Genomic DNA, 52,487 nt, shown 5'->3' with positions numbered 1-52,487 from the left:
AAAGATTTGTAAATTAATAAAAATAAAGATATAATTATGTTTTAATTTAGAGAAAGGAATCAATATGAAACAAGGGGATTTTACAGATGTTGCAAAGCATTATCATAATAGACCTGCTTATAGTCCATTTTTACTTGAAAAACTTGTAGCTTGTATCAATGATAAAAATAAAAATTTAAAAGATTTAAATATTGTTGAAGTAGGAGCTGGAACTGGAAAACTTACTAAGATGCTAGGAGAAATGTTTGGATGCCAAATTAGTGCTGTGGAACCAAACGATAATATGCGTGAAGAAGGGCAAAAATTTACACAAAATTTGTCAAATATTTCTTGGCATAAAGGGAGTGGCGAAGAAACCTGCATGAGCAATAATCAAGCTGATTGGGTCATCATGGCTAGTTCTTTTCATTGGACAGATCCTAAAAAATCTCTCCCAGAATTTAATCGTATATTGACAGGGGGGGGGTATTTTACTGCGATTTGGAATCCTCGCCACATTGTAGAGGGTTCGGTTTTTGATGAAATTGAAAAGGAGATTAAACATATTGTTCCAGATCTTGCTCGTGTAAGCAGTGGCACTCAAAATGTTAAAAAATGGGAAGAAATTCTTGTTTCAACAGGAGATTTCACAGACTGCTTTTTTATGGAGTGTGACTATAAAGAGTTTTGGGATAAAGAGCGTTATCTTGGAGCTTGGCATTCTGTAAATGATATACAAGCACAAGCAGGTGAAAAAAGATGGAAGGAAATTTTAGAGATGATAGAAGCTAAAATTTCTCATATGCAAAGTATAGAGATTCCTTATAAAATAAGAGCATGGACAGCTAGAAAAGCATAAAATACCTCCTTTTTTTCATCAAGCTTGTCAAAGATGAGAAAAAGGAAATAAAATGCAAAAACTAGTAGAACAAGTGTGGGATTATACCAAGCATGCTAAATTTTATAGCTATAGACCAAATTATGCTCCAAAAACTATAGATATGCTTATTAGCTTAGTTGGAAAAAAAGATATTAAAGTCGCTGATATCGGTGCAGGAACTGGAAATTTAAGCATTATGCTTTTAGAAAGAGGATGTAAGGTAGTATCTGTAGAACCAAATGATGCGATGCGTGAGATCGGGATAGAAAGAACCAAGGATCAAAAGATTGACTGGGTTAGAGCAACAGGCTTAAACTCAACACTCCAAAATAGTGAATTTGATTGGGTGACTTTTGGTAGTAGTTTTAATGTAATGGATAGAAATGAAGCCTTAGAGGAAGCACATCGCTTATTAAAATCAGAGGGATATTTTTCTTGTATGTGGAATCACAGGGATTTAAACGATCCTGTGCAAAAAATAGCTGAAGATACTATTGTAGAATTTGTACCAAATTATACAAGGGGAACAAGAAGAGAAGATCAAAGACCAATTATAGAGAGTCGAAAGGATCTTTTTGATAATATTGTTTATATTGAAGAGGATTTTTATTTTCATCAAAGCATTGAAAATTATATTAATGCATGGAAGAGTGTTAAAAATCCTTACTGGGATTTGGAGACTGATGAAGGAAGTGAACTTTTTAATAAAATTAGTAATAAAATTTCACAAAGACTTCCTAAGGAATTTAGCATAAAATATACCACTCGTTGTTGGAGTGCTAAAAAAATATAAAACTAAGGAAAAACATGGCGGAGTTAAAATTTAAAACCAAAGCACAAAATTTAAAAAATTTACAAACAAAATTAAAAAAAGCAAAAGTTCTACCTTTGGTTTTAACTTCGCTTGAAGAATTAATATCAAATGAAGATAAAGTTTTACAGGACATTCAAACCTTAAAGGCTAATAGACTCATTATAAGAAGTTCTTCTTTGAGTGAAGATAGCATGAAAAACTCCAATGCAGGTGCTTTTCTTTCTTTGGCAAATATTAAAGCTGATTCTAAAGATGAGTTATTAAAAGCTTTATATGAAGTTGCCAATTCTATGCCATCAAAAAGTGATGAAATTTTAGTTCAACCTATGCTTGAAAACATTACTCTTTGTGGAGTTGGTTTTAGCGTTGATAAAGATAATTTTTCCCCTTATTTTTGTCTTCAATATGATGAAAATGGTTCAAATAGCTCTATTACAGATGGAAGCAGTAAGAGTGCAAAAACTTACTATCATTACAGAAATTATTTAGAATTTAAAGATATTAGACTTCAAAAAATTATAGAACTTATAAAAGAATTAGAAGTTTTATATGATTGTCATTTTTTAGATGTTGAATTTGCATTTGCTATTCAAGATGATAAGGAAGAACTTTTTTGCTTACAAGTGCGTCCTTTGGTTATGCATGAAAAAAATAATTTATTTCATTCTTTACCAAAAGAAGCTTTATATAGATTTTATAAACGTTTTGAGTCTTTAAAAGAATCAAGATCTAGAGTTTTGGGAGATAAAGCCATTTTTGGGGTAATGCCTGATTGGAATCCAGCTGAAATCATAGGGTTAAGACCTAAGCGTTTAGCTTTTAGTTTATATAAAGAAATCATTACGGATAATATCTGGGCGTATCAAAGAGATAATTATGGTTATAGAGATCTAAGATCCCATCCTTTAATCCATTCTTTTTTAGGCATTCCTTATGTAGATGTAAGATTATCTTTTAATTCTTTTATACCAAAAAAATTAGATGAAAATATTGCACAAAAACTTGTCAATTTTTACTTAGATAAGCTTAATAAAAATCATGAATTGCACGATAAGATTGAATTTAATATTGTTTATTCTTGTTATGACTTTAATAGTTCTAAAAAATTAGAAGAACTTTTAAATCATGGTTTTAATGAAAATGAAATCAAAAGATTAGAATTTTCATTATTAGAACTTACAAATAAGATTATTAATCCTAGATCAGGGCTTTATTTAAAAGACATACAAAAATCTTATAAGCTAAAAGAAAGATATGATGGCATTATTAATTCTAATTTTTCTTTAATTGATAAAATTTATTGGCTTATTGAAGAATGCAAGCGTTATGGAACATTGCCTTTTGCTGGGGTGGCTAGGGCTGCATTTGTAGCAATGCAACTTTTAAATTCTTTAGTTGAGATTGATTTTATAGCTAAAGAGGAAAAAGATGATTTTTTAAATTCACTCAATACAGTGAGTAAAAATTTAAGCAAACAAACAAACCATCTTAATTTTCACAACAAAGATCAATTTTTGAAAGATTTTGGACACTTAAGAGCAGGAACTTATAATATTTTATCTCCAAGATATGATGAAGATTTTGAACTTTATTTTGATGTGGATCAAAAAGATAGTAAAGTTTATTTACAAGATAAAGCTTTTGTTTTTTCAGAAGAAAAGACAAAAGCTTTAAATGCTTTACTTAGAGAACATGGATTAGAGATTAATGCTTGTGAATTTTTTGATTTTTTAAAACAGGCTATCGAGGGTAGAGAGCTCGTTAAATTTGAATTCACTAGATTGCTTTCTAAGGCTATAGTTTATATAGAAGAATTAGGCAAATATTATGGTATTGAAAAAGAAGATTTGGCTCATCTTGATATAAAAAGCATTTTAAATCTTTATTCTAGTCTTTATTCTATAAATCCAAAAGAGCAGTTTGTAGAAGAAATTAATCGCAATAAAAAAGAATATGAACTTACACAAGCTATAAAACTTCCTTCTTTGCTTTGCAATGCCGATGAAATTTTTTCTTTTTATAATCATAGTATTATTCCAAATTTCATTACACAAAAGAGCATCACTGCATTTACGGCGAAAGAAAATGATAAAGATTTAGAAGGAAAGATTGTTTTAATTTATGCAGCAGATCCTGGATATGATTATTTATTTACAAAAAATATAGCAGGACTTATTACATGTTATGGGGGTGCTAATTCACATATGGCCATTCGTGCCTCAGAACTTGGAATGCCTGCTGTTATAGGAGTTGGAGAAGAAAATTTTGAAAAATATTTAAAAGCTAAAAAAATAAATATAGAATGTGAAAGTGAGCAAATATTTTGTTTATAGGTATTACTCAAAGACTTATTTGCAACGAAAGCTATCATGAAGAAAGGGAATGTTTGGCTTTGGATTGGGGAAAATTATTTAATAAAGATTTATTTAAAAATTTTACTCCTCTTCCTCTTAGCTATGAAATAGATTTTTCTCATTATAAACATCTAGTAAAAGCTGTGATATTAAGCGGTGGTAATGATTTAAGTTTTTATAGTCCCAATGTTTTATCTAAAAAGAGGGATTTATATGAAAAGCAAGTTATAGAAATTTGTTTAAAAGAAAAAATACCACTTTTAGGAATTTGCAGAGGAGCTCAGATGATAGCTCATTATTTTAACAGCCATATAAGCCCTTGTGAAAATCATATAGGCAAACATGAAGTATTTTTCTCAAAAGAAAAATTTATAAGTAATTCTTTTCATAATTTTGCTATTGAAAAATTAGGTAAAGATCTTATAGAACTTTGCTTAGCAAAAGATAATACTATAGAAGCTTTTAAACATAAGTATGAAAATATTTTTGGTATAATGTGGCATATTGAAAGAGAAAATGGGCTTAATAATATTCAAATTTTAAAAGAGTGGTTTAGTTTAATCAAGGAATAATATGAATGCAATTATCTTAGCAGCAGGTTTTGGATCAAGGCTGATGCCTTTAACAAAAGATCAACCAAAGTGTATGGTTGAGTATAAGAATAAAAAAATCATAGATTATGAAATCGAAGCTTTAAAATCAGCAGGTATAAATGAAATAGCTGTTGTGGGTGGATATTTAAACGAAGTGCTAAAAAATTATCTTAATAAATATGATATCGAGCATTTTTTTATTAATTCAAAATATGATAAAACCAATATGGTTCATACTTTTTTTTGCGCTAAAGATTTTATATTAAAATGCATAGAAGAAAAACAAGATTTGATTATTTCTTATGCGGATATTGTTTATTTTCAAGATTGCGTACAAAAGCTTATAAATGCCAAAGAAGAACTTGCTATAGTAGTTGATAAGTCTTGGCGTAAGCTTTGGAGCAAACGCTTTGCAAATCCTTTAGAAGATGCTGAAACATTAAAGATGACAAATGGTTATATTATAGAACTTGGAAAAAAAGCTAATGCCTATGATGAGATAGAAGCTCAATATATAGGACTTTTTAAATTTTCTTATCAATTTCTTTCCGAAGTTATTGCTTTTTATGAAATGCTTGATCGAGATATTTTATATGATAATAAAAATTTTGAAAATATGTACATGACAAGTTTTTTGCAAGCTTTAATTGAAAAATACAACAACGCAAAAGCAGTGGAAATTGATGGCAATTGGTGTGAAATTGATTTTATGAGTGATTTAAAAATTAATTTCATATAAAATCAATAGGGTCAATATCCGCGCTTACATTTTTAAATTGCAAAATATAATTTTCAATTGCCACTAAAACTTTATGATTTTCACTTCTAAGTAATAAATAAAAACGATATTTTCCATGTAGCATTTCAACTCCACAAATTCCATAGCCTACCAATTCTACCTGTTTGATATTTCTAAATTGAGAAACAAATTTTTCACAAAGATTTTTCGAGGATTGCTGATCTTTATCTTCTATAAGAACTCTTAAAAGGCGTTTAAATGGAGGGTAAAGATCTTTTCTATTTTCTAACTCATCTTTTAAAAAAGCATCATAATCTTCTATATACCTTTCAAAAAAAGCTCTATTTTTTGTTTGTAAAAGCACTCTTGCTTTGCCTTTACGCCCTGCCCTACCAGCAACTTGCATAGCTAAAGCTAAAGTTTCTTCACTCGATCTAAAACTAGGACGCAACAAATACTCATCAAGCCCTAAAATCACACTCAAATCCACGCTATGATAATCATGCCCTTTAGCAAGCATAGAGGTGCCAATAAGTATATCGATCTTATTTTCATTAAAGTCTTTTAAAATAGTATTAAGCTTTTTAACACTTGTGATTTCATCGCTATCAAATTTTGCTATTTTTGCTAAAGGCAAAGCATTTTGCAAAAGCTCTAAAAGTTCAGCAGTCCCCATTTTTCTAGCTTCTAACATTTCTCCTTTACAACTTGGACAATTTTGCTCTATTAAAGAAGTATAATTACAATAATGACATTTTAAAACATTTTTCTTTTTATGCATACTCATAGCAATAGAACAAAAAGGACATTTTATCGTTTCCCCACAATCCTTGCAAATGATTTGCCTAAAATTAGCCCTTGTAGGTAAAAACACTATAGCTTGTTTTTGATGTTTTAAACTTTTTTCTAATTCGCTTAAAAGCATAGGTGTTACACCAAGCTCATTTTCATCATATAAAAAATGCTTTTTACTCTCAAAAAAAGTTCCTTTTAATCTAAAACTTTTTTGTTTGTAAAAACTCGTCAAAGATGGGGTTGCAGAACCTAAAACCACTTTAATATTATTTTTTTGACCCAAAAAAAGTGCTAAATCTCTTGCATTGATAAAAGGCTGATTAGAAGCCTTGTAAGAATGATCATGTTCTTCATCTACTACAATAAGTCCTAAATTTCTAAAAGGCAAAAACAAAGCCGATCTTGCACCCGCTACTAAAAGCACTTCTCCCTTGCAAAAACGCTCTAAATATTCTTGCTTTTTTTTCTTTGAAATTTTAGAATGCCACAGGAAAAAATTATCCTTAAAATACACTTCCAAACGCTTTTTCATTTGTGGAGTAAGTGCGATTTCTGGCATCAAAAGCAAAGCTTGCTTACCCTGTTCTAAACACTCTTTTATCAAAGAAATATAAATTTCAGTCTTGCCACTACCCGTATCAGCAAAAAGCAAGGAATTATTTTCTTTTTGAAGAAAACTTAAGGCATTTTGTTGTTGATTGCTTAGCTTAGGGGTATCTTTAAAAAACATTTTTTGACATTCATACTTAGGACTAGTTTCAAAAAATCCCAAAACAAAACCAAGTTTTGAAGCATAATAATAAACAATAAAATTTGCCAATTCAAACTGCAAAGGAGTTAGAAAATATCCTGTAATTTCTTTAATTTCTACGGTTTTAAAATCAGGTTTTTGACATTCTTTAAGCACGATGGCTTTAAGGTTTTTTTTAGTTTTTAAATCCACTAATACTTGTGTTAAAGGTTTGATTTCATCAAAACTATGAAAAGTTAAATTATCCAAATACAAACCACAAATTGCAAGTTCATAATATCTTATATCAGATCTTTGCATCTAGAACTTCCTATACACTTTAACAAACCTTCTTTAGAATCATAAATAAATTCAACCATCTCTTTGGCATTTAATGCAAATCTATAGTGATTTTTACCTATTTTTATCCAAGATTTAAAATCAGAGTAAATAGGTGTATCAAGCAAAGAATAATCACAATCATTTAAACAATAAAAGAGTTTTTCTTTGGCTTGATTGTTTTGCGCATTATCTAAAATTTCTGGAAAATTTAAATTTTTAAGTCTCATTTGACTACGCATTAAAGCAAGAGCTGAGCTTAGCATTTCATAGTCCATTTTTAATTTTAAAATTTTAACCTCATCTTTTGTAGTATTGGTAAAAGATAAAGATAAGCTTGATAAAATTCCCAAAATCAAAATCACAAAAACAAGCTCAAGCAGAGTAAAAGCTTTATTCATTTTGTCGGGAGTTCTTCATTGATTGCTTTTATTAGTTTCTTAAGCTCTCTTTCTAAAATATAATTTTCATAACTTTTTTTAACAAACGCATCTACAAAGCGTTTAAGTTCTATTTTTTTAGTACCGCCAGAAATCAAAGCGATATCATCTTCTAAAAAATTTGCAAATTCTTCACTACACTTAACAATGAAATCTTTTGCATTAACATTAACAATGACTTGTTTTAGATTATCTGCCAAGAACAGCCTCTATTTTCTTATAAATATCTTCGCTTTCTATATTGCGAGATTTAAGTTCTTCTTCTAAACGCATGATTTGATTACTTTTTGCTTCATTTTGTGCTTTAACGCTTACAAGCTCATTTCTTAAAGCCTCATTGGCTTCGCAAACTTCGTTATACTTTTCAATTAATTCATTTACTTTATCTGTCATAGTATTGATTATTTTTTCATCAAACATATTTTTGCCTTCTTAAGAAATTTGTAATTTATGGAAAATATTATTTGATATTGTAGCAGAAAAAAATTTAAATTTAGGTTTTTATTGTCAATTAATTTTTAATTAAAGCATTTTCTTTTAAAATTTTTTCAAAAATAAAAATAAAGTAGAAAAATGTTAGAACTTACCAGCGAATTTAAACCCAGTCCTGATCAACAAGAAGCCATAAAAGGCATAGTAAAAAGTATAAAAAAAGGCAACAAATATCAAACCTTACTAGGAGTTACAGGAAGTGGAAAAACCTTTACCATGGCAAATATCATTAAAGAACTTAATATACCTACTCTTATCATGAGTCACAACAAAAGCCTTTGTGCACAACTTTATAGCGAATTTAAAGGCTTTTTTTCTAAAAATCATGTGGAATATTTTATATCTTATTATGATTATTATCAACCTGAAGCCTATATCCCACGCACTGATGTTTTCATAGAAAAAGACAGCTCAACCAATGAAGACTTAGAGCGTTTAAGACTGAGCGCTACTGCTTCTCTTTTAAGTTATGAAGATGTAGTTTGCATAGCTAGTGTTTCGGCAAATTATGGACTTGGTAATCCAAATGAATACATAGGCATGGTTTTAATCTTTGAACTAGGTATGCAAATTTCACAAAAAGAACTTTTAAAAAAACTTGTAGATATGGGTTATAAAAGAAATGATAATTTTTTTGATCGTACAGATTTTAGAGTTCAAGGAGATATTATAGACATTTATCCAGCTTATTATGAAGATGAAGTAGTAAGACTTGAATTTTTTGGCGATGAGCTTGATGCTATGTATCATTACAATGTTTTAGAAAATAAAAAAGGCAAAGATTTAAAACGCTTCATACTCTATCCTACAAGCCAGTTTAGCGTGGGCGAAACAAGATTAAAACAAGCGATAAAAGACATAAAAACAGAACTTAACGAACGCCTTGCTTATTTTGAACATGAAAATAAACTCGTAGAATATCAACGCCTTAAACAAAGGGTTGAATTTGATCTTGAAATGCTTACAAGCACAGGAATGTGTAAAGGCGTTGAAAATTATGCAAGGCATTTAACAGGACTTAAAGAAGGTGATACTCCTTATACGCTTTTTGATTATTTTGCGATTAAAGATAGAAAATTTCTTGTTATAATTGATGAAAGCCATGTATCTTTACCACAATTTAGAGGTATGTTTGCAGGAGATAGAAGCAGAAAGCAAACCTTGGTAGATTATGGTTTTCGTTTGCCTTCAGCCTTGGATAACCGTCCTTTAATGTTTGATGAATTTATCCATAAAAATTGTCAATTTCTTTTTGTTTCAGCTACACCTGCACCTTTAGAACTTGAACTGAGTAAAGAAAATATCTTTCATCAAATCATGCGTCCTACAGGACTGCTTGATCCTTTGATAGAATTAAAAGATGGTGATAATCAGGTTGAAATTTTATTTGATGAGGCTAAAAAAGCCATACAAAGAAACGAACGGGTTTTAGTAACCGTACTGACTAAAAAACTCGCTGAAGAACTTACAAGGTATTATTTAGAACTTGGTATAAAAGTCAAATACATGCACTCAGATATCGATGCTATAGAACGCAATGAAATCATAAGAGGTTTAAGAAGCGGTGCTTTTGATATGCTAATTGGCATTAACTTACTTAGAGAAGGACTTGATTTGCCTGAAGTTTCACTCATTGCCATTATGGATGCAGATAAGGAAGGTTTTTTAAGAAGTACTACAAGTTTAATCCAAACCATGGGAAGAGCAGCTAGAAATGTCAATGGTAAGGTTTTGCTTTTTTGCAAAAAAATCACAAAATCCATGCAAGAAGCTATGGATACCACCAATGAACGCCGCAAACTTCAAATGGCTTATAATAAAAAATACAATATTACCCCAACTTCAGTCAAACGCCATATTGAAGAAAGTTTGAAAAATGAAGAGGATTTAGGCGAAATTTATCGCAAAGGTAAAAAACTAGAAAAAATGCCAGCTAGCGAAAGAGCAAAACTTGTCAAAGAATTAAGAAAGCAAATGCTTGAAGCAGCAAAAGCACTTGAGTTTGAAAAAGCTGCTGCAATTAGAGATGAGATTAATAAATTAAGGGATTTATAATAAAAATATATCCCTTGTTCTAACTCCTGCCTCATTAAGTAAAGCACTTAAAATTTCATACTGAAAGTCTTGCAAGGGACGTTTTTCTTTTAAAACTATACCTATAACCCCTTTAGTTTTTTCCCCATCTTCTATAGGTAAATACATAGCATTAGCATTAGGCAGGGTATTTGTACAAACACCTGCTCTTTCTTTATTTGTTGCAACCCATTGAGCAATAGCAATCTCATCAGCACTAAAACAATTTTTTAACATTTGCTTATCATCGTTAAAAAACAACAAAGGTTTCGATAAAATATTGTTTTTATTTATAGGATAAATGATAATAGGTAAATTTAATAATTTTAAAGCTTGATTTCCAAGTTGTTCCCAAAGTTCTTGTTTGCTTTTCACTCTTGCTAACTTTTCACTATTTTCAAGCAAAATAGCTGTTCTATAAGCTCTTTTAGTGAGTTCTTTAGATTGCAATTTTAATCTTCTAGTAAAAACAGCTGTTAAAAATCCAACTATAAACATAGTTGTAAAAGTAATAATATTTCCACTATCATGAACTTTAAGACTAAAAATAGGCTCTAAAAAGAAAAAATTATAAATCAAAACACTTACCAAAGAAGAATAAAAGGCGAAAATTTTATTATCAGAAATAAAAGAAGAAGCAAAAACTGCTAAAATAAAAATCATAACTATATTACTTGGCTGAGTATTAAATTTATGAAACACAAAAGCTATAAAAGTTGCCAAAAGCAAAACTCCTGTGATTTTTAAAAAACCTAAAAAATCAAAACCTTTTTTACTTCGTATTTTAGGAGTAGAAATTTGATTTTCATTGACAAGATATAAATCAATATTGGGTGCTTTTTTAGCAACAGCTTCAAAAATCTCTTCTTTAAACTTTTTTTTATCTTTATTTTTACCTAAAACAATTTTAGAAACATTGCTAAGGCTTGAATACTCTGCAATTTGTCTTGCTATATCATCATCATATACGCTAATGATTTCAGCATTAAAACTTTTAGCTAGTTCTATATTTTCTTCTAAGGCTTTTTCTTCTTTAATATTGGGATTTTTTATATAAAGCGCACTCAATTTAGCATGAAAAGCTAAAGCAAGTCTTGCAGCTGCACGAATAACCTTTGCATTTGAAGCATTAATACAAACTAAAATATGCTCTCCAGTATGATAAGCTAAATCATCATTAATAAGCCTTTGTTCACTTGCTCTTAAATTCACTCTTGAAGCAAGTCTTCTTAAGGCAATCTCACGCAAAGCTATAAGTCTTTCTTGGCGAAAGAAATTTTCAAGTGCTAGTTTAGCTTGTTTTTCCTTATAAATTTTGCCATCTTGCATTCTTTTTAAAAGCTTATTGGGTTCAATATCAACAAGTTCAACCTGATCAGCATCATCAAAAATACGATCAGGAATACGCTCTTTAACTTCTATCTTACTGATATTAGCGACTAAATCATTTAAACTTTCTAAATGTTGTATATTTAAAGTAGTATAAACATCAATACCTGCTTTTAGAAGTTCTTCTATATCTTGAAAACGCTTTTCATTACGCAAACCTTTAGCATTAGTGTGTGCAAGCTCATCTACTAAAACCAAAGCAGGTTTTCTCTTAAGGGTAGCGTCTAAATCAAGCTCTTTTAATACTATATTTTTATAAGGAATTTCAAGATTAGCTATACTTTCAAAACCTTGTGTTAAAGCCATTGTTTCAGGTCTATCGTGAGGCTCTATATAGCCTAAAACAACATCAACTCCATTATCCCTTAAAGTTCTAGCTTCACTTAACATAGCATAAGTTTTTCCAGAACCTGCAGCATAACCTAAGAAGATTTTTAATTTTGCAAGTTTGTTTTTTTCTTCTTCCTTGGCTTTAACCTCAAGTTTTTTAAGAATTTGTTCAGGACTTTGTCTTTGCATGTTTATTCTTTTTTCATGGCTTTAACAATAGCTATATTAACGGCTAAAACATTAACCTTTTCTTCCCCAAAAATCCCTAAAAATTTAGACTCGGTATTTTCTTGAATGATTTTTTCTAGTTCTTCTTTGGTGATTTTTGAAGATTGGCTTATCCTAGGAATTTGCACTAGGGCTGCTTGAAGACTGATATGAGGATCAAGACCTGATCCTGAAGCGCTTAACAAATCCAAAGGAATTTGTTCTTTTGTAATTTGCGGATTTTCATCTAAAAATTTTTGCAAATCTTTTTGCACACGCTCTTTCAAAGCAGGATTTGACATAGCATAATTAAATCCACCTGAACTTACACTGCTTTCATTTGTATCACTTGTATTGTAATTTGACACAGATGTTCTTGAATGTAGAAAATAAGGCTTATTAAAATCTTGACCCAAAAGCTTTGAACCTACCGCTTTGCTTATATCCAAAGTCGGACGACCTTCTTTATCCACTAAACTTCCACTTGATTGATAAGGAAAAATAAATTTTGCAACTGTATTTAAAGCAAAAGGATAAATAAGAGTACACAATATTAGCATTACCACAAAAAAACTAAGCAAAGTTCTAAGCATATCACACTCCTAAAATTCTAAGTATCCAAGCTGTAGGAATATCAATTATTTTTATCCCTATAAAAGGTGCTATCATACCACCTAAACCATAAATACTCAAATTTCTTAAAAGCAAATACTCACTTTTCATAGGCTTAAATTTAACTCCACGCATAGCAATAGGTATGAGCAAAGGTATAATAATAGCATTAAAAATAAGTGCTGATAAAATAGCGCTTTGCGGGGTAGCCAAATGCATAATATTTAAAATTTGCATTTGAGGTAAAACCACACTAAACATAGCAGGTAAAATAGCAAAATACTTAGCAATATCATTTGCCATACTAAAAGTTGTAAGACTGCCTCTAGTAATAAGCAAACCTTTTCCTATTTCAACTACTTCTAAAATTTTAGTAGGATTAGAATCAAGATCTATCATATTGGCTGCTTCTTTGGCTGCTTGAGTTCCTGAGTTCATAGCTATACCTACATCAGCTTGCGCAAGAGCTGGAGCATCATTGGTTCCATCTCCTGTCATGGCTACTATCTTACCTTGAGCTTGTTCTTTTTTAATGGCTTCTATTTTATCTTCAGGCTTGCATTCTGCTATAAATCCATCAAGCCCTGCTTCTTTAGCTATAGTAGCTGCTGTTAAAGGATTATCTCCGGTGCACATTAAAGTTTTTATGCCCATTTTTCTAAGCTCATCAAAGCGCTCTTTAAGTCCTGGTTTTACTGTATCCTTTAGATAAATTACTCCTAAAATTTTTTCATTTTTACACACTACCAAAGGAGTGCCACCAAGATTTGAAATTTCCATTACCTTAGTTTCTAAATCACTAGGAATTTTTCCATTCATTTCGCTTATATAAGCCCTTATAGCATCAAAAGCACCTTTACGAATTTTTGTATTATCTTGCAAATCCACACCGCTCATTCTATTTTGAGCGCTAAATTCGATAAATTCTTTAATATCATTACCTTCTAATTCATAATCCATTTTTTGAGCCAATGCAACTATGCTTTTACCTTCTGGAGTTTCATCTTTTAAAGAGGATAAAACACAAGCTTTAATCATTTCTTCTTTACTTATACCTTGGACTTCATAAAATTCATTTGCCAAACGGTTTCCAAAAGTAATCGTTCCTGTTTTATCCAAAATCATAGTATCAACATCACCACAACTTTCAACAGCCTTGCCTGAAAGTGCGATCACATTAAAACGCGTTACCCTGTCCATACCTGCTATTCCTATAGCTGATAAAAGCCCCCCTATAGTTGTAGGAATAAGACATATAAGCAATGCTACTAACCACGAAATAGGCAAACTCACGCCTAAAAATTGCATAAAAGGATATAAACTTACAACCACCACCAAAAAACTCAAACTAAGAACAATTAAAAGAGTATTAAGAGCAATTTCATTTGGAGTTTTTTGACGCGCAGCACCTTCTACAAGATTGATCATTTTATCTAAAAAACTTTCCCCAGCTCCAACTAAAATTTTAATCTTTAAAAAATCAGTTAAAACCGTAGTCCCACCTGTAACAGAAGAAAAATCACCGCCCGCTTCACGCATAACAGGAGCACTTTCACCTGTAATAGCTGATTCATCAACACTTGCAGCGCCTTCTATAATTTCTCCATCATTAGGTATAAGTTCACCTGCTTTAACTAAAACTATATCACCTATTTTTAACTCGCTAGAATTAAGCATTTCTTCACTGCCATCACTTTTTATGCGTCTAGCTTTAGAATCCTTTTTGCTTTGTCTTAAAGTAGCTGCTTGGGCTTTACCCCTTCCTTCTGCAATACTTTCTGCAAAATTTGCAAAAAGCAAGGTTATAAATAAAATAAAAGTGATTAAGATGTTATAAATTCTTTCATCAGAATTTCCATTAAACAAAGTAGGAAAAATACTTAAAATCAAAGTAAGAATCAATCCAACTTCCACCATAAACATAACAGGATTTTTTACCATAAAGCGTGGATCAAATTTTAAAAATGCTCCTTTTATGGCATTATTTAAAATTTCTTTTGTAATGAGTTTATTTTGTTTTTTAGACATTGACTCTCCTTAATGCCATAAAGATAAATATTCTGCAATGCTTGATAAAGTAAGCACCGGAAAAAAAGTAAGTGCAGCAAAAATATATATAATACAAACAAGCACAAACATAAAAGTTAAATTATCCGTTTTTAAAGAATTTGCAGTATTTTCTTGTGTATTTTTAGCCAAAAGCGATCCAGCTATAGCAAGCTGAGCTATTAAAACCAAATAACGCCCACAAAACATAGCAAAAGCTGTACTTAAATTCCAAAATAAATTATCATCTTTTAAACCTTCAAGTCCTGAACCATTATTTGCTGCCGAAGAACTAAATTCATACAAAATTTGAGCCAAGCCATGAAAGCTAGGATTGCTTATACTATCTTTTGCAAAAACAACAGCTAATGCACTTAAAACAAGGATTAATAAAGGATGGATAAGAATTACCAAAGCTATAAGCTTCATTTGTGCGCTTTCTATTTTTTTACCCAAGAATTCTGGAGTTCTGCCTATCATTAATGCACAAATAAACACGGTTAAAAGCACATAAATAATCATATTCATAAGCCCTACTCCTTCGCCACCAAAAGCTACATTTAACATCATATTTAACAAAGTAGCACTGATGCTTAAAGGATTTAAACTATCGTGCATATTATTGACGCTTCCTGTAGTAAAAGCAGTAGTTACAGCACTAAATAAACTCGAACCATCTGTGCCAAATCTTATTTCTTTACCTTCTAAATTTCCCAAATTTGCATTTAAACCCAAAGAATCCAAATTTGGATTTGACATTTTTTCGCTAAAATAAATTAAAAGCAAAGAAATGATAAAAATAATCCCCATTGCACCAAAAATAACTCCCCCTTCTTTTCCCATAAGAGCAAAACCTTGTCTTTCTTTTCTATGATAAACCATCAATCCAAAAGCTACAACACAGGCGCTAGGAATAAGCATCATGGATAAAATTTGTAAAAAATTTGTAAGTGAAGTAGGATTTTCAAAAGGCATACTTGAATTAGCACCAAAAAAACCACCCCCATTTGTCCCTAAATGTTTTATAGACTCAAGAGCTGCAACAGGACCTGTGGCAATACTTTGAAATTTATTTTCTAAAGTAAGCACGCTAAAATTTGCGTGATAGTTTTGCACTACGCCTTCAGAGATAAAAATTACAGCCAAAATAAAACTTAAAGGCAACATCAAACGCGTAATAATACGCGTAAAATCTTCATAAAAATTTCCCATTTGCATGCCACATAAAGCACGACAAAAAGCCATACAAGCAGAATATCCACTTGCACTTGAAACAAACATAGCAAGTAAAATGCCTGTATTTTGCGAAAGCAAACTTAAAGCACTCTCTCCACTATAATGCTGAAGGTTTGTATTTGTAATAAAACTAATTACAGTATTTAAATTCAAATCCCCTTTCATAGAATTTATCGAATTGGGATTTAAAAAAAGTTTATCTTGTAAATAAAAAATTACGAAAGAAAAAATAGCCACTAAGGCATTAAAAGCAATTAAATGCAAAGAATATTTTTGCCAAGTCATATTTTTTCTATCAATTGCACAAATTTTATAAATTAAGTTATCAATTGGATTAAAAATAAAATCAAAAATAGTTTTTTTACAGCTTGCAATTTTATAAAGATAATTTCCAAAAATTAAAGCTAATATAAAAGCTATAATCAGTGTTATTAAAATTTCTAGCATATTTTTCCTTTAAAATTTTTCAGGATATAATAGAGCATAAAATAAATAAAGAGCAAGTATTAAGCTTAAAACTAGTAAAAATATCATCCGCGTGTCCTAGTTTGAATTTCACAAAAACGGATAAAAAACCATAAACTACCAAAAGCTAAAAACAGAAGCAAAGCAAAGATAACATCCATAGGATAGCCCTTTCTCATCGATTCAAAATAGGATTTATTCTATCCTTGTTAAGCTTATATTTTGATTAATACTAATTTTATGATTTATTTATAATTTTTATCTATATTAAATAAAAAGACAAATGAAAAATTTAGCAGGAAAAATCCTGCTAAAAATTGTTAAAGATAACCCGCTGCCATAGCAATAAAATATCCTGCTATACAAGAAGTGATTACACCTATAAGACCTGGTAAAATAAAACTATGATTGATAACAAATTTACCAATGTGAGTAGTACCTGATCTATCAAATTGTATAGTAGCTAAATCGCTTGGATAGGTTGGTAAAATATAATACCCATAACAAGCAGCCGCAAAGGCAACAATTACACCAGGTTCAACACCAATTCCTAAAGCCAAAGGAACAAAAGCCGAAATAGCTGCTGCTTGAGAGTTTACAAATTTTGAAATTAAAAGAAGCATTACAGCATAAGTCCAAGGATGCTCTTTTACTATATCTCCAAGTGCTGCTTTCATCATAGGAGTGTGAACTGCAAACATAGTATCAGCCATCCAAGAAATTCCAAAAACCGCAACAAGCGCTATCATACCTGATTTAAAAATTTCATTAGAGCCGATTTTCTTTGCATCTGTTTTAGTAAAGATGATAATCAAAGAACCTGCTAAAAGCATAAACATCTGAATAACTGAAACCATGGATAAAACATCCATTTTAGGGTTACCTAAAGCATCTACTTGAGGAATGCCATTTTTTACAACTTGTCCCCAGTTTGGACGCAAAAAATCAAATACACCCAATAAAGCCACTAAAGCAATAGCTCCTAAGAAAATCCACATTGCAACCCAATTGCTTTTTGGAAGTTTAACACCTAAAAGTGTTTTAGAATCCCCATAAACATATTTTTTAAATTCAGGATCTTTAAGTTTTTCTTGAAATACTTCATCTTTATCCAAATCTTTTCCTCTAAACCAAGAAAAAATTCCTATACACAACACACCAAATAATGTACTAGGTATGGTAATTTGAAGAAGATTAATATAACCATCAAAACCTGCTAATTTATGATTAGCATTTAAAAGCAAAGCAGTCAAACTCACAACAGCCACAGATACAGGAGATGCAATAATACCCATTTGTGATGATATAGAAGCTGCTGCCATTGGACGCTCAGGACGAATACCGTTTTTAATCGCTATATCATAAATAATAGGCATAATAGTATAAACCACATGCCCTGTTCCACAAAGTATAGTCAAAAAGCAGGTTACAAAAGGTGCTAGTATTGTTAAAAACTTAGGATTGCGTCTTAAAATTCTTTCTGCTATTTGAAGCATAACATCTAAACCACCACTCGCTTGCAAAGTTGCACTCGCAACCACCACCGCTAAAATTGTAAGCATAACATCTATGGCTGGTTTTCCAGGCTTTATATGAAAAGCAAATACAAGCATTAAAATACCTATACCACCAAGCAAACCAAGCGCTATACCGCCTTTTTTTGCACCGTAAAAAAGACAAATTAAAACGATAATGATTTGGACTGCAAATTGCCCTCCCTCGGTAAGGCTTGTTAAAAAATCCATTTTAACTCCTTTGAAAATTGATATTTAAAAACAGTTATTATTGTATCACATTTTTAAATTAAAGAATAATATTTATAAAAATAAAAATAACAATTTTTTAAATTATTTAAATTAAATTTAAATATAAAACACAAGCGTAATGGGTTTGACAGATTGTATAGAATTTTATCCTTCAAGTTCATATATTTTTTTTCTATCTGTAGAGCTTGCTATATTAAGATGTTTGCGATATTTTGTAATAGTTCTTCGTCCGATATCGACCTTAAATTCTTCTTTGATTAATTCTAAAATTTTACTATCGCTTAAAGGTTTATTGCGATCTTCATTCTTTACTAAATTTGCCACAAATTCTTTAACACCTACATTTGAAGTCTCTCCCTCTTCATCAAGAGCAAAAGCAAAAAAATCACGCAAGGGAATAAGTCCTCTTTCACAACTTAAATATTTATTTGCCACAGCTCTTGATATAGTCGAAGCATTACGTTCTAAATCAAGTGCTAAATCCTTAAAAGTCATAGGTTTTATCTCTTTTCCCATGAAAAAATCATATTGATATTCTACTATCATAAGCCCTATTTTATAAAGAGTAGCTTTTCTCATCGCTAGAGCATCGACTAAATTTTTTGCTTCTTTGATGTAATGACTTAAAAAATCATGCTCTAAACCATCAGTTTGGATTGAAATTTCAGGATAATAATCATCATTGATTTTTACTTTAATTTCACCATTTTCTTTATAAACAAAAATATCAGGAACAATTATACGAGAATCTTCAAAATATTCCAAAAAAGGAGGAGTGCTAAAACGCTTAAGTACAGCTAATGCTTCTTTATATAAAGGCTCTTTGGTATAGTTTTGTATATTTTCAAAATCCATAATCAACATTCTACAAAATTCATCAATATCTTCATCTAATTCCATATTTTCAAGAGCAAATAAAAATGCTTCTTTATAATCTTTAGCTCCCACTCCTACAGGATCTAAAAATTTAAATCTTGTTCTTACTCGCTCAATTTCTTCTAAGGAATACTCTTTTAAAAATTCTTCATCGTATTCAAAATATCCTTCCTCATTTAAGCATTCTATAATTTTTTTTGCAAGTTCTTGAGATTTGTTTGTAGGAAACAAAGGAGGAAGAATCTGTTCTTTTAAAAGCTCATAAACACTTTTTTTGGCAAGTCCTTTACTATCCACAAAAGCCGAATTTACATTATGTTTATAAAATGAATCAAAATAATTCTTACCCTTATCATGAGTTTGTATCGAATCTTGAACATTTAAGAAAGGATTATCCTCAGCAAATTTATCTAAATTTTCTTTTAAATCCTCTATGTTTGCTTGTAAAATCGGCAACCAAGAGCGTAAAGTTTGAGAAATTTTAGTCTTGGGTGCTTGAGTGATTTTTTGCTTTAACATCAATCAAGGAGTTTAAACTCCGCTCCTAAATAATACTTTTTCACGTCTTTATTGGTTGCAATTTCATCAGCATTCCCACTAGCAAGTAAAGAACCTGATCTTATAACATAAGCTCTATCACAAATAGCCAAAGTCTCACGCACATTATGATCAGTAATTAAAACCCCAATCCCTAATCTTTTAAGCTCTTTAATTAAAGTTTGAATTTCAGCCACTGCTATAGGATCAACACCTGCAAAAGGCTCATCAAGAAGCAAAAACTTAGGTTCGCACATCAAGCTTCTAGCGATCTCGCAACGCCTTCTTTCACCTCCACTTAAACTTAAACCTTTCCTTAAACGAATAGGTTCTATACTTAAAAGTTCAAGCATTTGCTCAACTTTATCATGTAAAATTTTTTTATCTTTATAAAAAATCTGAGCCGCTAAAAGCAGGTTATCTTCTACACTTAAATCCTTAAAAATACTACTTTCTTGAGGTAGATAACCTATCCCTGATCTAGCTCTTTTGTTTAAAGGATCTTTTGTTACATCCAAACCATCTAAAAGAACTTTTCCACTACTTGGAGAAATAAGTCCACATATCATATAAAAAGTTGTTGTTTTTCCTGCGCCATTTGGCCCTAAAAGTCCTACAACTTCTCCGCTATTAACCTCTAAAGAAATTCCATGTATAATCTTAGTTTTTTTAATAATTTTTTCTAAATTTACAATTTCTAATTTACTCATAAATTTCATACTTTCTTTTATTATCTTTAATGCTAATTTTAATCTGGATAGTAGAAATTCCAAATTTCATTAAAGTTTTTTTCAAATTTTCACCGCCCCATTCAACCAAATGTAAACCTTTTTCAAAAAAATTTTCAAATAAACCATTCGCTAAAAGTCCTTCTAAACCTTCTTGATAAATATCATAATGATAAATGCAAATATCATGATTTTCATATTTTTGCATAGTGGAAAAAGTTGGAGAATCTACCCTTGCATCAAGACCAAGAAATTTAACCCAAGCTTGCACCAAGCTTGTTTTTCCGCTAGCCAAATCTCCTTGAAGCAAAACAACACCTTCTTTAGGCATTATTTGAAGCATCGTTTTGATCTCATCTTTTGCTAAAATAAATTCTTTCATAATTTTACCACATATTCATTTTGTGCATTTTTAGGAATGCTTTTCGTGCTAGGTATAGCTAGGACTTTATATTTTTGAGTGTATTCAATAAAATGTAAAGTGATAATATCACCCACCTTAATCTCTTTACTCGCTTTAACAATAACGCCATTAATCCCCACTATGCCACTTTTACACATATCTTCAGAAATAGCTCTTCTTTTCGTGATATTAACTACATTTAAAAATTTATCTACTCTCATAAAAGCAATTTTAGCAAAAAAAATCAATTTTTGGAACAAAATTTGCTTACGCCTTTGCTTTATTTTTTAAGAAAATAGCAAGTAAAAACTTTTCTTTAATGAAATTTGGATACAATTTTACAATTTTCAAATCTATTTTAGCAAAGGATATCTTATGAAAAATGAAGTAAAAAAAGTAGTTTTAGCGTATTCTGGGGGGCTTGATACGAGCATCATTTTAAAATGGCTTCAAGATGAGTATAATTGTGAAGTTGTAACTTTTACAGCAGATATTGGTCAAGGCGAAGAACTCGAACCTGCAAGAAAAAAAGCCCTTTCTTTAGGTATAAAAGAAGAAAATATTTTCATTAAAGATTTAAGAGATGAATTTGTTAAAGATTATGTATTTCCTATGTTTAGAGCCAATGCGATTTATGAAGGAGAATATCTTTTAGGAACAAGTATAGCAAGACCACTTATAGCAAAAACTCAAGCACAAATTGCCCTGCAAACAGGTGCTGATGCGGTAAGTCATGGTGCCACAGGCAAAGGAAATGATCAAGTGCGTTTTGAACTTAGTTATCTTGCTTTTAATCCCGATTTAAAAATCATCGCTCCATGGCGTGAGTGGGATTTAAACAGTCGCGAAAAACTCCTTGCTTATGCACAAAAACACGGTATTGATATTTCTAAGAAAAAAGGAAAATCTCCTTATTCTATGGACGCAAATTTACTTCATATTTCTTATGAAGGACTTGTTTTAGAAGATCCTGCACACGCACCCCAAGAAGATATGTGGAGATGGAGTAAAAGCCCAAAAGACGCTCCAAATGAAAGTGAAATTATAGAACTTGATTTCCAAAAAGGAGATTTAGTAGCGATAAATGGAGAAAAACTAAGTCCTGCAGGACTTTTAACCAAACTTAACGAACTAGGCTGCAAACATGGTATAGGACGCCTTGATATAGTAGAAAATCGCTATATAGGAATGAAAAGTCGTGGTTGTTACGAAACTCCAGGCGGTACTATACTTTTAAAAGCACACAGAGCTCTTGAAAGCATCACGCTTGATAAAGAAGCAGCACACTTAAAAGATGAACTCATGCCAAAATACGCAAGTTTAATTTATAATGGCTATTGGTTCTCGCCTGAAAGAATGATGCTTCAAGCCTTAATCGATGAGTCTCAAATTCATGCCAATGGTAGAGTAAAACTCGAGCTTTATAAAGGCAATGTGATGGTTATAGGACGCGAAAGTGCAAATGATAGCTTGTTTAACGCAGCTTATTGTACTTTTGAAGAAGATGAAGTGTATAATCAAAAAGACGCAGCAGGCTTTATTAAGCTTAATGCTTTGCGTTTTATCATTGCAGGAAAAAATGGAAGAAAATTTTAATAAAGGAATAAAATGAAAGTATTATTAATCAAAGATGTAAAAGCACTTGGAAAAGCAGGAGAAGTAAAAGAAGTAAAAGACGGCTACGGACAAAATTTCTTAATCGCTAAAGGCTTTGCTAAAGCAGCTACTAATGAAGTTTTAAGAAAATACGAAAGCGACAAGAAAAAAGAGGCTGAAAATTTACGCTTTGAAATCGCAAATTTAGAAAAACTCAAAGAAGAACTTGGCAAAATCACTCTTGAAATTTCAAAACCCGTAGGTGCAAATGGAAGTTTGTTTGGTGGCGTAACCAAAGATGAAATCGCTCACGCCCTAAAAGAACAAAGCCATATAGAAATCGATAAAAAAAGCTTAGAATGCGACACCTTAAAAAGCTTAGGAATCCACGAAGTAAGCGTAAAACTTGGACACGCAATCCATGCTAAATTTAACATAAATATAAAGGCAGAATAATGTTTCACGCAACAACGATTTTAGCTTACAAAGGTAAAAATAAATCCGTAATCGGCGGAGATGGACAAGTAAGCTTTGGAAATACGGTGCTAAAAGGCAATGCTGTAAAGATTAGAAAACTTAATAATGGAAAAGTTTTAGCAGGTTTTGCAGGATCAACAGCTGATGCTTTTAATCTTTTTGATATGTTTGAAAATCTCCTTCAAAGTTCTAAAGGCGATCTTTTAAAAGCAGCGATTGACTTTTCTAAAGAATGGAGAAAAGACAAATACCTAAGAAAACTTGAAGCCATGATGCTTGTACTTGATAGAAATCACATTTTTCTACTTTCTGGTACAGGCGATGTGGTCGAACCTGAAGATGGGCAAATCGCAGCTATAGGAAGTGGTGGAAACTATGCACTTTCAGCTGCTAGAGCCTTAGCAAAACATGCCAATTTAGATGAAGAAGAACTTGTAAAATCAAGCCTTCAAATCGCAGGTGAAATTTGCATTTATACTAATACCAATATCAAAACTTATGTAATCGAGGATGAGAAATGAATCTAACTCCAAAAGAAATTGTTAAATTTTTAGATGATTATGTTATAGGACAAAAAAAAGCTAAAAAAATCATAGCTATAGCTTTAAGAAATCGCTACCGCAGAATGCAACTTAGCCCTGAGTTGCAAGATGATATCGTGCCTAAAAATATCTTAATGATAGGTTCTACAGGTGTGGGAAAAACAGAAATCGCTAGGCGTTTAGCTAAAATGATGGGCTTTCCTTTCATCAAAATCGAAGCGAGTAAATATACTGAAGTAGGTTTTGTAGGTCGTGATGTGGAAAGCATGGTAAGAGATCTTGCCAATGCAGCTTTAAATTTGGTAAAAAATGAGCAAAGAGAAAAAAACAAAGATAAAATCGATGAATTTATAGAAAATAAAATTTTAGAAAAACTTTTACCACCTTTACCAAAGGGTATCAGCGATGAAAAACAAGAAGAATATAAAAACAGTCTTGAAAAAATGAGAACTAAACTAAGAAATGGCGATCTTGATGAAAGCACCATAGAGATAGAAATTTCACAAAATATGTTTGATACCAATCCTAACCTACCTCCTGAAATGGGTGCAATGCAAGATATAGTTAAGGTTATAGGCGTTGGCAGTAAAAAAGTCAAAAAAGAAATGAAAATCAAAGACGCTAAAAATGCTTTAAAAAACGAAGCAGGAGAAAAAATCCTAGATCAAGAAAGTATCAAAAGCGAAGCCTTAAAAAGAGCGGAAAATGAAGGTATTATTTTTATTGATGAAATCGATAAAATCGCTGTTTCAAGCGGGAATTCAAACCGCCAAGATCCAAGTAAAGAAGGGGTGCAAAGAGACTTACTTCCTATAGTCGAGGGATCAAATGTACAAACAAAAATAGGTACTTTAAAAACCGATCATATTCTTTTTATCGCTGCAGGGGCTTTTCATCTTAGCAAACCAAGTGATCTTATCCCTGAACTTCAGGGACGCTTTCCTTTAAGAGTGGAATTAGATAGTCTTGATGACAAAGCTCTTTATGAAATTTTAACACGCCCTAAAAATTCACTTTTAAAACAATACTCTCAGCTTTTAAAAACTGAAAATTTAGAACTTGAATTTGATGATGAAGCCATTAAAGAAATAGCAAAAATAGCTTCAAGAGCCAATGAAGAAATGCAAGATATAGGTGCTAGACGCTTGCATACTGTGATAGAAAAATTACTTGAAGATTTAAGCTTTGAAGCTGATGAGTATGCAGGTAAAAAATTCGTAGTGGATAAAAAAATGGTAGAAGAAAAACTCGGAGATATCATAGAAAATAAAGATCTTGCAAGGTATATTTTGTGAAAAGTGGCTTTGTTAGTATCATAGGGCGTACTAATGCAGGAAAAAGTACTTTAATCAATTCCTTATTAGAAGAAAAAATCGCCCTAGTTTCTCACAAACAAAACGCCACAAGACGTAAAATCAAAGCCATAGTGATGCATGAAAAAAATCAAATCATTTTCATCGATACCCCAGGACTTCACGAAAGCGGTGCTACGCTTAATCAACTGCTTGTCCAAAGTGCTATTAAATCTATAGGGGATTGTGATGTGATTTTATTTGTGGCGAGTGTTTTTGATAGTACAAAAGACTATGAAAATTTTCTTAGTCTAAACCCACAAGTACCACATATCATCGCTTTAAATAAAGTAGATTTAACCGACAATGCTACACTTTTAAAAAAACTTAGCGAATATGCAAAATTTAGCCAACATTTTAAAGCTATCATTCCTTATTCTTCTAAGAAAAAAAGCTATAAAAAAGGCTTGTTAGATGAGATAGTAAAATATCTTGACGAACATGAATATTTTTATGATCCTGAATTTTTAAGTGCGAGTAGCGAAAAAGAACTTTATAGAGATTTCATACTTGAAAGTATTTATGAAAATTTAAGCGATGAGCTTCCCTATAGTAGCGAAGTGCTTATCAATCGCACCAAAGACACGCCTAATCTTTTAATCCTAGAAGCCAATATCATCACAGATACAAACTCTCACAAGGGTATGCTTATAGGAAAAGAAGGGGCAACTTTAAAAAGAATAGGCAAAGATGCACGCTTTAAAATTTCAAAACTTGCACAAAAAAAAGTACTTTTAAAGCTTTTCGTAACAGTGAAAAAAAACTGGCAAAAAGATGAAGAATTTTTAAAAAAACTTTTAAATGATGAAAATTAATTCATTAAATAAAATAAATTTTATAAAATCTACAGATTTGCTTTATGCTCAAAGAACAGGAATATCCAAAGAAGATGAACTTTTTAACAATTTAACTGCAGATTTTAAGCTAAGCAAACCCTTTGACTACCAAATAGCTTTTTTTAAACATAATGAAATTTATCATTGTTTTTTAGCGCCTGTTTACAAATTGAAAAAAAGTCGTTTTTGCTTTCCTGAGCCTTTAATTTTTCAAGCTTTGTTTGATGAAAGATTTATTGAGGAAAGTGATTATTGTGTTTTAAATTTATATGATCAAACTTTATATTTATATTTTTACCAAGAGGGAAAATTTATCAATCTTAAAAAAATCGAAAATTTCAACCCAAGTAATATGGATTTATTTTTTAAACAAAATCGATTTATAGAACTTTTAAAACACTATGAAAGCAAATTGCTACTTTATCAGGATTTGGATACAATCAAACATTACTTCTCATCTCAAATAAAATGTTTAAATCTAAATGATATTCTTGATAAAAATAGTTTATTGAAATTAAGTTCATATAGTATAAAAAATCTAGATCAAAATTGTAATTTTATCAAGCATAATAAAATAAAAATATCTATTTCTTTTAAAATTATATTAATATTTATTTTTAGCTTTAGTCTTAGTATGATGATTTTATTATTTAAAGATTTTATAGAATACAAACAAAATAAGGAAATTCAAAATAAAAATTTTATCATACAAGAAGAAATTTCTAAACTAAAACAAGATAAGCAAAAATTATTAACAAACATACAAGATTTAAACTTTACTCTTTCTAATAAAATATCATCTACACAACAACAATTTCATATTTTATCCACCATAACAAAAGAAATCAATTTAGACAAAAATAAAGCAATCATTCTAAATCAAATCATATCATGGCTTAACTCCAATGAACTTAAAATCACAAATCTTGAATTTAAACAAACAAAAATCATTCTTTCTTTTATCGATGAAAACCACTTTAAAAGAGCATTAGAAAATCTAAATTCTGCTTTTAAAATTCTTGATAAAAATGAAGAAACATTGAATATCATATTAGAAGTCATACATGAATAAAATAGAAGTATTTTTGCAGAATTTAAATCCTAGGGAAAAATTTCTTTTTATTTCTTTTATCTGTCTTTGTGCTTTGTTTTTAGCTTTTAAAATTCACGATCACTTTTTGGAAGATATTTTTCAAAAAACATTAGTAGAACATAATTACCTTGCATTAAATGAAGCAAAAATAGAAAATTCACATCTTAAAGAAATAGAAACAAAGCTAACAAAACAGATAAAAACAGAGGAAGAAAAATTAAAATACTATAAAGAAAAATTGCATTTATTTTCTTATGATAAAGATTTTTTCAATAAAAAAATCAATAATTTATCCAAAAATTTAACCATTAATGAAATAAAATTTTCCCAAGAAAACAAAAATTTTATCCACTATAATTATGTTTCTCTAAGTTTAAATGGCAACTTTAAAGACTTGCTCAATTTTATACAAAATTTAGAAAATCTTCCTATAGCTTTAAAAATTGATAAAATAAAACTATACAATACACAGGGTTTAAAATTAAAGCTTGATTTAATGTTTAAATTTGTTAATTTATAATAATATTAAAATGTTATATTTTTAAATATTATTATAAAAAAAATATTTAAAAATATTGTAATTTAATTATTTTTCTATTACTATTAGTTAAAATATTTTAAGCATAAAAAAGAAAGGTATTGAGAAGTGACTAAACAAGAAATACAAAAACTCGATGCAAATTTCCTAGGTCATCCCAAGCCTTTATTCTCTCTATCAATGGTAGAACTTTGGGAAAGATTTGCTTTTTATGGCATACGATCTTTACTTGTGCTTTTCATGGCAACAACCATAAGCAAAGGTGGACTTGGAATAAGCACTGAATACGCCTCGGCAATTTATGGCATTTTTGCAGGATGCTTGTATTTAGCAGCACTTCCTGGAGGCTGGATTACTGATAATTATTTAGGGCAAAAAAAGGCTTTATTTCTAGGTTCTTTTATTATAGCTTTAGGACATATTAGCATAGCCTTATCTATTCTAAGCACACCTATATTTTTCCTAGGACTTACTTTTATCGTTATTGGTACTGGATTTTTTAAAACTAGTGCTTCTGTAACAGTTGGAATGTTATATAAACAAAATGATACAAGATGCGATACTGGCTATACGATTTTTTATATAGGAATTAACATTGGAGCATTCATTGCTCCTCTTATATGTGGTTTTGTTCAAGCAAAATAGAATTATCATTTAGGATTTGGCATAGGAGGTTTAGGTATGCTAATCTCTTTGCTTATTTTATATTTTAAAGCTATCCCTGAACTTGAAGAATTTCATAAAAATTGTACTTTAAGGCAAAACTGGGAACAACCATTTAAAAAAAGTAAAAATTTAACTCTTATACTAAGTATAAGCTTGTTAAGTATTATTGGATTTTTTCTAATTTTTATTAATCTTGCAGATATTAATCCCATAATACTATCAAAAAAACTTCTAATTGTAATTTTACTATGTTTGGTAATTTATTTCATATATCTTTTTGTTTTTAAAACCTTAAATAAAAGAGAAAAACAGCAATTAACAATTTTAATTGTTTTATTCTTTGTAGCCACTTTTTTTTGGAGCACTTTTGAACAAAAACCTACCGCTTATAATCTTTTTGCGCAAGATTTTACAAATAGAAATATTTTTGATTGGAAAATTCCAACAAACTGGTTTCAATCTTTTAATCCAATTTTTATCATCATACTTGCTCCTATAGCAAGTTATATTTGGATATTTTTAGAGAAAAAAAATATATATTTTTCTTCCATTGGAAAATTTACTTTAGGAATATTATTTGCCGGCATTGGTTTTATGATGATGACCTTTGCTTCACAAAATCTAATAAACAACAATGGTTTGCCAATATCCATGGCTTGGATTATCATAAGTATATTCTTTTTAACACTTGGGGAATTATGCGTGTCTCCTGTTGGACTCTCTATAATGGCTAAGGTTGCCCCTGATTTAATCAAAAATCAAGTCATGGGACTTTGGTTTGTAGCAAGTGCATTAGGCAATGCTTTAGCTGGATTCATAGGTGGTAAAGCAAGTGAAGAAAATATAGCTTATTTGCCAAATTTATTTTACCAATGTATGTGGATATTACTTGGTGCTGTTATAATTTTACTTATACTCAAAAAACCTATCAATAAAATACTAAAAAATTAATATTAAGGAGAAAATATGAGTATTTACAAACAAAGAGTATTAGAACTTAGAAGATTAATGAAAGAAAATAATATTGACGCCTATCTCATCTTAAGCGCGGATCCGCATTTGAGCGAATATTTACCAGAATATTACAAAAACAGAGTCTTTATCAGTGGCTTTAAGGGTTCTGTTGGAACAGTTCTTATCACACAAGAAGAGGGTTTTTTGTGGGTAGATGGAAGATATTGGCTTCAAGCACAAAAGGAATTAGAAGGTAGTGGCATACTTTTACAAAAGCAAGATGCTAAAAATACTTTTACCAAATGGTTGGAAAAAAATTTAAGCGAAGATCAAATTTTAGGCATCGATTTTGCACTTTTACCTTTATCTTTGCAAAAAGATTTAAAGATTAATTGCAAGGCAAATTTAAAACATATAGATTTGATAAGTCCACTTTGGAAAGATCGTCCCACTTTACCACAAGAAAAAATTTATGAACACGAATTAGAATACTGCTCTTACTCAAGAAAAGAAAAATTAGCATTAGTGCGTCAAAAAATGAAAAATTTAAATGCTACTTCTCATTTAATCTCCAGCCTTGATGATATAGCTTGGCTTACAAATTTAAGAGGGAATGATGTAAATTATAATCCTGTATTTTTAAGTCATTTGCTAATCTTGGAAGACAAAGCTTTGCTTTTTGTTGATCAGAAAAAAGTAAATTCAGAACTTGAAAAAAAATTAAATTTAGATGGGCTTTGGCTTAAAAATTATGATGAAATCATCATGGAGCTTGAAAAACTTGCAAATACAAATTTGCTTATTGAACCTTCAAAAATGACCGCTTTACTCATAAATTCTTTAGATAAAAGCGTAAAAATCATTCAAGAAATTAATCCAAGCACTCACTTAAAAGCAGTTAAAAATACAAAAGAAATAGCGCATATACAAGATGCTATGATAGAAGATGGAGTGGCTTTATGTAAATTTTTTGCATGGCTTGAAGAAGCGATAGAAAATAAAGAATTAATAAGCGAATTGGACATAGATGCTAAAGCAAGCGAATTTAGAGCACAAAGCAAGTACTACATAAGTGATAGTTTTGCCACTATAGCAGGCTTTAACGAAAACGCAGCATATCCACATTATAAAGCCACAAAAGAGAGTTTTGCTTATCTTAAAAAAGATGGGCTTTTACTTATTGATTCTGGTGGACAATATAAAAACGGTACAACAGATATTACACGCGTTGTACCAATAGGAAAGGCTAATGCAGAACAAATTCATGACTATACCTTGGTTTTAAAAGCACATATTGCCATTTCTAGTGCAATTTTTCCAAAAGATATAGCTATGCCCTTACTTGATGCAATCACACGCGCACCTTTATGGAAAGAACAAATTGACTATATACACGGCACAGGACATGGCGTGGGATATTTTTTAAATGTCCATGAAGGTCCACAAGTTTTATCTTATCTATCCCCTGTGCTTGAAAAAACAAAAGCCAAAGAAGGTATGCTAACCTCCATAGAGCCAGGTATTTATAAAGTAGGTAAATGGGGTATAAGACTTGAAAATTTAGTTATTCATACTAAAGTAGAAAATCCTAAAAATAAAGATTTTGGAGAGTTTTTATACTTTAAACCTGTTACTCTTTGTCCTTTTGAAATATCTTGTATTGATACAAAAATGTTAGATGAAAAAGAAAAAGAGTGGTTAAACAATTATCACAAAGAAGTATTTGAAAAACTTTCTCCTAAGCTAGGTGATTATCCAAAAGCTCTAGTTTGGCTTGAAAAAAGAACAAAAGCCATCTTTTAAGATACTTTTGTTAACATAGATAAATTTTCCTTGTATTAAACTTATAATTTGTTTAATGCAAGGTTTTTAAACCAATTGCTAAAAAAGTTTTTTTTGAAAAACTCGATTTACAACTAAAAATTATTTAAAATATCCAAGTTCAATCATTTTTTGATAAATTTTAGCTACAGTTGCCCCTGAAGTAATATTTCTCCCACCATGTTCCAAAAGAACGGTAACTACATATTTTGGCTTAGAATAAGGAGCATAAGAAGTGAGCCACGCATGAGATCTAGTATAATACTCAAATTGTTTTTCATCGACCCTATTTTTATCTGTCTGTGAAAATCCCACAACCTGAGCAGTTCCTGTTTTTGCTGCAACTTTCACATCAAGATTATGCAAATAACGATAAGAGGTTCCTCCTTGCTCATTGGCAACAGCATACATTGCATCTCTTATATAAGGCAATTGACTCTTTTCAAATAAAGTAAAAATTTCTTTTTTATTTTCATCCATTTGATTTTCTATAGTTGTATTGTTATTTTCTATGCTTTTTAAAAAATGAGGTATAACCTCTCCACCTTTTGCGATTTGAGCCGTATATCTAGCAATTTGCATAGGTGTTGTAAGAAAATTACCTTGACCTATAGCTGTATTTAAAGTATCACCTTGAAACCAAGATTGTCTATATCTTTGCATCTTCCATTCTTTACTTGGTAAAGTCCCTACAAATTCACTAGGTAAATCTACCCCTGTTTTCGCTCCAAAGCCAATGCGAGATAAAGTTTCACTTATTTGATCGATTCCAACTTGCAAACTGCCATTATAAAAATAAACATCACAACTATATTTTATCGCATGTTTTAAATCCACAGGTCCATGGCCTGATCGATTCCAACATCTAAAAAACCTGCCTCCAAGCTCAATGCTTCCATTGCAAACATATTGAGTTGATGGACTAATATTTTTAGAATTTAAAAAAGAAAGCCCTACTCCCATTTTTACAACAGAACCTGGAGGATAATATCCATTTATAAGTTTATTTGTAAAAGGATGATCAAGACTATTTGAAAGCTCATCCCAATCCTTAAAAGAAATCCCTGTTACAAAAGGATTAAGATCATATTCAGGGAAACTCCCTGCAGCTAAAATAGATCCATCATTTACATTCATAATTATAGCAGCCCCAGCATTCCCTTCAAACAATGAAGTTAAATAAGACTGAAGCTCTATATCTATCGTAAGTTCTATATCATTAGACTTAGCAGGAGTGTAAGAAAGCTGTTCTACTTCTTGATTTAAGGCATTAACCTTATAAACTCTAGTTCCTTTTTCTCCTTGTAAAATATCATTATAATAGCGTTCTATACCGCTTTTTCCCGTATAGTTAGAAAGTTTTGCTATTTCATTTTCTTGAACATCTTGCAAATTTGCCTTACCTACATACCCAATAATATGCGAAGCCAATTTTCCAAAAGGATATTTTCTTTTTACAACAGGATCTATTTTTATTGTTTTATTAAGATTTAACTCTGAATAATGCGGAATAATCTCATCGTAGGGTATAAAATCTACAACTTTAATAAAATCTTGATTATAGTAAGAATCATTTCTCTTATAAATTTCTGCTAATTTACTAGCATTTAAATCGGGAAATAAATTTGTAAGTTCAGATAATTCTTTATCTAAAATTCCTTTATTTGACTTTTTAATACTTAAATAAGGTTTAATAGAAATACTAAAACCCAAATCATTAATAGCCAATAAAGTTCCATTTCTATCTGTAATTTGACCCCTAACAGGTGGTAAAAATTCAGTTTTTATGGCATTTTGTTTGGCAAGTTCTTCATAATATACATTTGATTTTATACTCAAATAATACACACGACTTAATAAAAATATAAAAAACAATAGTATAAATCCAACAACTAAACGCATTCTCATTTAAATTTTACCTTTAAAAAACACATAAGCTAAACAACATTCTATAAAAACTGAAACAATATACGCCCATCCTAAAATTTTAATTTTTTCATCTCCAATATAAGACAATATCATATCCAAAAACAAAATAATGCCGTAAGCACAAAGCACAAAAACAACAGGGATAAATTTACCAATTTTTAAATTTGTCTTAATCCAATCTGCACAAAGATAATAAAAAATAAAAAATGCCAACCAAGATGAAAAAATAAAAAAATTATAAGTTATATCAGTAAAAAATAAAAAAAATAAAGAAAAATACCATCTAAAATCAAGCTTTGAAAAAGTTCTTTCTCTCTCTTCTAGTAAGCAAAACATATAACAGAAAAAAATCCCATAAAGTAACGGAGCATATATAAAAGTCGAACCAAGAATCTGATAGATTAGAAAAAAAAATCCTAAAAAGACATAAGCTCCATTAAATTTTGCTTTATAAGCACTTAAATTTCTTCTCATTTATCAAGACCTAAAGTTTGATTGATAATAATATCTTCTAAAGAATCAAGGCCAAATTTATTCAAATTTGAAACTAAAATAGAGTCTTTAAATTCATTTTTTAACTTAGCTTTTTCACTTTGATTTAATTTATCGCATTTGGTAAAAACTTTTAAAATTTTTTGATCAGGTCGTAAAAATCTTTTCAAATAGTCATTTAAATTTACATCGATCTCTAAATGAGTATGTCTTGAATCGATTAAATGTATAAATAACTTTATCGAGGTTCTTAATTTTAAAAATTCATCTAAGTTTTGATTCCATATTTCTTTTAAATTTTTAGAAACCTTTGCATAACCAAACCCTGGCAAATCGATAAAATTGATATTAAATTTTTCTTCATTTCTTTTGCAAGTTACTTCGAAAAAATTTATAAGCTGAGTTTTTCCAGGAGTTGCCGAACTTTTGGCTAAATTTTTTTGTTTACACAAAGAATTGATTAAAGAACTTTTTCCGACATTAGAACGCCCCAAAAATGCTACTTCGCTAAAATTTGAGCTCAAATTCTCATCAAATTTCACTAAAGAAGTGATAAATTTAGCACCAATTATCATTTGTCTTTAAGATCAAATACAAAACGAGCAGGTTTTTGATCCTTGCTCTCTACTCGATAAATATTAGCTTTTCTATCGACTATTATTTTATCACCAAAAAGTTTTTGATTGCTTCCAAGCTCATTTATATAAGCATGACCATTAATCTCGTAAGTATCTTTAATAACATTATAAATAAATTTATCTCCACTACCTTTATAAGTTTTACCTTTTAAAACAATCTTAAACCTAGCGTTTTGCATTGCTTCATAACGAATAGGTTTGCGATTTTTATCCGTATAAATAATCAATTTTTCAGAATTTAAAATATCATCACCCCTAATTACTTCTACATTTCCACTAAGAATACTTTCACCCTTATTTTCATCTGAGTAAAAATTTAAAGCTTTTACTTCAATTTGAGTTGCCCAAGTTACACTTACACAAACTAACAATAAAATTATTTGTCTTGCAACCACGCGTTTACTCCTTGGATATTTAAAATTTTGTTTTTTGTATCATAGTTTAAAGTATTTCCATTAATAATACTTCCATTAATTAGAGCTTTAAAATTAGTATTTGTGTGTAAAATTTTATCCTTAGGTTGGTATTCTACCTCTTGAGAAATAATTTTGACATTATTAGAACCTATATAAGTAACATTTCCTTTAAACAAAACCTTGCCCATATCTTTATTGAAAAACTCTAAACGATTCGCACTAAGATTAAAATCTAAATTTAAAGTAATAAAATCATTAAATTCATCTCTATCTGCATATCTCACCCAAGAATTTGCCTTATAATATGCCTTAATTGTACTAGCATTACTCTCATAAGCTTTCAAATTTTTAGCCTCAATATTTTTAAAATTTAAAGCATTAGTTTGCAAATTCAAAGAATACGGATCTTGCAAACTTAAAATCGTAAAAGTAATTGTAAAAAGAGCAATTAAAATTCCAAAAATTTTTATAGCCAAAGCTTATTCCATTCTTCTTCTAGATGATTTTTTTCTACTAAAATTTCTATCATCTGTGCTACAGCAGCCTTACCACCTTTTTTGCTAAGCACTATGTCTACATTTAAATCTTTATGACCATCTTTTGGCTTAAAACTAAGTCCTACACTTTCAAGCAAAGCCTTATCGTTAAAATAATCCCCAATAGCCGCACACTGAGAAAAATCTAAATTAAGTTTTTGTAAAATTTCTTTTGCACAAGCTAACTTATCCTTGATGCCTTGATATAAAATTTCTATTTTTAAATCTTTAGCTCTTTTTTCAACACAAGGACAATTTCTACCTGTAATAATAGCAATTTTTTTACCAAGCTTTAGCCAAGCCTCGATAGCCGCTCCATCTTTTACATCAAATTCTTTAATAAATTCTCCATTAGAAGTATAAATAATCTTCCCATCAGTTAAACAGCCATCTACATCCAAAAAAATCAATTCTGTCATAATTTCTACTCTCTTACAACAAATGCACCTGCAAATGCACCACTTGCAGCAAAATCCCTTGCTTCATCTTCACTTCTAAAGCCTGTTAAGAAAACGCGATTTAACCCATCCACTGAGCTTGTGCGTATAGTAGAGCTATAAGTTCTATAAGTTTTATATCTTGCTGCTATCGTTTGTGCTCCAGCTGGGTTTTTAAAGGCTCCAATTTGAACCATGAAATTTCCACCTTCATAAATTTGTCCATTATTTGCAATCTCTCCACTATTTCCATAGTTTACATTAGAATGTACAATATTATTACCCGAATTACTTGATCCAAACCCTATAACCTCAAGCCTTACTGGAGCTGTTCCTGAAGCAATCATATCAATTTGACTAGCAGCTCCTTTTGATAAATCTATAATACGATTATTCACAAAAGGACCTCTATCATTTACACGAACGGTAACTTGACGATTGTTATTTAGATTAGTTACTTTTAAGATAGTATTCATAGGTAAAGTTTTATGAGCCGCGGTTAAAGCATTTTGATTATAGGTTTCACCATTAGAGGTTTTCTTGCCGTGAAAGCCTGGCCCATACCAACTCGCAATACCATCAGCAGTTTCACCTACTGCTACAACAGTGGGATAATAAGTTTTACCATTGATAGTATAAGGCTTCATCGTTCCTTTAGTCCCTGAAGAACTAGGACTGCTTTTAAAATCATTTGAAGGATAATACACTTGAGCATTATCCAAGCTAGAAAAAAAACTAGTGCCTAAACAACCACTAAAAAATAAAGCCCCTAGACTAACGGCTGACAACTTTAGTGTAATTGTTTTTATTTGCATTTTTATTCTCCTTGATTGGTATAATTAATTTTTGATTAATGCTAAGATGATTTTTTGCTATTTTATTGAATTCTCGAATTTCATCAACACTTATATTATAATTTTTTGCTATTTTATATAAAGAGTCACCAGACTTAACGGTATAAGTTCTTGTCATAGGTATAGTTGTATCAACCTTCGCAAGTTTTTCTGCTTTAAAATTTTTATCAAAAAATGCTACTTTATTAAGTGGTATATACATATAATACCCTTTACCAGGAGGCGTAAAATTATGTTTAAATTGTGGATTATATTTCTTAAAAGTTGCAAGATCCATATTTAAATTTTTAGCTATTTCTTTTAAAGATGCAGAAGAAGGCACATCAACTTTTGCAAATTCATTGCTTAAAGCATAATTCATTAAAGACGCATCTTTATCTAGTAAAAAATCCCTATCATTAGCTAAAAAAGCAAGCGTTAAAATCTTTCTTATAAAATTTCTAGTTTCTAAAGAAAGATATTTCTTATCAGGGTTCAATAAAACACTTAAATCATCACTTCCTGCTTGCTTGATAGCTTGTCTTAGCTTGCCATTTCCGCAATTATAAGCTAAAAGTGCTAAATACCATTTGCCAAATTCTTCTTTTAACTCTTTTAAATAATTTGTAGCGGCATAAGTTGACTTGACCGGATCACGCCTTTCATCAACATAAGCATCGATTCTTAAACCCAAATTTCTAGCTGTTGGTTGCATAAATTGCCAAACCCCTACAGCCTTGGCATTAGAAACACTATGAGTTTTCAAGCCTGATTCAACCATAGCTAGATACAAAATCTCATCAGGAACTTCCTGCTGGGCTAAAATTTTTCTTATCATAGGAGTAACTTTTGAAAAATTTTGCATACTATCTATTAAAGTTTGGGCATGTTTTGATTTTATATCTTGTTGAGTTTGCACAAAAATCAAATCACTAATAAAACTTGGATTAATATCTAAATTTCTTAAAACATTCATTTGTCTTTCATAAAATTCAGGAGTATTAATTTGTGCAAAAAGAAAATTAAAACATATTAAAAAACACAATAAATTTTTTTTCATTAATAACCTTTAAAAAATAATTTTTCAGAATTGTTAAAACAAATTTCTAGAAGCTCTTTTCTTGATAAATTCAATACTTCACACATTTTGTTTGCTACAAATTGAGTTAACAAAGGTTCATTTCTTTTACCGCGATAAGGCTCTGGAGTAAGATATGGAGCATCAGTTTCAAGTAGTAGTCTATCTTTTGGAATTTTAGGCAAAATCTCAACTAATTTCTTAGCATTTTTAAAAGTTAAAACTCCCCCAATACCAAAATAAAATCCATCTTCAAAAAGAGTTAGCAAATGTTCGCTTGCATTAAAGCAGTGTAAAACTCCTCCTACAAGATCCTTAGAATACCCATGTAAAATCTCATAGGTATCATGATTTGCTTCTCTTGAGTGGATGATAACAGGTTTTTTAAATTCAATAGCAAGTTCAAGCTGTGCGATAAAAATCTTTTTTTGATTTTCTTTTTCTTTTTGAATTTCTTCAGCAAGATCACTTTTAAAACGGAAATAATCAAGCCCACATTCACCTACAGCTACACATTTTTCATCGCATAAATACTGCCTTAAAATTTTCTCATCATAATTATCAATTTCATAAGGATGCACTCCTACTGCAAAAAAAATATTTTTATATTTATGAGCAATTGTAGCTGCATAGGGCAAATCTTTTATATCAGCACCAGGTATGATGATTTTCTCTATACCATTTTTAAAAGCACGATTTAAAGTTTCATCTAAATCATCTTTAAATGCTTCACTGTCTAGATGGCAATGCGTATCAACAATCCTTAAACCATCTTGAAAATCAAGATTTAAGAACATACTTCAACTCTATCCTTGCCATTATCTTTTGCTTGAGACAATATTTTACTTGCTTTATCAACCAAAGAATCAATCTTATCTCCACTTTTTCCAAAAACCACGCCTATAGAAGCTGTAAAAAAGACTTCATCTAAATTAACTAAAACACCAGCTTTTTTTATATTTACTCGTATACGAGAAAAGATTTTAATCGCTCTTTCTTGGGATATATTTTTAAGTAAAATACAAATTTTTTCTGCACTATATCTACCTACAAGATCTCTTCCTTTAGTTTCATTAACTATTTCATTGGCGCAGGTTTTAATTACTTCATCACCAACTTCACGGCCGTATTCATCGTTAATCATTTGAAGATTATCTATATCTAAGAAAGCAAAAGCAAATTCCTCGTCTTTTGTTGCTATTTCGTTAAAATAATCATCTATTCCATCGATTAAAGCATTATAATTTTTAACCCCAGATACAGGATCTAAAACATTATAAGTGCTTAAAAATTTTTTATCATCCATGTAAGATAAACAACGATCTAAGCGACAATTAAAACTTTCTTTGCTTAAAGGCTTAAACAAATACTCATTAACTCCATTTTTAAAAGAATTCGCTTCAAATGAATCATTATGATCCCCCAAAAGAATCACACCTAATTCATCATCACTAAAACGTTCCCTTACTTGAGTCAAAAGCTCAAAACCGCTAATTACTGGCATATTGACATCTGCTATAATAAGCTTAACATCATTATTATCATTTAAATAACTCATTGCTTCTTCACCATGAGCTGCAGCTAAAACATTAAATTGTCTTTGAGTAAGTATTTTTTTAATTTCATTACGTTCAGGTAGCTTGCTCATAGCTAAAATCACTTTAGTTTTTGCATATTGATTAAGTTTTACAATAGAACTAATAATCTCATCAATGCAAGTTTCACTTTCTTTAAAAATATAATCTAATATATCTTTATCCATAAATTTTTCTTTAGTAGCCTTATCACCACTAGCCGTAAGAACAATAGCAGGAATTTTCTTTTCTATAACATAATCCACAACTTCACCATTTGGGGCATCTGGCAAACATAAATCCACAAAAGCTAAAAAATAATCATTATTCATTAATTCCTTAGCTTCGGCAAAACCAAAAGCAATATCTACCTCATAATCTAAAGTCATTTGAATTTTTTTAGCTAAAAGTTTGCCGAGCATTTTATTGTCATCAATAATTAAAATTTTCTTATTCATAGTGTGTAAAATACCTTTATATCTAAAATTTTTAATATATTTGTTTCAAAGAAAGGAAATTTTATAGTTATATATTCTAACATAGTAAAATAAAAAATCCGCTTAATCCTTAAACAAGGTCTTAGCAAATTCGATTGCTTCATCACTAACAAGCTCTCCACTTACCATCCTAGCAAGCTCTTTAATTCTTTCTTCTTGATCAAGCTTTTTTACCTTGCTTTCTTCGCCATTTTTTTCAACTAAAAAATGATTATGCGCCTTAGAGGAAAGTTGAGGCAAATGAGAAATAGCAAAAATTTGATAAAACTTAGAAAGCTCCTCTAAAACCTTGGCTATACTCATAGCCTCTTTTCCGCTTAAATTTGCATCGATTTCATCTAAAAATAATATCCCTTTGCCTGCATTTAAAATTTTACATTCTGTGGCTATAAAAGCAAGTCTTAAGCGATTTAATTCACCCGAACTTAAATTTTTTAAATGAGCTAAATTAATATCTAGCATCATCTCATCTTTGCCTAAAATTGAAATTTTTTCATTTTCTTTAAGTGTCAAACTTGCGTCTTTCATATAAAGATCTTTAAGATAATTATTTAAACATTTTTCTAATTTTTTAAGGTTTTTCTTTCTTGTTTGAGTTAAAATTTGTGCTTTTTCTTCTAATTTTTGTTTTAATTCTTGAAATTTTTTTTCAAGTTCTTTTTTTTCAAAACTTAAATTTTCATAATGTTCTAGTTCATGTTTCTTTTGCTTTAAAACTTCTAAAGCATTTTCTATGCTTTCATAACGCTTGATGAGATAGGATAAATTTTCAATGCGATCTAAAAGCGTCTCCACATCAAAATCCAAATCTTCCATTTTTTGATTTTCACAAATCACGCGTAATTCATTTAAACATTCACTAAAAAAACTTGCATCAACTTCGCTTAAATTTAAAGCTTCAATAACAACTTTTTCAAGCTCAAAAATACGCTCTGCCTTACTCCAAGCTTCTTCTAATTTATCTTTTTTAGAAAGCTTTTTTTTAAGTATTAAAAGCTCTTCATACTCACCTATTTTAGGATTAATGCTTGAAATTTTTTCAATTTGCACTCTAGCTAATTCTTTTAATTCTTCTACTTTTTTTTCTTCTTCTAAAATTGCATTAAGCTCATTAGAAATTTGACTATAAGCATTAAAATCTTTTTTAAAATCTTCTAAAAAGGAAATAAAATTTGTATTTTCTTGCATTTCTAAGGCATCTAAGAGATTTAAAAATTTTTCATTTCCAAATTCGTTATTTTCCTTTGCGCTTAAATACTTAATAAAAGTTTTACTTAAATTTTGCAAACTTTTTTTCGCTATGCTTTGATTGTTAATAAAATATTTTGTGTTTTTTTCTTTTAAAAGCTTAAAAACATTCTCCTCTTCGCTTTCTATGCCAAAACTTTCTAAATCTAACTTATCATCTAGTTCTATTTCGACAATTTTAGCCTCACTTTCACTCAAAGAAAATGCGGATAAAATTCCTTTAAACAAAACTGATTTTCCAGCTCCACTTAGGCCTGTAAAAACGGTAAGCCCTTTAGAAATTTCAAGCTCAGCCTTTTTAAAACCAAGATTTTCTTTCATAAAAATTCTATTTATCATCAATTTCCCCAGTGTAATTTTTCTTTTAAAATTTGAAAATAATCCCTATTTTTTGGGTGAATTAAAGCCACATTTTTATCACTTAAACCCACTTTTATACTTTTAAAATCATTCATTTTATAATTTTCTTGCCCATCAATACAAAGTATGCAATCCTTTGCCATAATCTCTATTTCAAAACCTTTTGGCAAAACAATAGGGCGTTGTGTTAAAGAATGAGAACAAACAGGAGTTAAGATAAAAGCTTGAGCTAAAGTATAAACTATGGGCCCATTTGCACTTAAATTATAAGCTGTTGAACCCGCAGGAGTTGCAACAATAAGCCCATCTCCAAAATATTCATTAAATTTCTTTTCTTTTCTAAAAACTTCTATATGAGCCATAGAAGCTTGATTGTTTTTACTGATGACCACATCGTTAAAAGCTAATTTTTCTAAAATTTTTCCTTGCTTATCTTCTAAAAAAACACTTAACAAATAAGGCTTTTCTATTCTAAATTCTCCTTGAAAAAAAGCTTGAAAAAAATTTTCAGCTTCATCAACTTTAAAATCTGTTAAAAAACCTAAATGTCCAGCATGAATTCCTAAAACTGCTTTATCATATTCACAAGCTTTACGACATAAAGAAATCAAAGTTCCATCTCCACCTAAAGAAATAACAAAATCAGATATTTTAAACAAATCATCCAATCCATACTTTGGCAAATCTAAAATTTCAGAACTTTCTTTAAACAATACAAGCTCAACTTTATATATAGATAAAATCGATTGAAGTTTTAAAATTTCCTTATCTAAACTCACATTGGGTCGTGTAACAAGTCCGATTGTTTTAATATTTTTATGATCTATTTTATTTTGCATAAAAAATTATATCAAATCTTAGCAAAGCAAAAGAATAAAAATACTATAATTTTGCTCATTATCTTAAAAAATCTTTTTCAAGGAATAAATTTGCGAAGTCATTATAATACAGACTTGGGAATTTCCCATGTTGGTCAAAGCGTTAAACTTTGCGGTTGGGTAAATAGCTACCGCGATCATGGTGGAGTTATTTTTATAGATTTAAGAGATAGAAGTGGTATTATCCAACTTGTTTGCGATCCAAATGATAGCAAAGAAGCTCATGAAATCGCTTCCAATGCAAGAAATGAATTTGTACTTATTGCAGAAGGTGCTATTCGTCCGCGTGGCGAAGGACTTGTAAATCCTAAATTAAAAACAGGAGAAATCGAAGTAGTTGTTTCTAAACTTACCATAGAAAATGAAAGTGCCGTACCTCCTTTTGCTATCGCTGATGAAAGTGTAAATGAAGAATTACGCTTAAAATATCGCTTTTTAGATTTAAGAAATCCTAAACTTTATGAAAATTTTGCCTTGCGTTCTAAAGCTTGTATAGCAGCTAGAAATTCTTTGGCAAATATGGGATTTTTAGAAGTTGAAACCCCTATTCTTACCAAAGCTACTCCCGAAGGTGCAAGAGATTATCTCGTGCCTTCTCGTGTGCATCAGGGTGAATTTTATGCTCTTCCACAAAGCCCTCAGCTTTTCAAACAACTTTTAATGTGTAGCGGTTTTGATCGTTATTTTCAAATCGCAAAATGTTTTAGAGATGAAGATTTAAGAGCTGATCGCCAACCTGAATTCACACAAATTGATGTTGAAATGAGTTTTTGCGAACAAAAAGATGTAATCAATGTAGCTGAAACTTTTTTAAAAGATATTTTCAAAGCTTGCGGCAAAGAAATTCAAACCCCTTTTAGACAAATGCAATACAAAGACGCTATGGAAAATTATGGCTCTGATAAGCCAGATTTAAGATTTGATCTTAAATTTATTGATGTGATTGATATTTTTGCTAAGTCAAATAATGAAATTTTTGCAAATATTGCCAAAGATACAAAGAAAAATCGCATCAAAGCCATACGCGTTCCAAAAGGCGATACTATTTTTTCAAAAAGACAAATGCAAAGATTTGAAGAATTTGTGCGTAAATTTGGTGCTCAAGGCTTAGCTTTTATACAAGTTAAAGAAGATGGGCTTAAAGGTCCACTTTGTAAATTCTTTAGCGAAGAAGATTTAAATGAGCTAAGCAAACGCTGTGAACTTGAAGTAGGAGATGTGGTATTTTTCGGTGCAGGAGCTAAAAAAACAGTGCTTGATTATATGGGAAGATTTAGAATTTTCTTAGCCAACGAGTTAAATCTTATAGATCCAAATGCCTTAGAATTCTTATGGGTTGTTGATTTTCCTATGTTTGAGCAAAATGATGATGGAAGTTATTCTGCGATGCACCATCCTTTTACCATGCCAAAAAATATCGATGAGACTGATTTAGAAGAAATTTCATCTATTGCTTATGATGTAGTGTTAAATGGCGTTGAGCTAGGTGGAGGTAGTATAAGAATCCATAAAAACGATATTCAACAAAAAGTATTTAAACTTTTAAATATCGATGAAGAACAACAAAAAGAAAAATTTGGTTTCTTGCTTGATGCTTTAAGTTTTGGTGCTCCACCACATGGAGGTATCGCTATAGGACTTGATAGACTCATCATGCTAGTTACAGGAGCAAACAGTATAAGAGAGGTTATAGCCTTTCCAAAAACCCAAAGAGCGCAATGCTTAATGACAGATGCACCATCGCCTGCTAGCAATGAAGCAATGAGAGAATTGGGAATCAAATTAAGGGAGAATATAAAATGAAAGAATTGTTTTTAATCATAGGTGCACCGGGTAGTGGAAAAACTACCGATGCTAGTTTAATCGCACAAGCAGATGCGACAAATATCACACACTATTCAACAGGAGATCTTTTAAGAGCTGAAGTAGCAAGTGGGAGTGAGCTTGGAAAAACTATAGATAGTTTTATATCCAAAGGCAATCTTGTTCCTTTAGATGTTGTTGTAAATACTATAGTTTGCGCACTAAAAGCTGCTCCAACTAAAACTATTATCATCGATGGCTATCCAAGAAGCGTAGAACAAATGATGGAATTTGACAAGGTTTTAAGTGAGCAAAATGAAATTTGTCTTAAAGGTGTTATAGAAGTAAGAGTAAGCGAAGAAGTTGCCAAAGAAAGAGTTTTAGGCAGAAATCGTGGTGCAGATGACAATGAAGAAGTGTTTTATAATAGAATGAAAGTTTATACAGAACCTTTAAATGAAATTTTAGATTTTTATCAAAAGAAAAAACTTCATTTTATTATCGATGGGGAACGCACTATCGAACCTATCGTTGCAGACATGAAAGAACTGATTAAAAAAATTCAAAGTATATAAGGAGAAAAAATGGATTTAAGCAAAATCAAAATCGGAGATATTCCAAATAAAATCAATGCCGTAATCGAAATTCCATACGGCTCAAGCATCAAATACGAAATCGATAAAGATAGTGGTGCTATCATGGTAGATCGCGTTATGGCTAGTGCGATGTTTTACCCAGCAAACTATGGTTTTATTGCCAATACTTTGGCTGATGATGGTGATCCTGTGGATATTTTAGTGCTTAATGAATATCCTATCCAAGCTGGAGCCGTGATTCCTTGTCGCTTAATTGGTGTTTTAATCATGGAAGATGAAAGCGGAATGGATGAAAAACTTCTTGCAGTTCCAAATTCAAAAATAGATGCAAGATATGACAATATAAAAACTTACACGGATTTACCACAAGCAACTTTAAATAAAATCAAAAATTTCTTTGAAACTTATAAAATTTTAGAGCCAAACAAATGGGTTAAAGTGCAAGATTTTAAAGATGAAAAAGCTGCAATTGAAATTTTAGAAAAAGCAATCAAAAACTACAAATAATCCTAGCCCTTCAAAGGGCTAAACTCAAGGAAAACTCGCAATGAAAAATATCGTTTTAGGTGGTGGTTGTTTTTGGTGTGTTGAAGCCGTATTTGAACGCCTAAAAGGTGTAATCGATACTGAAGTTGGATATAGCGGAGGAAATCCAAATCCTAGCTATGAAAGCGTGTGTAATGGTGATGGTAACATAGAAGTTGTCAAAATAAATTACGATGAAAAACAAATCTCTCTTCTTGAAATCTTAACGCTCTTTTTTAAAATTCATGATCCAACAAGTATAGATAAACAAGGTGGAGATATTGGTATACAATATCGCTCAATAATCTTTTACGAAAATGAAGAAGATAAAATTTTAGCTCAAAATTTCATCGAAGAACAGCAAAAAATATTTAGCAAAAAAATAGTTACTAAAATTTCAAGATTGCAAACTTACTACAAAGCTGAAAACTATCATCAACATTATTTTATAAATAATCCCAATCAAGGATATTGTCAAGCTGTAATAGCTCCAAAACTGCAAAAAATACAATCAGACTAATTTCATCTTTTTAAGGTTAAAAAAATTTCAACTTTATTCACAGCCTTTTCACGCTGTGATTTTCTTTTCAAAGTACTTAAAAATAGAACTTTAAGCTTTAAAATAAAGAAAAAATTATTTATTGTTTTTTAAGTTTTTTTATGAATTTGTATTTAAATGTGAATAATTTTATTAATTAACATAATTTCCTAAGCTTAGCTATAAAAAATCCATCATAGTCTAAGCTTGGTAAAATCCGTCTACATTTTGAAATTTCAGCAAATTCTTCACTTTGCCCTGCTTTAGCCTCAACATTTTCCAAATCAATATCTAAAAGCTCTAATTTAAACTCGCTTTTTAAAGCATTCTCTATCACTTCTTCATTTTCTTCCTTGGTAAAGGTGCAAGTACTATATACAAGCTCTCCGCCTATTTTTAATGCCTTTAAAGCAGAATGTAGAAGTTTTTTTTGAGTTTTTGCAATATTTTTGATTTCTTTATAACTTTTTTCCAAATCAAAACCTATTTTAGCAAAAGTTGAACAAGGTGCATCAAGTAAAATTTTATCAAATTTTAAAGGACATAAATTGCCTATATTTTTACCATCTTTCATAAAAACTTTAGCATTCACGCCGTAATTTTTAAGATTTTTTTGCAAAATAAAAAATCTATCCCTACTCATCTCATTGCAAGCTAAATAACCTGTATTTTGCATAAAATTTGCAAGATTGATACTTTTGCCACCCGGAGCTGCACACATATCAAGAACACTTTGCCCTGCTTTGACCTCTAAATTTAAAGCACACAAATAAGAAGAATAATTTTGTATATAAAAGTACCCCTCATTAAAAACTTTCATAGAACTTAAGATGGCTTTATCTTTAGCGTCAAACAAATAACAATAAGCATTAATCTTTTTAAATTTTAAATTTTGTTTTAAAAATTCTTTTTCTAATTCTTCAATGCTAATTTTTAAAGTATTTGCAAATACACAAACATTTTTTTCTTGAGTAAAAGAAGATAAAATATTTTGCATTTCATCTTTGGTATAAAGTTTTTCTATTCTAGAGAGCAAAATAATCCTTTATCATGATAAAAGCAGATAAAGAGTCTAATTTACCATCTTTTTTGCGTGTATTGGCTACACCGTATTCTAAAGCTTCTTTACTTGTTCCACTTTCATCTACAAAGCAAATTTCTTTATCAAATTCAAGCAAAGAAACAAAATGCTTAATGCGTCTTGTCATTTCTTCTTCACTTGACCCACCCTTAGGAATACCTACAATGAGTAAAGAAATTTCATGTATTTTAAGTAAATTTTTGATTTCATTAGCGGCTTGATTGCGATTTTTTCTTAAAACTGCGTCTAAAGGCAAAGCGATCTTTTTATCTACGCAAAGTGCTACACCTATGCGTTTTAAACCTACATCTAAAGCCAAAGCTCTCATACTAAAACCCTTATAAAAAGCCCTTCTATGGAAATTTTTCCCTCAAGTTCGTATTCATAAACTTTTTGTCCATAAATTTTTAAAGCCTCATCAACACTCACACCTTTTTTACAAAACTCTAAAAACTCATCTTGATTTGTATCTATACTTGCAAACTCACTTACAAATTCTTTAAAATCACAGATTAACTTTGCTTTATTTTCCTTTAAAAGCAAATTAGTCCCTGTGCTTTCTCCTAGTCTTTGCGGTAAAACATATAAAGGTTTATTAAGCTCTAAAGCAAGCCTTGCACTTTGCATAGAACCACTTTTTATATCTGCTTGTGCAACCACAACAGCTTTACTTAAAGCAATAACCAAACGGTTTCTTAGTAAAAAGTCATAATTTTTTGGCAAATAATCATTTTCGTATTCGCTTAAAGCTAAAGCGTTTTCATAAATTTGTTTAATGATTTTTTCATTAGTTCTTGGATAAATTTGATCTAAACCATTAGCAAAAATACCTATAGTATTTGGCATAGCTGCCATACTTGCAGTGATATCCACACCCAAAGCACCGCCACTTACCACACAAAGATGAGCATTTTTAAGCATACTCGCTAAAGAAAAAACACAATTTTTCGTATAAACACTCATACGCCTTGAACCTATAATAGCGATTTTGTCTTGTTTTAATAAAGATAAATTTCCTTTGTAGTGTAATTTTTTAGGAGGCTTTTTTAAATCCTTAAAAAGTTCTAAAAATTCATCAGGCAAAATTTCACTTGCCATAAATTTCACTCAAATACACAAGATCAACGCCTTTTAACAAATCCTTACTTTGCTCTAAGGCTTTAAAAGTATTTTTCCTAGGATGTCCTATGGCTATAACAAAACCTTTTTTTTGTGCAAGTTTTACTGCGCTTTGAAGTTGTTTTTTAACATAATTAACATCATCTTCATTATCCAAAAACACATCTCTTTGTATATAAGGCATACTGAGTTCTTTAGCGATTTTATTTGCCTTAGAATTTCCTATAGTTTTAGAATCTACAAAAAATATATTTTGATTTTTTAAAGCCTCGTAAAGCTTTCTCATAGCTTCTTCATTGCTTGTAAATAAACTTCCTGTGTGATTATTGATATATCTTAAATCCTTAAAATCTTTTTTAATTTGCTTGATTTTTTTAAAAATTCTTTCTTTGCTATCATTTGGATTTAAAGTATCAAGCTCGGGTTTATTGTAATTAATCGCTGCTAAAGGTAAATGCACCATATAAAAATCAAATTTTAAAGCAAGTTTTGGCGTTTCGCTATGGTTTTTATCTGGCGGAAAAAAAGAAGGATTTAACTTTAAATTTAAAGCTTTTAAACCTCTAACCTGACTTGCATTTGCCATATCATCGATAATAATAGCAAGTTTTGGTTTTTTAGAAATTTTATTTAAATGAATATCTTCATCAAAAGTTAAATTTTGATCTTGGGTTAAATTTATATCTTTTGGAATAAAATTTTGCTCTAAACTCTGATTTTGTTCTAAACTTAAATTCTGCTCCACACTGCTTAAATTTTGCTCATTTAAACTTGTATTTAAATCATCAATTTCTTGAATTTTTTGCTCTAAAATACTTACAGATTTATTATTATCAAACTCACTCTCTTGAAAAATACCAATTTCGTAATGATCTTTGTTTGATGAAATTAAATCTTCTTGTTTATCAACAAAATAATCCGGCTTAGCAGAAGAAACATCTTGGGAATTTTGATATTTTACTAAAATTCCCAAAGCTAAAGCTATACAAAGTAAAAAAAGTATAGCTATGATTAAATAACGCTGAATTTGAACTAATTTTTTCTTTGACAATGTTTAGTTCTTATCTTTATCTACTAATTTTTTAGCACTGATCCAAGGCATCATAGCGCGCAAATTACGCCCTGTTTTTTCTATCAAAGAATCATTCATATTTTTGCGTTCTGCATGCATTCTAGCAAAACCTGCACGGCGTTCTAAGATAAAATCTTTTGCAAAAACACCATTTTGTATATCTTTTAAAACACCTTTCATTGCTTTTTTAGTCTCTTCAGTGATAATCTTTGGCCCTGTGATGTAATCGCCGTATTCTGCAGTATTTGAGATAGAATAACGCATATCTGCAATACCACCTTGATAAATCAAATCCACAATGAGTTTCATTTCATGCAAACACTCAAAATAAGCCATTTCAGGTTCATAACCTGCTTCAACTAAAGTCTCAAAACCTGCTTGAATCAAAGCACTAAGCCCACCACAAAGCACGGCTTGTTCACCAAAAAGATCTGTTTCTGTTTCAGCTTTAAAGGTTGTTTCTATAATACCTGTGCGTCCGCCCCCAATCGCACTTGCATAACTTAAGGCTAAATTTTTAGCATTTTTACTTTCATCTTGATGGATGGCTATCAAGCAAGGAGTTCCACCTCCTAAAGTAAATTCATTTCTTACTGTATGTCCTGGTGCTTTAGGTGCTATCATGATAACATCTATACCTTTTGGAGCAACAATTTGACCATAGTGGATATTAAAACCGTGCGCAAAAGCTATAGCCTTGCCTTCACTTAAATTTGGTTTTATTTCGACATTAAAAATATCTGCTTGAATTTCATCAGGAGCTAAAATCATAACCACATCTGCTGCCTTAGAAGCTTCACTTACACTCATTACTTCAAAACCAGCATTTTTTGCTTTAACAGCACTTGCACTACCTTCACGAAGTCCGATAATTACATTTACGCCATTATCTCTTAAATTCATCGCATGAGCGTGTCCTTGAGAGCCAAAGCCTATAATTGCTACTTTTTTTGATTTGATTAAATTTAAATCACAATCTTTATCATAATATACTGTAATAGCCATATTCACTCCTTAAAAATTCAAAAATTAAAGGTATTATTATAGCAATTAAAGTATAAATTTCATATTTTTTTTATAAACTTTATGTAAGAATTTTACAAAAAATCATAAAGTATCAAAAGTGAAAGAATTTTTAAACAGTCTTAGTTATGGTATTAGCTCTCACGAAGCAAGCAATGAATTTAAACAAATTTTAAGAGAGCTTTTAGCCAATCACATCATCAAAGAACACAAAAACAAATACTATCTTAACAATGGTTTTGCCTTTGGGGTGCTTGATATTTCAAGCAAAGGTACAGGTTTTTTACAATGCTTTGATGAAAGTTTCAAAAAAGATCTTTTGATAGAAAACAAAAACCTAAAAGGTGCAAACTATAAAGATATAGTTGCAGTAAAACTTCTACCTTTAAAGAAAAAACGCCCCAGTGCAAAGGTGATTTTAGTTCTAAAAAGAGCCAATGAAACCTCTTTAGTGATCACCAAAAGGTATGGCCAAGCCGTGCTTGGAATGAATATCAAAACAGGATTAAGCACTGCCTTAAAAGCTTCTCAAAAATCCTTAAAAGCACTACCTTTAGGGACAATTTTAAAAATAGAAAATGAAAATAACAATATCATAGAAGTTTTAGGGCATATTGATGATGAAAGTATAGATGAAAAAATCTCCTTAGCTCTTTTTAATAAAAATAACGAATTTAGCGACGCTTGTATCAAAGAAGCTCTAGCAAACGGTGATAGCGTTGATGCGAGTATGTATGAAAATCGCATGGATTTAAGAGCCTTGCCTTTTTGCACTATAGATCCTATACATGCAAAAGATTTTGATGATGCGATTTATTTTAACACTCAAAAACGAGAAATTTATGTAGCTATTGCTGATGTTAGCGAATATGTTTATGCTTATAGTGCTATAGATAAAGAAGCAAGAAATCGTGGATTTTCTATTTATTTTCCGCACATTGCTATACCTATGTTACCTCGTCCTTTAAGTGAAAATATCTGTTCTTTAAAACCTCATTTAGATCGCTTAGCGTATTGTTTTAAAATCACGCTCAATCATGAAAATAAAGTCATCAAAGAAGAACTTTTTGAAGGTATTATCAACTCAAAACGCCGTTTTAATTACGATGAAGTTGATGAAATTTTGGTACAAAAACCTGATTTAAAAGAACTTTCATGGCTTTATGAGCTTTTTGAAATCACAAAAAATTTACGCAAAATGCGTCTTAAAAATGCCTTTGAATTTCGCACCGAAGAATTAAGAATGAATTTAGATGAAAATTTAAGTCTAAAAAGCACAGTTTTTGAAAAAGACACGCCTTCGCATAATTTGATCGAAGATTGTATGCTTTTAGCCAATAAAGCCGCAGCAAAACTCATAGATATAGGTATTTTTAGAAATCACTTAAGTGCTGATGCAAGAAAAATCGATAAACTTTTAAATGAATTACGCGAACTCGGAATCGATGTAAATTTTAAGCCCAATCTTCCTGAACTCATACGCGACATACAAGCTTTAGCCGATGAATTAAATTTAAGAGCAGAAGTAGATAAACTCATCATCAAAGCACAAAAAAAAGCGGAATACTCTAGCGTAAATGCGGGACATTTTGGCTTAGGTTTTGATAAATACTCACATTTTACAAGCCCTATAAGAAGGTATTCTGATCTTATTTTACACAGACTTTTAAAAGCCAAACAAAAAAACGATGAAAAACTTTTTAATTATCTGCTTTTAAACATAGAAAGCACTTGCGAGAGTCTTAGTACGCTTGAAAGAGAGGCGGATAAGGTTGCTTTTGATTTTATGGATAGAAAATTTGCTAGATGGGCAGCTAAAAATATAGGCAAAAAATTTAAAGCTTTAGTTGTGCAAAATGATGGAGCTTGCATAGCCAAACTAGATGATGAAATCAAAGGAGCGGATATAATCCTTTATGATACGCGTGTAAATTTACTAGAAAGTGTTGAAGTGCAAATCATGGAAGCGGATATAGTTATGGCAAAAATTTATGCTAAAATCACCCAAAGACTTATAAAGGAAGAAAATGTATAGAAAAGAGCTTCAAACCCTGCTTTCTAAAGATTCAATACCTAATTTTTTCTTTCTTTATGGAGCAGATAATTTTCAAAGCGAACTTTATGCTGAATTTATAAAAGAAAAATATAAACCCGATGAAACTTTAAAACTTTTTTTTGAAGAATACAACTTCACTCATGCAAGTGATTTTTTAAGCGCAGGATCGCTTTTTAGCGAAAAAAAATTATTAGAAATTAAAACTTCTAAAAAAATTCCAATAAAAGATCTTAAAATTTTAGTCGAACTTTGCAAAAACAATGCGGACAATTTCTTTCTTTTAGAATTTTATGATGAAAGTTCAAAGCAAAGTGACATAGAAAAAATTTTCTCTCCTCATTTTGTAAGATTTTTTAAAGCTAACGGAGCTAAAGAAGGCGTGGAGCTTTTAAGCATAAAAGCAAAACAACTAAGGGTTGAAATCACTCAAAATGCTTTATTTACTCTTTTTACAAGTTTTGATGAAAACTTGTATCTTGCTGCAAGCGAACTTAATAAATTTAGCGGTTTAAGAGTAGATGAAAAAACCATAGAACAATACTGCTATAGTTTAAATACAGGAAGTTTTGAAAGCTTTTTTGATAAAATTTTAAAAAAACAAGACTTTAAAAGCGAACTTGAAAAAATTTTAGATAATTTTAATGAAATTGCTTTAATCAACTCTTTATATAATTCTTTTTATCGTTTATTTAAAATCGCACTTTATGCTAAAGTCAATGGCAAAATTGATTTTAAAGAGCTTTTAGGCTACACTCCACCCCCTCAAGTGGGACAAAATTTAAGCTCTCAAGCCTTTAGTTTAAAAATCGAACAATATAAAGAAATTTTCACTCTTTTACTTAAAAGCGAATACGAACTTAAAACCAATCCTAAACTCGTAAAAAAAGAATTTTTGATTTCGAATTTGCTTAAACTTGCAAGGATTTTAAAAAGTTAATTTTTAATCTTCAATCCTCTTCACTTCTTTTTAATCGTCTTAAAATAATTTAAAATGATTTATTGTTAATCTTAGCTGAGTTTTTAAAATACTTTAAAAGAATGATTGTAATCTAAAAAGAGT

50 protein-coding genes and 2 pseudogenes are annotated in these 52,487 nt (G+C 30.3%); 21 read left to right on the top strand and 31 right to left on the bottom strand.

Features of this window, described 5'->3' with window-relative positions; genetic code table 11:
- The first annotated feature begins 64 nt into the window (after nt 1-64).
- From AJ886_RS00690 to AJ886_RS00670, 5 genes are read left to right on the top strand one after another with little or no spacing between them, the layout of a single operon-like run.
- Complete coding sequence (locus AJ886_RS00690; RefSeq protein ID WP_070287013.1) at nt 65-838, top strand: class I SAM-dependent methyltransferase; 774 nt, start codon at nt 65-67, stop codon at nt 836-838.
- Nucleotides 839-890: 52 nt separating this feature from the next.
- Complete coding sequence (locus AJ886_RS00685; protein ID WP_002859690.1) at nt 891-1,652, top strand: class I SAM-dependent methyltransferase; 762 nt, start codon at nt 891-893, stop codon at nt 1,650-1,652.
- A gap of 14 nt (nt 1,653-1,666) precedes the next feature.
- Nucleotides 1,667-4,006, top strand: a complete 2,340-nt coding sequence (locus AJ886_RS00680; RefSeq protein WP_070287012.1) for a PEP-utilizing enzyme — start codon at nt 1,667-1,669, stop codon at nt 4,004-4,006.
- Nucleotides 3,997-4,599 carry a gamma-glutamyl-CDP-amidate hydrolase gene (locus AJ886_RS00675; protein WP_070287011.1) on the top strand — a complete coding sequence of 201 codons (603 nt, stop codon included), beginning with the start codon at nt 3,997-3,999 and terminating at the stop codon, nt 4,597-4,599. The genes AJ886_RS00680 and AJ886_RS00675 overlap by 10 nt, the downstream gene beginning before the upstream one ends.
- 1 nt (nt 4,600) lies before the next feature.
- Nucleotides 4,601-5,359, top strand: coding sequence for a CTP:phosphoglutamine cytidylyltransferase (locus AJ886_RS00670; RefSeq protein WP_025398825.1), 759 nt, complete (start codon nt 4,601-4,603; stop codon nt 5,357-5,359).
- Here AJ886_RS00670 and AJ886_RS00665 read toward each other — a convergent pair.
- From AJ886_RS00665 to AJ886_RS00650, 4 genes are read right to left on the bottom strand one after another with little or no spacing between them, the layout of a single operon-like run.
- Nucleotides 5,352-7,205, bottom strand: coding sequence for a primosomal protein N' (locus AJ886_RS00665; protein WP_083267231.1), 1,854 nt, complete (start codon nt 7,203-7,205; stop codon nt 5,352-5,354). The two genes, AJ886_RS00670 and AJ886_RS00665, sit on opposite strands and share 8 nt — an antisense overlap.
- Nucleotides 7,187-7,624 carry a prepilin-type N-terminal cleavage/methylation domain-containing protein gene (locus tag AJ886_RS00660; protein WP_052859007.1) on the bottom strand — a complete coding sequence of 146 codons (438 nt, stop codon included), beginning with the start codon at nt 7,622-7,624 and terminating at the stop codon, nt 7,187-7,189. The genes AJ886_RS00665 and AJ886_RS00660 overlap by 19 nt, the downstream gene beginning before the upstream one ends.
- A complete protein-coding gene (locus AJ886_RS00655; protein WP_002854947.1) occupies nt 7,621-7,863 on the bottom strand; it encodes a hypothetical protein in 243 nt (80 codons plus the stop codon). The genes AJ886_RS00660 and AJ886_RS00655 overlap by 4 nt, the downstream gene beginning before the upstream one ends.
- Nucleotides 7,853-8,083 carry a hypothetical protein gene (locus AJ886_RS00650; protein WP_002852327.1) on the bottom strand — a complete coding sequence of 77 codons (231 nt, stop codon included), beginning with the start codon at nt 8,081-8,083 and terminating at the stop codon, nt 7,853-7,855. Before AJ886_RS00650 ends, AJ886_RS00655 begins: the two co-directional genes overlap by 11 nt.
- A gap of 153 nt (nt 8,084-8,236) precedes the next feature.
- On the opposite strand from AJ886_RS00650, the gene uvrB reads away from it, so the two are divergent.
- Nucleotides 8,237-10,210 (top strand): excinuclease ABC subunit UvrB, encoded by a 1,974-nt coding sequence (gene uvrB, locus AJ886_RS00645; protein ID WP_070276192.1) that lies wholly within the window; start codon nt 8,237-8,239, stop codon nt 10,208-10,210.
- Here uvrB and AJ886_RS00640 read toward each other — a convergent pair.
- From AJ886_RS00640 to AJ886_RS00600, 10 genes and pseudogenes are all read right to left on the bottom strand, one after another.
- Nucleotides 10,205-12,136, bottom strand: a complete 1,932-nt coding sequence (locus tag AJ886_RS00640; RefSeq protein WP_070287010.1) for a sensor histidine kinase — start codon at nt 12,134-12,136, stop codon at nt 10,205-10,207. The genes uvrB and AJ886_RS00640 overlap by 6 nt on opposite strands.
- A gap of 2 nt (nt 12,137-12,138) precedes the next feature.
- Nucleotides 12,139-12,747: a potassium-transporting ATPase subunit KdpC gene (gene kdpC, locus AJ886_RS00635; protein WP_070278448.1), complete on the bottom strand. Its 609-nt coding sequence runs from the start codon at nt 12,745-12,747 to the stop codon at nt 12,139-12,141.
- Nucleotide 12,748: 1 nt separating this feature from the next.
- The gene (gene kdpB, locus AJ886_RS00630) at nt 12,749-14,794 is read right to left on the bottom strand and encodes a potassium-transporting ATPase subunit KdpB (RefSeq protein WP_070278450.1); all 2,046 of its coding nucleotides are present in this window, start codon (nt 14,792-14,794) and stop codon (nt 12,749-12,751) included.
- Between the two features lie 9 nt (nt 14,795-14,803).
- Nucleotides 14,804-16,495, bottom strand: a complete 1,692-nt coding sequence (kdpA, locus tag AJ886_RS00625; protein ID WP_070210739.1) for a potassium-transporting ATPase subunit KdpA — start codon at nt 16,493-16,495, stop codon at nt 14,804-14,806.
- Between the two features lie 9 nt (nt 16,496-16,504).
- Nucleotides 16,505-16,692 (bottom strand): annotated as a pseudogene (gene kdpF, locus AJ886_RS10135) (K(+)-transporting ATPase subunit F).
- 141 nt (nt 16,693-16,833) lie between these two features.
- A complete protein-coding gene (locus AJ886_RS00620; RefSeq protein WP_004305519.1) occupies nt 16,834-18,258 on the bottom strand; it encodes an anaerobic C4-dicarboxylate transporter in 1,425 nt (474 codons plus the stop codon).
- A 165-nt stretch (nt 18,259-18,423) separates the two neighbouring features.
- Nucleotides 18,424-19,674, bottom strand: coding sequence for an RNA polymerase factor sigma-54 (locus AJ886_RS00615; protein WP_044778953.1), 1,251 nt, complete (start codon nt 19,672-19,674; stop codon nt 18,424-18,426).
- A complete protein-coding gene (lptB, locus tag AJ886_RS00610; protein ID WP_002855252.1) occupies nt 19,674-20,402 on the bottom strand; it encodes an LPS export ABC transporter ATP-binding protein in 729 nt (242 codons plus the stop codon). The genes AJ886_RS00615 and lptB overlap by 1 nt, the downstream gene beginning before the upstream one ends.
- Nucleotides 20,395-20,802, bottom strand: coding sequence for a tRNA (adenosine(37)-N6)-threonylcarbamoyltransferase complex ATPase subunit type 1 TsaE (gene tsaE / locus AJ886_RS00605; RefSeq protein WP_044778954.1), 408 nt, complete (start codon nt 20,800-20,802; stop codon nt 20,395-20,397). The genes lptB and tsaE overlap by 8 nt, the downstream gene beginning before the upstream one ends.
- A complete protein-coding gene (locus tag AJ886_RS00600; RefSeq protein WP_070210754.1) occupies nt 20,799-21,044 on the bottom strand; it encodes an RNA-binding S4 domain-containing protein in 246 nt (81 codons plus the stop codon). Before AJ886_RS00600 ends, tsaE begins: the two co-directional genes overlap by 4 nt.
- Nucleotides 21,045-21,198: 154 nt before the next feature.
- Here AJ886_RS00600 and AJ886_RS00595 point away from each other — a divergent pair, with 154 nt between their 5' ends.
- From AJ886_RS00595 to AJ886_RS00555, 9 genes and pseudogenes are all read left to right on the top strand, one after another.
- On the top strand, nt 21,199-22,419 hold the full coding sequence (locus tag AJ886_RS00595; RefSeq protein WP_070278452.1) for an argininosuccinate synthase: 1,221 nt from the start codon (nt 21,199-21,201) through the stop codon (nt 22,417-22,419).
- Between the two features lie 12 nt (nt 22,420-22,431).
- Nucleotides 22,432-22,875, top strand: coding sequence for a 50S ribosomal protein L9 (rplI, locus tag AJ886_RS00590; protein WP_070210743.1), 444 nt, complete (start codon nt 22,432-22,434; stop codon nt 22,873-22,875).
- The gene (gene hslV, locus AJ886_RS00585; protein WP_002776411.1) at nt 22,875-23,417 is read left to right on the top strand and encodes an ATP-dependent protease subunit HslV; all 543 of its coding nucleotides are present in this window, start codon (nt 22,875-22,877) and stop codon (nt 23,415-23,417) included. Before rplI ends, hslV begins: the two co-directional genes overlap by 1 nt.
- Nucleotides 23,414-24,733 carry an ATP-dependent protease ATPase subunit HslU gene (gene hslU / locus AJ886_RS00580; RefSeq protein WP_002852226.1) on the top strand — a complete coding sequence of 440 codons (1,320 nt, stop codon included), beginning with the start codon at nt 23,414-23,416 and terminating at the stop codon, nt 24,731-24,733. Before hslV ends, hslU begins: the two co-directional genes overlap by 4 nt.
- Nucleotides 24,730-25,605, top strand: a complete 876-nt coding sequence (gene era / locus AJ886_RS00575; protein ID WP_002855233.1) for a GTPase Era — start codon at nt 24,730-24,732, stop codon at nt 25,603-25,605. The genes hslU and era overlap by 4 nt, the downstream gene beginning before the upstream one ends.
- The gene (locus tag AJ886_RS00570) at nt 25,592-26,698 is read left to right on the top strand and encodes a hypothetical protein (RefSeq protein WP_074468912.1); all 1,107 of its coding nucleotides are present in this window, start codon (nt 25,592-25,594) and stop codon (nt 26,696-26,698) included. The genes era and AJ886_RS00570 overlap by 14 nt, the downstream gene beginning before the upstream one ends.
- Complete coding sequence (locus AJ886_RS00565) at nt 26,691-27,239, top strand: hypothetical protein (RefSeq protein WP_002855032.1); 549 nt, start codon at nt 26,691-26,693, stop codon at nt 27,237-27,239. Before AJ886_RS00570 ends, AJ886_RS00565 begins: the two co-directional genes overlap by 8 nt.
- 126 nt (nt 27,240-27,365) lie before the next feature.
- A pseudogene (locus tag AJ886_RS00560) lies at nt 27,366-28,874 on the top strand (peptide MFS transporter).
- Between the two features lie 15 nt (nt 28,875-28,889).
- Complete coding sequence (locus tag AJ886_RS00555; protein WP_070287009.1) at nt 28,890-30,680, top strand: aminopeptidase P family protein; 1,791 nt, start codon at nt 28,890-28,892, stop codon at nt 30,678-30,680.
- 120 nt (nt 30,681-30,800) lie between these two features.
- Here the strand turns inward: AJ886_RS00555 and mrdA are convergent, their stop codons facing one another.
- From mrdA to AJ886_RS00495, 12 genes are all read right to left on the bottom strand, one after another.
- Nucleotides 30,801-32,606, bottom strand: coding sequence for a penicillin-binding protein 2 (gene mrdA / locus AJ886_RS00550; RefSeq protein WP_070287008.1), 1,806 nt, complete (start codon nt 32,604-32,606; stop codon nt 30,801-30,803).
- Nucleotides 32,607-33,101 (bottom strand): membrane protein, encoded by a 495-nt coding sequence (locus tag AJ886_RS00545; RefSeq protein ID WP_002855248.1) that lies wholly within the window; start codon nt 33,099-33,101, stop codon nt 32,607-32,609.
- Nucleotides 33,098-33,694, bottom strand: a complete 597-nt coding sequence (gene yihA / locus AJ886_RS00540) for a ribosome biogenesis GTP-binding protein YihA/YsxC (RefSeq protein WP_002869353.1) — start codon at nt 33,692-33,694, stop codon at nt 33,098-33,100. Before yihA ends, AJ886_RS00545 begins: the two co-directional genes overlap by 4 nt.
- Nucleotides 33,691-34,152 (bottom strand): LptA/OstA family protein, encoded by a 462-nt coding sequence (locus tag AJ886_RS00535; RefSeq protein WP_002852252.1) that lies wholly within the window; start codon nt 34,150-34,152, stop codon nt 33,691-33,693. Before AJ886_RS00535 ends, yihA begins: the two co-directional genes overlap by 4 nt.
- Nucleotides 34,134-34,649 carry a hypothetical protein gene (locus AJ886_RS00530; RefSeq protein ID WP_070274942.1) on the bottom strand — a complete coding sequence of 172 codons (516 nt, stop codon included), beginning with the start codon at nt 34,647-34,649 and terminating at the stop codon, nt 34,134-34,136. The genes AJ886_RS00535 and AJ886_RS00530 overlap by 19 nt, the downstream gene beginning before the upstream one ends.
- Nucleotides 34,640-35,128, bottom strand: a complete 489-nt coding sequence (locus tag AJ886_RS00525) for an HAD-IIIA family hydrolase (RefSeq protein ID WP_002866504.1) — start codon at nt 35,126-35,128, stop codon at nt 34,640-34,642. The genes AJ886_RS00530 and AJ886_RS00525 overlap by 10 nt, the downstream gene beginning before the upstream one ends.
- Nucleotides 35,129-35,133: 5 nt before the next feature.
- The gene (locus tag AJ886_RS00520) at nt 35,134-35,961 is read right to left on the bottom strand and encodes a septal ring lytic transglycosylase RlpA family protein (protein WP_002852227.1); all 828 of its coding nucleotides are present in this window, start codon (nt 35,959-35,961) and stop codon (nt 35,134-35,136) included.
- On the bottom strand, nt 35,921-37,039 hold the full coding sequence (locus AJ886_RS00515) for a lytic transglycosylase domain-containing protein (RefSeq protein ID WP_002855040.1): 1,119 nt from the start codon (nt 37,037-37,039) through the stop codon (nt 35,921-35,923). The genes AJ886_RS00520 and AJ886_RS00515 overlap by 41 nt, the downstream gene beginning before the upstream one ends.
- A complete protein-coding gene (locus AJ886_RS00510; RefSeq protein WP_052801328.1) occupies nt 37,039-37,854 on the bottom strand; it encodes a TatD family hydrolase in 816 nt (271 codons plus the stop codon). Before AJ886_RS00510 ends, AJ886_RS00515 begins: the two co-directional genes overlap by 1 nt.
- The gene (gene cbrR / locus AJ886_RS00505) at nt 37,845-39,089 is read right to left on the bottom strand and encodes a bile resistance response regulator CbrR (RefSeq protein WP_052857840.1); all 1,245 of its coding nucleotides are present in this window, start codon (nt 39,087-39,089) and stop codon (nt 37,845-37,847) included. Before cbrR ends, AJ886_RS00510 begins: the two co-directional genes overlap by 10 nt.
- A 102-nt stretch (nt 39,090-39,191) precedes the next feature.
- The gene (locus tag AJ886_RS00500; RefSeq protein WP_002856955.1) at nt 39,192-40,715 is read right to left on the bottom strand and encodes an AAA family ATPase; all 1,524 of its coding nucleotides are present in this window, start codon (nt 40,713-40,715) and stop codon (nt 39,192-39,194) included.
- Nucleotides 40,715-41,575, bottom strand: a complete 861-nt coding sequence (locus AJ886_RS00495) for an NAD(+) kinase (protein ID WP_002855276.1) — start codon at nt 41,573-41,575, stop codon at nt 40,715-40,717. Before AJ886_RS00495 ends, AJ886_RS00500 begins: the two co-directional genes overlap by 1 nt.
- 90 nt (nt 41,576-41,665) lie before the next feature.
- On the opposite strand from AJ886_RS00495, the gene aspS reads away from it, so the two are divergent.
- From aspS to msrA, 4 genes are read left to right on the top strand one after another with little or no spacing between them, the layout of a single operon-like run.
- Nucleotides 41,666-43,417 (top strand): aspartate--tRNA ligase, encoded by a 1,752-nt coding sequence (gene aspS / locus AJ886_RS00490; RefSeq protein ID WP_002854803.1) that lies wholly within the window; start codon nt 41,666-41,668, stop codon nt 43,415-43,417.
- The gene (locus AJ886_RS00485) at nt 43,414-43,992 is read left to right on the top strand and encodes an adenylate kinase (RefSeq protein WP_002855137.1); all 579 of its coding nucleotides are present in this window, start codon (nt 43,414-43,416) and stop codon (nt 43,990-43,992) included. Before aspS ends, AJ886_RS00485 begins: the two co-directional genes overlap by 4 nt.
- 9 nt (nt 43,993-44,001) lie before the next feature.
- Nucleotides 44,002-44,520, top strand: a complete 519-nt coding sequence (gene ppa / locus AJ886_RS00480; protein WP_002855031.1) for an inorganic diphosphatase — start codon at nt 44,002-44,004, stop codon at nt 44,518-44,520.
- Between the two features lie 40 nt (nt 44,521-44,560).
- On the top strand, nt 44,561-45,058 hold the full coding sequence (gene msrA / locus AJ886_RS00475; protein ID WP_002855174.1) for a peptide-methionine (S)-S-oxide reductase MsrA: 498 nt from the start codon (nt 44,561-44,563) through the stop codon (nt 45,056-45,058).
- A gap of 175 nt (nt 45,059-45,233) precedes the next feature.
- Here the strand turns inward: msrA and AJ886_RS00470 are convergent, their stop codons facing one another.
- From AJ886_RS00470 to ilvC, 5 genes are read right to left on the bottom strand one after another with little or no spacing between them, the layout of a single operon-like run.
- Complete coding sequence (locus AJ886_RS00470) at nt 45,234-46,073, bottom strand: RsmB/NOP family class I SAM-dependent RNA methyltransferase (protein WP_079860623.1); 840 nt, start codon at nt 46,071-46,073, stop codon at nt 45,234-45,236.
- A gap of 28 nt (nt 46,074-46,101) precedes the next feature.
- A complete protein-coding gene (ruvX, locus tag AJ886_RS00465) occupies nt 46,102-46,485 on the bottom strand; it encodes a Holliday junction resolvase RuvX (protein WP_002871352.1) in 384 nt (127 codons plus the stop codon).
- Nucleotides 46,482-47,255 (bottom strand): DNA-processing protein DprA, encoded by a 774-nt coding sequence (locus tag AJ886_RS00460; RefSeq protein WP_070283756.1) that lies wholly within the window; start codon nt 47,253-47,255, stop codon nt 46,482-46,484. Before AJ886_RS00460 ends, ruvX begins: the two co-directional genes overlap by 4 nt.
- Nucleotides 47,245-48,327: a divergent polysaccharide deacetylase family protein gene (locus AJ886_RS00455; RefSeq protein WP_070276223.1), complete on the bottom strand. Its 1,083-nt coding sequence runs from the start codon at nt 48,325-48,327 to the stop codon at nt 47,245-47,247. The genes AJ886_RS00460 and AJ886_RS00455 overlap by 11 nt, the downstream gene beginning before the upstream one ends.
- 3 nt (nt 48,328-48,330) lie before the next feature.
- Complete coding sequence (gene ilvC / locus AJ886_RS00450; RefSeq protein ID WP_044780557.1) at nt 48,331-49,353, bottom strand: ketol-acid reductoisomerase; 1,023 nt, start codon at nt 49,351-49,353, stop codon at nt 48,331-48,333.
- Between the two features lie 118 nt (nt 49,354-49,471).
- On the opposite strand from ilvC, the gene AJ886_RS00445 reads away from it, so the two are divergent.
- Both AJ886_RS00445 and AJ886_RS00440 read left to right on the top strand, forming a co-directional pair.
- Entirely contained in the window at nt 49,472-51,406 is a 1,935-nt protein-coding gene (locus tag AJ886_RS00445) for an RNB domain-containing ribonuclease (RefSeq protein WP_070233148.1), read from the top strand.
- Entirely contained in the window at nt 51,399-52,364 is a 966-nt protein-coding gene (locus AJ886_RS00440; protein ID WP_044794329.1) for a DNA polymerase III subunit delta, read from the top strand. The genes AJ886_RS00445 and AJ886_RS00440 overlap by 8 nt, the downstream gene beginning before the upstream one ends.
- The last annotated feature ends 123 nt before the right edge of the window (nt 52,365-52,487 follow it).

The organism is Campylobacter sp. BCW_6465 (assembly GCF_001762815.1).
Lineage (GTDB): Bacteria > Campylobacterota > Campylobacteria > Campylobacterales > Campylobacteraceae > Campylobacter_D > Campylobacter_D jejuni.
Note: the sequence above shows the minus strand (reverse complement) of the source record. Positions and strands in the feature narration are given on the sequence as shown.

Bases quoted from the DNA above. Each gene is read 5' to 3' on its own strand.
- AJ886_RS00690 (WP_070287013.1), top strand. From the start codon at position 65: ATGAAACAAGGGGATTTTACAGATGTTGCAAAGCATTATCATAATAGA.
- AJ886_RS00685 (WP_002859690.1), top strand. From the start codon at position 891: ATGCAAAAACTAGTAGAACAAGTGTGGGATTATACCAAGCATGCTAAA.
- AJ886_RS00680 (WP_070287012.1), top strand. From the start codon at position 1,667: ATGGCGGAGTTAAAATTTAAAACCAAAGCACAAAATTTAAAAAATTTA.
- AJ886_RS00670 (WP_025398825.1), top strand. From the start codon at position 4,601: ATGAATGCAATTATCTTAGCAGCAGGTTTTGGATCAAGGCTGATGCCT.
- AJ886_RS00665 (WP_083267231.1), bottom strand. From the start codon at position 7,205: ATGCAAAGATCTGATATAAGATATTATGAACTTGCAATTTGTGGTTTG.
- AJ886_RS00660 (WP_052859007.1), bottom strand. From the start codon at position 7,624: ATGAATAAAGCTTTTACTCTGCTTGAGCTTGTTTTTGTGATTTTGATT.
- AJ886_RS00650 (WP_002852327.1), bottom strand. From the start codon at position 8,083: ATGTTTGATGAAAAAATAATCAATACTATGACAGATAAAGTAAATGAA.
- uvrB (WP_070276192.1), top strand. From the start codon at position 8,237: ATGTTAGAACTTACCAGCGAATTTAAACCCAGTCCTGATCAACAAGAA.
- AJ886_RS00640 (WP_070287010.1), bottom strand. From the start codon at position 12,136: ATGCAAAGACAAAGTCCTGAACAAATTCTTAAAAAACTTGAGGTTAAA.
- kdpC (WP_070278448.1), bottom strand. From the start codon at position 12,747: ATGCTTAGAACTTTGCTTAGTTTTTTTGTGGTAATGCTAATATTGTGT.
- kdpB (WP_070278450.1), bottom strand. From the start codon at position 14,794: ATGTCTAAAAAACAAAATAAACTCATTACAAAAGAAATTTTAAATAAT.
- kdpA (WP_070210739.1), bottom strand. From the start codon at position 16,495: ATGCTAGAAATTTTAATAACACTGATTATAGCTTTTATATTAGCTTTA.
- AJ886_RS00620 (WP_004305519.1), bottom strand. From the start codon at position 18,258: ATGGATTTTTTAACAAGCCTTACCGAGGGAGGGCAATTTGCAGTCCAA.
- AJ886_RS00615 (WP_044778953.1), bottom strand. From the start codon at position 19,674: ATGTTAAAGCAAAAAATCACTCAAGCACCCAAGACTAAAATTTCTCAA.
- lptB (WP_002855252.1), bottom strand. From the start codon at position 20,402: ATGAGTAAATTAGAAATTGTAAATTTAGAAAAAATTATTAAAAAAACT.
- tsaE (WP_044778954.1), bottom strand. From the start codon at position 20,802: ATGAAAGAATTTATTTTAGCAAAAGATGAGATCAAAACGATGCTTCAA.
- AJ886_RS00600 (WP_070210754.1), bottom strand. From the start codon at position 21,044: ATGAGAGTAGATAAATTTTTAAATGTAGTTAATATCACGAAAAGAAGA.
- AJ886_RS00595 (WP_070278452.1), top strand. From the start codon at position 21,199: ATGAAAAATGAAGTAAAAAAAGTAGTTTTAGCGTATTCTGGGGGGCTT.
- rplI (WP_070210743.1), top strand. From the start codon at position 22,432: ATGAAAGTATTATTAATCAAAGATGTAAAAGCACTTGGAAAAGCAGGA.
- hslV (WP_002776411.1), top strand. From the start codon at position 22,875: ATGTTTCACGCAACAACGATTTTAGCTTACAAAGGTAAAAATAAATCC.
- hslU (WP_002852226.1), top strand. From the start codon at position 23,414: ATGAATCTAACTCCAAAAGAAATTGTTAAATTTTTAGATGATTATGTT.
- AJ886_RS00570 (WP_074468912.1), top strand. From the start codon at position 25,592: ATGATGAAAATTAATTCATTAAATAAAATAAATTTTATAAAATCTACA.
- AJ886_RS00565 (WP_002855032.1), top strand. From the start codon at position 26,691: ATGAATAAAATAGAAGTATTTTTGCAGAATTTAAATCCTAGGGAAAAA.
- AJ886_RS00555 (WP_070287009.1), top strand. From the start codon at position 28,890: ATGAGTATTTACAAACAAAGAGTATTAGAACTTAGAAGATTAATGAAA.
- mrdA (WP_070287008.1), bottom strand. From the start codon at position 32,606: ATGAGAATGCGTTTAGTTGTTGGATTTATACTATTGTTTTTTATATTT.
- AJ886_RS00545 (WP_002855248.1), bottom strand. From the start codon at position 33,101: ATGAGAAGAAATTTAAGTGCTTATAAAGCAAAATTTAATGGAGCTTAT.
- yihA (WP_002869353.1), bottom strand. From the start codon at position 33,694: ATGATAATTGGTGCTAAATTTATCACTTCTTTAGTGAAATTTGATGAG.
- AJ886_RS00525 (WP_002866504.1), bottom strand. From the start codon at position 35,128: ATGACAGAATTGATTTTTTTGGATGTAGATGGCTGTTTAACTGATGGG.
- AJ886_RS00520 (WP_002852227.1), bottom strand. From the start codon at position 35,961: ATGCAAATAAAAACAATTACACTAAAGTTGTCAGCCGTTAGTCTAGGG.
- AJ886_RS00515 (WP_002855040.1), bottom strand. From the start codon at position 37,039: ATGAAAAAAAATTTATTGTGTTTTTTAATATGTTTTAATTTTCTTTTT.
- AJ886_RS00510 (WP_052801328.1), bottom strand. From the start codon at position 37,854: ATGTTCTTAAATCTTGATTTTCAAGATGGTTTAAGGATTGTTGATACG.
- cbrR (WP_052857840.1), bottom strand. From the start codon at position 39,089: ATGAATAAGAAAATTTTAATTATTGATGACAATAAAATGCTCGGCAAA.
- AJ886_RS00500 (WP_002856955.1), bottom strand. From the start codon at position 40,715: ATGATAAATAGAATTTTTATGAAAGAAAATCTTGGTTTTAAAAAGGCT.
- AJ886_RS00495 (WP_002855276.1), bottom strand. From the start codon at position 41,575: ATGCAAAATAAAATAGATCATAAAAATATTAAAACAATCGGACTTGTT.
- AJ886_RS00485 (WP_002855137.1), top strand. From the start codon at position 43,414: ATGAAAGAATTGTTTTTAATCATAGGTGCACCGGGTAGTGGAAAAACT.
- ppa (WP_002855031.1), top strand. From the start codon at position 44,002: ATGGATTTAAGCAAAATCAAAATCGGAGATATTCCAAATAAAATCAAT.
- msrA (WP_002855174.1), top strand. From the start codon at position 44,561: ATGAAAAATATCGTTTTAGGTGGTGGTTGTTTTTGGTGTGTTGAAGCC.
- AJ886_RS00470 (WP_079860623.1), bottom strand. From the start codon at position 46,073: ATGCAAAATATTTTATCTTCTTTTACTCAAGAAAAAAATGTTTGTGTA.
- ruvX (WP_002871352.1), bottom strand. From the start codon at position 46,485: ATGAGAGCTTTGGCTTTAGATGTAGGTTTAAAACGCATAGGTGTAGCA.
- AJ886_RS00460 (WP_070283756.1), bottom strand. From the start codon at position 47,255: ATGGCAAGTGAAATTTTGCCTGATGAATTTTTAGAACTTTTTAAGGAT.
- ilvC (WP_044780557.1), bottom strand. From the start codon at position 49,353: ATGGCTATTACAGTATATTATGATAAAGATTGTGATTTAAATTTAATC.
- AJ886_RS00440 (WP_044794329.1), top strand. From the start codon at position 51,399: ATGTATAGAAAAGAGCTTCAAACCCTGCTTTCTAAAGATTCAATACCT.